Origin of the sequence: Halopseudomonas xiamenensis (assembly GCF_014219065.1) — a bacterium.
In the GTDB taxonomy this organism is placed as follows: Bacteria; Pseudomonadota; Gammaproteobacteria; order Pseudomonadales; family Pseudomonadaceae; genus Halopseudomonas; species Halopseudomonas xiamenensis.
The window spans coordinates 1-54940 of the sequence record NZ_JACLGO010000003.1 but is presented as its reverse complement, the minus strand read 5'-3'; the positions used below and the strand labels follow the sequence as shown (position 1 = coordinate 54940).

Sequence of the window (54940 nt, the reverse complement as noted above, 5' to 3'; positions counted from 1 at the left end):
CCTGTTCACCTATACCATTCGCGAGTCTGATGAAAAAGGCGCGCCTCCCAGTGAGATTCTGGCCAGCGTGAAGTCTGTGGCCGAAAGAGCTTTGCGTTGACGCTTGGAGTCTGGGCGCGTTGGCCGTGAGGCTTTTGCTTATGGAAACTGTGGAGCGGCACTGATTGAGGAGCTTATGAAAAAGTCACCTATAGGCCGTGAGCGAGTTGGGATCACTGATGCAGCACGAATGCTGCGGGTGTCGGTGACTGAACTGAAAGATGCCATTCGCCATGGCAAACCGGTGCATGGTGTCCAGTTGCCCAAGGCGATCCTGATTGGAGCACATTATCAGTTCTGGTTGGACGAGTTGATGGCGATGGAGCTGCACCAGAGATGAGGGTTGTATGACTACGCTGGTTATTGTTGAGTCCCCAGGCAAGATCAAGAAAATCAGTTCGATCCTGGGCAGTGGGTACAAGGTGGTGGCCAGCGTCGGGCATGTGCGGGATCTGCCTGGCCGTGAACTGGGCGTTGATCCAACCAGCTTCACGCCCAGCTATGTGCCAACCGAACGTGGCAAGGGCGTCCTGGCGAAGTTGCGCAAGGAAGTGGCAGCTGCCGACCAGGTCATCCTGGCCACTGACCCGGACCGGGAAGGTGAGGCTATCGCCTGGCATCTGGCCGATGCGTTGCGACTGAAACAGCCGAAGCGGATTACCTTCACCGCCATCACCAAAGACAAGATCCGCGAAGCGATGGCTCAGATGAGGGGCATCGACTATGACAGGGTGCGAGCCCAAGAAGCACGGCGGGTGCTGGACCGGCTGGTCGGTTACAAGGTCAGTCCGGCATTGTCCGATCGCGCCGGTCACGCGCTATCCGCTGGTCGTGTTCAATCTCCCGCTGTGCGGCTGGTTGTGGATCGGGAGCGGGAGATAGCCAACTTCAAGCCGGTGAAGCACTTCGGTGTTGAGCTGCTGCTGCCGATTGCCGGTCACTGGCCGGAGAATCCCAAGGCCGTCTGGCGTGCACAGTGGGACACTCGGCCGCACCTGGCCAAGGGCGAAGAGTACCTGGTGGATAGAGCTTTGGCCGAACGGGTTGCCCTGGTGCGGGACGTGCAAGTAGCACGGTTCGAGAACTCCTTTTCCAATCGGGCGCCGGCGGCGCCGTTCACTACTTCGACGCTGCAACAGGAAGCCGGCAAGCGTTTGAAGATGAAGCCCAAGCGGGTCATGGATCTGGCTCAGAAGCTCTATGAGCAGGGGGCAATCACCTATCACCGTACCGATAATCCCAACCTCGATCCTGCCGGTGTCGAGGCGATTCGCAGCTATGCGCAGTCGGCAGGCTTGGAGCTGGCAGACAAGCTGCGTAGCTGGAAGGCCAAGGACGGTGCCCAGGAAGGCCATGAGGCGATTCGTCCGGCTGATGTGACGGCTCTGCGGGCAGGTGAGGATACTGAACAACAGGCACTGTATGAATTGATCTGGCGGCGGGCCGTGGCCTCGCAGTTAGCTGATGCCCGCTACGCTGTGCGCAAGGTGCTGCTGAATGGTGATGCCCAAGGAACACCGGTGCGCTTTATCGGTCAGGGCCGCAAGCTGATCGACCCCGGCTGGCTGCGGGTCTATGGCCAGGATGAACCAGAGGAGGGTGAACAGGCCGAGCCGGTCAACCCCATTCCCAAGTTGGAGGTGGGGCAACCCTTGCGGGCCGTGGATGCCAGGGTTCTGGACAAGGTCACAAAGCCACCGACACGTTTCAAGCAGCCAACACTGGTTGCCGAGCTGGAGCGTCAGGGTATCGGTCGACCGAGTACCTACGCAGCGATCCTGGAAAACATCACCAGCCGCGGTTATCTGATCGAGGACAAGAAAGGCTTCCTTTCCCCCTCGCCGACCGGGGAGGTGATTCGCGATGCCTTGGTGGGCACCTTTGCCTTCGCCAATCTGGACTTCACGCGGGAGCTGGAGGATGAGCTGGACCAGATTGCTGAACGGCGTGTGTCATACGAACAGGTTATCGGTAAGACCTGGGCGTTGCTGGACAAGGAGCTGGGTGGCTTGAGGCAGACTCAGGTCAATTTGCCGAAAAGCGCGGAGCATGCCTGTCCGGCTTGTGGCGCTGCGTTGCGCCGGCGCAAGGGCGCCAAGGGTTTCTTCTGGGGTTGTTCGGCTTATCCAGGCTGCAAGACTGCATTGCCGGATGAGAGAGGCAAGCCGGGTAAAGCCCGGGAGCGTAAACCGCAGCCGGAGCCGAGTGAACATGCATGTCCAAAGTGCTCCAAGCCACTGCTGCACCGTGTTGGCACTGGCAAAAAAGGGGCTTATGACTTTTGGGCTTGTAGCGGTTTTCCGAAGTGCAAGGCGTCGTTTGAGAACAGAAATGGAACGCCTGTGCTCGATGGGGCCAAGACGGGATGAAATGGGAGGAGTCATGGACAAATTGGGGCTGTTGATTTTTGCTTTGGCCATCTGGGGAGGAGTGTCGGGCCTCTTGCTGAGAAGTTACATTGGGGGATGAGCCAGTGTTTGAGGTAGATTCGATGAACACCGGCCAGTTGTAGGAATTCCTGTTATGTCCATTTACCAGCGGTTTTACGTCCAGACGAAATATCCGCGGCAGGTAGAGCAACTGATCATTGATACTCTCGGCGGCAGTGCTTGGCTTGAAGCAAATGAGAGGGGCGAGTATCTCTGGCCTGTCGTAGTTACTATCCAGGACAGCCGGTCGATACTCCCGGAGCGGTCCTATCATGGATCTCCGATGAGCCCGGTAGACGGACAGAGTGCGAGTAAAGCAAAACGGCAGTTTTGGGCTGCGGCTTCTCGCTGGCGGCGGTGTGAAACAGGTAATGCCCAAACCACTGAGAGGGTTGATTCAGTGCCCGGTTGGTATTGGCTACCGTCAATTATCGACTACGGCAGTGTTGAGGCTGCCTGCGTGGCCAAGGCCCTTTACACATCGCCTTTTGTAGAGCTAGTAGCAGAAGACAACGAAATCAGCGCAGACGCGACTGACTCGGTTGCCTGGATGATCGATTCAGAGCACTATTTTGATAAGGTCTGAGGATGAAGGCATTAAGGGGAGCTATGCAACGACCAGAGGGGCTTTGGCCGTTTACCGAGATGGTTCTTGATCAGATTGAGCTGATCGGCAGTCGAGTCCTCAAGATTGAAGCACGCGATGCCTTAGAACCGGAGGAGCCTGATTTTCTGTGGGGCTTGCTTACACCGCGCCTTGAGTTGTCCGAAGGGGAGTATATGACGATCGATCACGAGGCTGGCGAGTTCTCTGCTGCGATTGGCATGAGGGGGTGCAGTGGCGGTGATCCAACCTTCGCTGATCAGAATTTCCTACAGCCAACCATCGAGAATGCAGCTCTGGTCGCGCAGTTGTATTGCAATTATTTCACGCACCGTACCCAGTCATAGGTAAACGTCCAGAGCGTCAAGACGCTGCACCAAAAACGCCAGGTCCTGGGAAGGAGCTGGCGTTATTGTTTGAGGTAAAGGGTGGGAGCTGGATGGTGATGCTACAGGCCATGTAGCTGGATGATGAAGGCTGCTGTACGTATTGCATGTCCGGCAAGCCATGCGTCGGTCCGTACCCGAATCTGATGTGCAGCCGCGACTCGGTGATCTGTATGCGCGATTCCCGCACAAAGGGAGCCCAGGGTTCAAGCAGCGGGCACTGCCGGTGTGAAGCAATTGGAACATTGGCCAGCCATGGTGCCTCAGTGAAGCGTCATGGCTGGCCAATGTTGCCGGGTAAAGGGTGCCCTCGACCAAGAGGGCGAAGTACAAGGAGACTGGGTTCCGGGTAGCAACACCGTGGACGTTTGGACGTTGGAACCGTGCCTTTTCACCAGTCGCAGGCACTTATAGGGCAATGAGCCACAGGGACTCAAAGGGCGCTACTGAAACCGTCAGTAGCCAACGGGGTGAGCTTTCATTATCGGGTAGGAGGCCCTGTCGGTCAATGCTGGCCCGATCGGGTTAACATTTCCCATCGTTCGTATCCTAGCTGTGATCCATTGTCGCCTCATGTCCACTTGAGGAGCAGAATATGAGACATGATGACATTCTGAATAATCGCGCCAACCTGGTTGGCAATGGGTCTGACGCTGGTGGGGAATGCTGTGATGATGAGTTGGTGTTTGCCTTGCGTGACAAGCACCACGACTTCAGTCTTGCGCTTCAAACTGTTCTCCAGTGCTTGAGATGGGCCGAGGTTGAAGGTGGCGTGCCACCGTTGCCAAGCGATTGGTGGATTCAAGTTAAGGGGCGCTATAAGATCCAGGATTGAGAAATGGTTGGAGCCGTCGACGGCATGGATATTTATAAACTGACCCCGAATGACAGCGGCTTTCGGCTCATCGAGCGAGCAGATTTCGAGAGCCGTACCGCGAAACGGGAGCGTTGGTACCGGACTAACAGTAGCGGTGAAGGAGTCCAATACGCTGTATGTCCGGTATGTGACAATCCTATCCAGATTATTGGGTTATACCGGCTTCCAAAGCATGTCCGAGCACCGTTCGGAAAACATGCCTGTAAGACCATTCCTGACTTGGCTTCTGATGACGAGGCGGCGAGAGAGCGTTGTCCGTACTTCAAGCCTCGCCAGCATGACCAGCATGCTCGGAAAACAACTGAAGATACTCAATCACAAAAGATACTGGAAATTCTGATTACCCAGTTTGACCGGGTCGAATACATATTGCGTAAACAGACGGGCATCCGTTTTTCACGGGCCAAGCTGAAGTCAATGTTGGAGACCTACCGGGAAACACGAGGGCACTTATACACTGGCGCGACAGTGATTAATGTACCGTGGATATTTGCCTATATGTCGAATGCGACAGCGCTCTTCAAGCAGCATGTGAGCAACAATGAGGCGCTGACTGAGGCGGTGGTCCAGAAGGTGGAGGGAGCGCAGGTTGGAGTTGATGGCCGGGTAGCCAACGAGCCGGGTTGTTGGTTTGACCTATCCGTCTCTTTCATTCATCACCGATACAAAAAGGACAAGGAGGAGGGTGGCCTTCAAGAAAGTATGGCGATGCTGGTCACGTCGGAAAGAAAAGGAGTTCTTGTTGATGTGTACAAACAAGTTATCGAATTCGACCATCAGTACTTCCAGAACCTGATCGATCAGCCGGACGGACAAGGTTACCGTAATATGGAGCTGGTCGCTCTTGCTCATGAGGTGCTCGGTGATTTGATTCGTAGGGGAAATGCATAAAACCCTGGAAGCGAATTAACACCCTCCGTTCGAGGTGGCGCTTACTAGGCTGATTGCTGTTGTAACACCGCAGATTGATGAGTGACTAATTCGTCTGCTCTACGTCAGCAGCCCTCATGTTCTCCGTCAGATGTAAGACGTTTGATGTACCTGGTATGGGGAACATCGACGGTGAGTAATCAAGCAGCCAGCGAAGGGCGCTTCGCGGTGTCGCCGGGTCATCTGTATTACTATGAGTGGCTCCAGCAAGACATCGTCCAGCTCCTAGGGGAGCATAGGGCACGAAGGCAATGTGGTTGGTCGCGCACCATCGCACAACGTCCTCTGACTCGGTATTGATCAAACTAAAAGAGTTCTGGATGGCTGCTATTGGAGCAATCTTTGCAGCCTCGATAGCTTGGGCAATGTTCACCTTGGACAGTCCCAGCGCTTTGATCTTTCCCTCCGCGCGCAGCTTTTCCAGCTCTCCAACCTGGTCGGCGAGCGGTACGTTTGGGTCAATTCTATGCAGGTAGTAAAGGTCGATGGCTTCGACGCCAAGCCGGCGCAAGCTAAGCTCCACGCACTGGCGTAGATAGGCTGGCACACCGCACGGCGTCCATTGGCCCGGGCCCTGACGGGTAAATCCGCCTTTCGTTGCAATGATCAAATCGTCCGCATAGGGATAAAGTGCTTTGTGGATCAATGCCTCCACATCATGCGGGCCGTATGCGTCAGCAGTGTCGATATGCTGGACGCCTGCTGCAATTGCTGAACGTAAGACCCGGATCGCGTTCTGCTCGTCCCTAGGAGGCCCCCAAATCCCAGGCCCTGTCAGCCGCATGGTTCCAAACCCCAGGCGTCGAACCTTCTTCCCGGCCAGCATGCCATGCGATGAATACGTCATGCTAACCCCAAGCGTTGAAATACGTCGGCAGTGACATGCGCGAGAATCCGATTGCGCGCCGGGGGAGAGAGCACCCTGTGGGCGATAGCGTGTCGGTCAAGAAGGTCATGAAGATGAGTGTCAACCGCTGTCCTGAACCAGGAGTCAGTATCTCGACCAGGGCCCAGCGCAATCGAGTGATCCAGCTTCGTGGCAAGAACAGTCGTGTAGTTTGGGCCATGGTTGATCATCAGGCTTCCTATCGTTTCCAGCTCATGCGTAGCGATATTTATGCCTCGATACTCGACTGCTGCGCACCAATAGGCCACTGCATCAATGACTGGCCTATCTACCAGAACGACGTCGGCCTTAGCGCGCGCAGCATGCTCTGCCTCAAGCGTCCGTTCGATGAACCACATCGTGGAATCGTAAGTGTGCTGGGTCAGCAGAGGGATGCCTTGTTGCACCGCCAATGCCCCAAAAGAAGGAACGGTTTCGACGCGAATGTCCTTTAACTCAAGACCTGCTTTCAACTCTTTGCAGAAGGTAGATTTGCCGGTCGAATGGGTGCCAGCAACCCCGATGACGATTGAACTCACCACAAGTTTCCTTGTTCTGGTGCTGGCTCTTCTTTGTCGATCTGAATCTTGAGCTGCGCGATTTTGCACACCTCTATCCAGGTCTTGATGAGTGAGTCTTTGATCAAGCGGCTCAGGAGTAGGGCGGTAACACGAGCATCCTCTCCGGCACGATGTAGCTCACCGGAGACTTCACTGTCCAGGCCGGTCATAGCCAGCAGCGCAGAGAGGCTATGGCTTTCAGCATCCGGATACACATGGCGTGCGAGCTTCAGGGTATCTATCACACCTACTGGAGCCCAGTCGGGCAAGTGGCGCTTCATCACGCCATAGTCGATGGAGGCGTTATGCGCTACGAACCACTTGCCCTGAAGCTGCTGTTCGACATCGTCCTGCAGCTCCTTCCAAACGGGTGAGCTCTTCACGTTGGAATTGCCGATGCCATGCACACGTTTGGCTTGCCAAGTGATAGGATTCGGCGGCTTGATGAGCCAGCTCGAAGGTTCTTCACCTTCAACGACTGGGAACGATGCGATAGCTAGCTCCACGAGGTCAGGCGGCGTGTGGCCATTTCCTTCAACGTCGACAATTACGATGGGCTCGGAGGGCCACTGGAACTCAGTGTCTGTCATGAGATTTTCCTCTGCGCTTCTGCGCGTCCATGGCGATCGTAGTGGTGCGGTTTGTCGGCGTCGTGTACCTGATATCTAAGGGTGTGCTGCATGAAATACCGCCGTTGTTCATCGAGGCCGCGAACAATGATGGAGCGATCTGTTATCACCGGCTCACCTTCGGCACCTAGGCGCTTGCATAGGCTGTTTAGCAGCTCCTCATCTGGCTTCTTCCAGGCGCTCTTACACGTTGAGTATTGAGCGGTTGGGCAAGTATCACAGAGCTCAGTTATGCCGAAGTGACCGTTGTAGTCCGGCTGCTGGTGAGCATAGGCCACACCGCAGGAGGTCTTGCGGAAAATCGGGGTGCCTGTAGCGTGCGCTTGATACAACCCTAGCAACCGTTGTTCTTCCTCCAGTGGCAAAAGCTTGCGCCTGGCGGTTGAAGTGTAGGGTTCGGGGATACCTTGGTTTTGGTAGTACTCTGCAATTTCTTGACGGTAAAACAAACCGCTAAATACGGTTGCGTGAGCGTGTTTGGCCAACTGAGCAGCACGAGCGATGTGTTCCTTGGAGTCGTTGAGTCCCGGGATTATGGGGCGCCAATAAAGCAAGGTTCGGTAGCGCTGCGCATGCTTGAAGAGGGTGTGCAGGCTATTAGCTGCGATTGAGGATTTGATCGGTTCAATCTTGGGGTCGTCGATTCCAGAATAGGTCACTAGCACTGTCAGTTTGATATTGGACAATGCATTGAAGTGCTCGCAGTCCTTCGGAGTCACTCGCCAGCGGGTGATTATCAGCACGTTGTTAGTAAGCCCCGCCTGATCCAACAACCGCAGGAGGTTATGAGTGTGGGTTTTGACGTCCGGTAGCATCGGGTCGGTGGCTCGATTGAACAGCTGAATTGGTGTGATATGGGGCTGGAAGAAGCGATGGGATACGAATTGTTCAAACGCTTCCGTATCGGACATCAATGCCTGAGGCTTGCGCTGATCGAAGTTTCCGAACAGGTGCCTCACGCAGTAGCTGCAATCCAGTGGGCATCCCACGATGTGGTTCAGGCTGAGGCCGCTTTTGCGGTACTCGACGGGATCTCTCAGGCTCGCGTTAACCAGTGATCGCTGTGAAACGTCGATGATGGCAACGCCATTATCCATTGATGTGCTCCTCGCGGCTCGACGAGCCGTGGATTTCTTATCCCATTCTGCTTTTAGCGCTCGGTCTCAGTCGCTACGAGAGTCATGAATCGCAAGGTTATCAATTTGCCATCAGCTCAGGCAAGGCTACCTAAGGATACTGCGAACAAGCCAGTGCCAACCTAGCTGTAGCCTGCTCAAAGCACTTTAGGTGCCGGACTCAACCGTCTGACTCATCCAGAGATCTGGGTTTCTGTTGCTAGGTATCGATTGATCCAGAACTGGCAGGCATAAATGGCGAGCAGGTTCTTGTGCAGTATCAACTTTATTCATGAGGTTGGTCAGATAGGAATAGTCGTTTGCTGTAAGCCTTCGAGCCTGATAACGACTATGCAGTTCAGCAAGCTTGGGCTGCGACATACCGTTCAAATGTGAGAGCTTTTCTATACGTAGCAGTAAGTAGCTGATAGCTTTGTTTCGTGCTTTATCCTCTGGTGTCTGTGTTGGGATGTGAGTGCCAGCTCTACCACCGCCTACACCAGACATCTCAGGTTCGTCGCCGTTCAGTGCGGTAAGGGTGAAGTCAGGAACTCGCTCACCCAGGTTCGATATGTTCTTCTTGGTACAAACCGGACCAGCGTGGGCTTCATGCTCGTTATCATCAACCAGTATGCGGACCTTGCCAGACGTGAGCGGGCGGGAGCAAAACGCGCATTTTCTATCATCTGAAAAGTCGATTCTGACCAATCTGTAAGGCATGAAATCTCCAGAATGTGATTTTCAATTGAGCATAGATGAGGTGCTCGCTACTCGTGAAACTGATGGTTCTGATCTCAGGAGACACGTTATGAGCATCCCACCGAAAATGAAAGAGCAGGTTCTGCATGAGTTGCAGATCCAGACCGAAGCATGGCTTGAAGTCGCGTCTCATCAGGATATTCAGGAACACCTGGCGGCGCTTCATGGTGTGCTGGCTGAGGATCTACCAGGAATCGAATGTGGGCGTTGGATGGATAGTCAACCGCCTGGCTGCATCTCTTGCCCTTGTTGCGAGGACTTTATCCTTGCGTTGATGTCGGTTGCTATCACGAGGCGGCCAGACCTGACCTCCATCAAAGCTTAAAAATCCTCAAAGCGAATTAACATTCTCCATCGCTGCCACAAACCCCTTCCCGCATTGTGCCCTCTGATCGACTCATCACGAGGGCACAAATCATGTCGTTTCGCTTACACCATTTCTCTTTGCTTGCCGCGGGCTGTGCGGTAGCCGCTTTGAGTGGCTGTGTACAGCAGCCGGTGGCACCCAGCTTGGCAGAGCAGTATCCAGACTCACAGCAGCTGGAGCTGCCCAGCTACCAGCCTATTGCCAATGATCTGTATGCCGAGCAGAAGCAGGATCAACGGGAGGTGCTGCGCACGGGTCGCTATACGCTGGTCTCAACAACTGCGCAGGCAGGGCAGAGCAACCTGCTGGAACAGACAGTTCAGGTCAGAATCCCGACCAGGCTCAAGGCTACTGTCGCAGATGGGGTAAAACACACGCTGGATCGGTCGGGTTACCAGCTCTGTTCTGCCAAAGGCAAACCTGCCCTGGAAACCTTGTTCAGCCGCCCATTGCCGGCTGCGCACTATGAGCTGGGGCCTATGCCATTACATGCAGCACTTCAGTTGCTTGGCGGACCGAGTTACCAGTTGCAGGTTGAGCCGGTAACGCGGGAAGTCTGTTATGGGTTGCGGGTAGCCAGGCTGACTCAGGCTACCGCGAGCGACGCTCCAGTTGCACCACCCACATCTTCCAACGTCCAGGTCTCACCGGTGCCTGATAGCCCTTCCCTGGGAGGAGGGCAGCCATGATGCGCCGAGGACTAATAACCGGTATGGCCATTCTCACGCTGGCAGGATGCTCAGGCTCGAATGATGAGGCGTTACTCGCTTGGCAAGCAGAGTACGAATCACGGTTGGAAACATTGGATATGCAACTGCTGGAAGCCACCGAGGCGTCTGAAAAGCGCTGGGAGCAGAGTGGTAACGGCATCCGCAAGATGTCAGTGGAGTACCGCGAGCATTATGACGAGTTTTTCAGTCAGCTTGCTGCCATGCGGGTGGTGGTAGATGAGTTCACTGAACAGCAAGGCAAGCAGGACCTGCTGATTGCCAGCTTGAAAGAAGAAGTCGATCGGCTTGAGGCGCAACTGACCAGGCTCCAGGCAGTGCGTACTACGCAGAGTAGCCCGGCTCCGCGTCGGCCTGCACCGACCAAGCCGGTTGCAACACCAAAGCCGGCAGCCCCTGCGTTTGATGTAACCGGTATTGAGGTGCGTGGTGGTCGGCCTTTTGTCGCGGTGGCCTCACATAGCGCGCAGTCGCTCAACGAAGTTCGGTTGTTGGAAGTTGGAGAGGCATTTTCAGGTTGGCGGGTTTCTCGCGTTGGGGAGCGTACTGCTGAATTCATTTCTGGTACCGGCTCTGTTGAGCTGACAGTGCAGTAGGAGATGAGCATGGCCAATCTGTTGAGTGCGCCGTTCAAGAGACTCGGATGGGGGTTGGTGTTGAGCTCACTGGCTTTCCAGCTGCAGGCCCACGAGAAACAGAGCCAACAGCAGGAGCTGCAGCTCGACCGGACGGAGAGTGCTGAAACCCAGCGTGTTGACAGTAGAGCAAAAGCAGCAGAGTGGGGCCTGACCGATACGGAGTGGGAGCGCTATGAGTCTCTGATGGCTGGGAGGCGTGGCATTCTGTCCCCTGGTCTTGATCCGCTGACAGCGCTGGGTGTCGAAGCTCGGACAGATCAGGAACGCCGTCGATATGCTGAGCTACAGGCACGTTTTGAGTATGAGCGTATTGAACGAGAGCTGGCCTACCAGCGTTCCTATGACGAAGCGATCCAGCGGATAGCAGGGGATCAGCCCCGCGTTTCAACATTCACAATGAAGCCAGAGTCACTTGCCTCGGCAGGCTTGGGCGCCTTGGGGCAGGCCGCTAGCCCGGTGCGCTATGACGTCATTGTGGCGATGGCAGACTGTTCAGGGTGTGACAGCGCGGTGCGGGATATGGTGTCTGACGGGCGAGCGGTCAATGTCTGGGTTGTCGATAGCGATAATGATGACGGCAAAATACGGCGTTGGGCGACCGGCCTTGGTATACCGGTGGAGCGAGTTACCAGTGGTTCTGTCACGCTGAACCATGGCACGGACCTGGATGTTTCAGGGCGATCGCTACCTATCGTCCGCCAGCGGTAGTGAGCGATGCGAAAGTGCTTCTTGGTAGTTCTGTCCTGTGTCATCTATTCCATGTTTGGGGTAATGCCGGCCAATGCCCTGGCTGCAGATCAACTCACTCCTGCTTTGTTTCAGAAAGTCGGTGACCAGCATGATGTGCCGGCGGACCTTCTGTATGCCGTGGCTCGCACCGAGTCTGGTCGAACGTTTGATGGTGAGCATACGCCCTGGCCCTGGACATTGAATGTCGCCGGGTTGGGCAGCTACTTCAATTCTCGCGCCGAGGCATGCAGGGCCTTGCGGGTTGCATTAGAGCAGACCAGCTTGGTGGACGTAGGGGTTGCCCAACTCAATGTCTATTGGAACCCTGGTCTATTCAGTGCGGGGAAGCGCTTCTCCGACCCCTGTGTGGCCCTTGATCCCCATGACAACCTTGATGCGGCTGCAGCAATCTTGCGTTCTCACTTCGATGCTACTGGTCACTGGCTGACTGCGACAGGGCGATACCACCGCCCAGCGGGAGGGGAGGCTGCCCGTCGCTATGCTGAGACGGTGGCATCCCACCTAAAGCCTCACCGCAACGCAGAAGCCCAGCGCTCTGCAAGGTCTTCCATCCTTTCAAATTCTGGGTCGGCCCAGGTACAAGCAGCCACAACTCGGTGGGTTGCGCCTGTGGCCATGGTCTGGATTTCCCCTGGAGGTTGAATATGTTTTTGATAAGCCGTGCCATACGATGCTTAACAACCGGGTGCATAGCGGCCATTGCCTGGTCCGGCGCTGCTCTGGCTCAGCCAGAGGGGCTACCCTCACTCATCATTGTTGCCGATGTCGGTGGCGAGCCGGCGCGCCCTTATTTCGTGGCGATCGGTGGTTCTGGAGTGCCCGAGCATGAGGGGATCCAGGCTGCGCGTACCGCGCCATATGCCATTGACGATATGTTGCCGGTAGAGACACCGACCCTTAGCCCTGGTCGCGTTGAGCGCCGTTCCTTGTCGATGCCGCCCGCTTTTTCACCTCTCTTTATTGTGGGAGATGATCCAGCAAGCCTGAGTTGGCTGGCTGCCAGGGGGCAGACACTGCTGCAGATTGGAGCCAGCGGCCTGGCCGTCAACGTGCAGTCGGCGGACTCGTTACAGGTGCTGCTGGATGTAGTCCCTGGCTTACGAATAGACCCTGTTCCGGGAGGTGAGCTGGCCACGCTGCTGGAGCTGACCCATTACCCCGTTCTCATTACCGCCGCGGGGTTGGAGCAATGATGGATTGCCTCGCCCTGGAACTACCAAGGGATGCGTTCGCCAGCCTGGAGCTACCCTTGATTAGCCAGCCTGTTGCGATTGGCGAGCAGGCCCATGTGCTGTGGTTGTGCCGCGCCATGTGGATAGCGTTACATGCCATGAGTCGTGATGTTACGCCCGCCGACCTGGTTGAACAGTTGCAGACTCAAGATCGGCTGGACCAGCTCTGCATTGATTATGCACATTCCTATCTGTCTGAGGAGGATGCCGAGGCCTGGCCTCAGATTGCAGCGTTAGTTGATAGCCTGTCAGAGCCTGCGTTACCTGTGAGATTCAAGCATAGGGATAAGCGTATTCCTGCGCTGAAACTGTATATCGCTGCTGCTCAACGGTCAGGGTTGAAGGCCAATGGTGTTTTTGCCGGGCTCACGGCTTTGAGTGACTATGACCCAGATCATTACCGCATGTTAGTGGCGGTTCTGGCACAGGATGGCTTGGCCATTGCCAAAGCTGCGATCGCAGCGTTGGAGACGTAGCCATGAGCCAACGGCACCCGATGGAGTCCTTGCTGCGCCCAGCGGTAGAGCTTCAAACCGTATGGGTATGTATAGGCTGCGCAGTGTTATGCGTATGGGCGCCCTGGTCGCTCGCTCTGACGCCCTCAATAGGACTGGGAATGGCAGCAGGGTTTCTGGCCTATGCTGCATACCGGGGCCGGCAAGCGTGGATCATTCTCAGATACCGCCGAAACATGCGTCGTCTACCGCGCTTTGCACTACGTAGTGAGCAGATTCCGGTGAGCGGCCGGTACCTTTGGCTGGGCAAAGGGTTTCGCTGGGAAGCTAAGCACACCCAGCGCCTGCACGAAGCGCAGCAGCCCAATACCCAGGTTTATGTCAGGCCGTCGAAGTGGTACCGACTCGCTCGACGTCTGGAGATCAAGCTCGATCGTCATACAGCTGCCAGGGTCGTGGTGAAAATGCTCAGTGCTGACGTACCACTCAACCCCGTAAGACCATTGCCTCCTGTCGGCGGTAACCCGGCTATTCATGCTGTGGAGTGGAAGGAGGAAGACGCATGGATGCCACTGGGTGAGCGTGTTGGCCACACTCTGGTAGAGGGCACGACGCGGGTAGGCAAGACCCGCATGGCAGAAGTGATGATTACCCAGGACATTCACCGGCCTACCAAGGATGTAGTGATCTGTTTTGACCCCAAGGGTGACCCGGACCTGCTGGTACGCATGTATATCGAAGCTGTACGTGCTGGTCGCCAGGATGAGTTTTACGTATTCCATTTGGGGTGGCCGGCACTGTCTGCACGTTATAACGCAGTAGGCCGGTTTGGCAGGCTATCTGAGGTCGCCACGAGGATTGCCAACGCGCTGCCCAATGAGGGGAATAGTGCCGCGTTCCGCGAGTTCGCGTGGCGCTTTGTCAATATCGTTAACCGGGCTCGACATGCCCTGGGACATCGGCCCAGTTATGAGCAGATCTTGACTGATGTGGTGAATATCGACGGTCTGCTCATCGAGTATGCCGAGCAGAAGCTGGAGGCTGCGCTACCTGGTGCATGGGGGCATGTTGCGGAGTTTGAAGGACGATTGAATGATCGGAACTGGCCCAGGAACCTCATGGGGCGCGACAAGCGCGTCGTAGCCTTGATTCAGTATCTGCAGTCACCTGATGTGTCGATAAAAGACTCGGTCCTGGAGGGACTGCTCAGTGCCGTGCGTTACGACAAAACCTACTTCGACAAAATTGTGGCGTCACTATTGCCGCTGCTGGAAAAGCTCACCAGTGGCCGCATCAATGAGCTGTTGTCACCAGACTACGATGACCTTGAGGACACGCGCCCAATCTTCGACTGGCTGCAAGTGATCCGCAAACGCGGCATTGTGTATGTCGGCCTCGATGCGCTGAGCGACTTCGAGGTTGCCCAGGCGATTGGCAACTCGATGTTTGCGGACCTGGTGTCTGTTGCCGGTCATATCTACAAGTTCGGTATTGATGACGGGCTGCCCAATGCTGTCAGTGGAAAGGTCGCCATCAACCTGCACTGCGATGAGTTCAACGAGCTGATGGGGCCAGAGTTCATCCCACTGATAAACAAAGGGGGTGGGGCGGGTATCCAGGTCACGGCCTACACCCAAACCGTTTCCGACATCGAGGCCAAGATCGGCAGTGCTGCCAAGGCGGGCCAGGTAGTGGGTAACTTCAACAACCTGATCATGCTACGGGTTCGGGAAGACAAGACGGCAGAGCTGCTAACCAACCAACTGCGACAGGTGAACGTGCAAACCCGCATGTTGGTATCCATGGCTTCGGACAACAGCAATCCTGACTCAGATGTGGATTTCACCAGTTCAGGGGGTGACCGTATCAGTACCGTGCAGGTACCCATGCTGGAGCCGGCCGACATCGTCAACCTGCCGAAAGGGCAGGCTTTCGCTCTGATGGAGGGCGGTCAGCTGTGGAAAATTCGCATGCCCTTGCCGTTACCGGACAAAGGCAAAGATGTTCCCGCAACGATCACGGATATCTCTGCCGGCATGCGTAAGCAGTACAGCACAGGGGACCGCTGGTGGGAGGCTGTCGCGCCGCCACCTGTGGAGATTGATCCTGAGTTGCGTAAAGCCTTCGATAGCTTCGCTATCGCAAATCCGGTAGTTGAAGCACAACCGGGCGCGTTCGATGATGCAACGGAGGGGCAGAGCTTTGGCTGAGGATACTCGCATAAAGACTGCTGAAAAGAAGCGTAGCGGCCTGGTATCAAATCTGTTGTCACTGCCGTTCAAGATCCTCACCGTGGTGCTGGTATCGATCCTGGTCTCGGTCTCGATTGAGTGGGCGGGGATCTATTTCGCCTGGTGGGGGTTGCCCGGCGCAGAACACGCAGAACTGGTGATGCGGCAGGAAATGCGCTGGCTGGATAGCAACTTTTCCCGTTCGTTGCTGGTGTCCGAGCCTGTGACGTTTGCCGGAGAGCTGTTGGCAACTGTTTATGACTGGTTATTCGTGCGTACCGGCATTGCCGGCTGGGCAGTAGAGACCTCCGGTTCAGGCTGGGTCGCTACGCTCAAGGACTACGTACTGGCGGCCATGTACGTCACCCTGATGACCCTGACCCGTTGTGTGATCCTGCTGCTGACCAGTCCGCTGTTTCTGCTGGCGGCGCTTGTCGGCTTCGTTGATGGCCTGGTGTTACGCGATCTACGCCGTTTCGGGGCGGGTCGAGAAAGTGCCTTCATCTACCATCATGCCAAAAGGTCGGTGGTCCCTGTGTTTATGGTGGGTTGGCTGATCTACTTGAGCCTGCCCTTTGCCATTCATCCGAACCTGTTTTTGCTGCCCTGTGCAGCACTGTTCGGGTTCTTGGTTGCTGTAGCGACCAGTACGTTTAAGAAGTATCTCTGAGCTGATAATCGGGGCCGAAACTACCGGCCCTGGTTGCCATATAAAACCCTCCGCATTGCACTTAATGTTCTCTATCGAATTGCCACCTTGGAACTTTGACACTGTAGCCAAAGCATCACACCGGGGACCGCTTGGCACATGTTGCACTTTAAATCGTTGATTCTTCCTCTAGCGCTGTCGGCATCCGTCGTATCTGCCATCCCGGCTTCTGCAGTGGAGCCCTATGACGAAATCCAGCGTCGTGATCTGGCATTGATCCAGGACCAGCTTAATCAGGTTGCAACTGTCCTGGATCGCCTCGAAGCGCGGCAGGCTGAGCAGGCCGGCCAGATCAACCTGTATCTGGACATTCCGCGCGTGCGCGCTGATGTCGAGGTCATTCAGCGCGGCCTGGATGAGTACCTATCCCCGTCACGTATGCCGCCAAGGCGCCTCGAGCCCATGGAAGACGATGTGGTCGGCCGCTATTTGAGGCAGGAGCCGTGACGCCAGAAGACGCCTTCAAATCCGGATCAGGGTTCGAGTCAGGCGATGTATGGGCGCTGATCGTTGGTGTTGGCTGTGTGGTGGTTTTGATCATCGCAGCCTGGGTTCTGACTTCTTGTTACCGGGGCTGGGCAAAAAACAATCTGGATGGGGATGAAGCCCTGCATACGGCAATCAAGGCGATTCTCATCATCGTAGTGATGTTCTGGATTCTGCTGTCTTGAGAGTCCGCTTTTTTGAAATGTACCCACTTACTAAGGAGCAGTTACATGAAGTTTAAACAGGTAATCAAGAGCGTTGGAGAAAGAACATCGCAGACCTTGGCTCTGGCTGGTCTCGGAATGAGCCAGGCTTTTGCACAAGGTTTGCCCACGATGGATGCGCCCTCTCAGGGTGGCGGTGGTGGGCTTATGAGCACGCTGCAGGGATACATCTATGACGGCGCAATTCTGATCGGTCTGGTTCTTTGCGTGGTTGCGTTCTTCGTGGTGGCATCAGCCTGTGTTGCATCATTCAAAGAAGCGCGTGAGCGGGAGACCTGGGGCAAGTTTGCGGTGACCGTTATGGTTGGGGTGCTGTTGATCGTCGCGATAATCTGGTTGGCCACTGAAGCTGCGCCGGTTCTCTCGCAGTAACGGGGGACGTATGGCCGAGACCATCAGTTGGGTACCCAAGCGGTTGAATGCTGCTCCGGTAGTGTTCAGGGGGATGACTGGGAAGGAAGTGGCCACGTTGACGCTGGCCGGCCTGGGCGTGTTCACACCGGTCGGCATTGTGGCGGCACTGATCATGGGCGTCATTGCTATGGCGCCTACAGTGGCCTTTCTTGGAGCAGGGCTGACGCTGTTCTTTGGCGGCACCATCATGCGCCGCCTCCGTAGAGGAAGGCCGACCTCTCTTATGTATCGTCAGCTCCAGTTCTACCTGGCGTGTAAGGGGTTTAGCTCAGCGGAGAAGCTGATTACCCAAACGGCCCGGTACAGCATTCGCCGAAACCCCATCCTCAAGCCCGATCTCAGGAGACAGTAATGTCCCAATACCGGAATGCCAATATCTCACGGGATTCGCATATCACTACGCTGCGCGCCATTTGTGGTGTTCTTGTGCTGGCCTGTGCTGCGATGTGGTGGGGATGGAACCAGGCCCCCAAGGATCTGACCATCAATATCCCGCCGGACCTGCGTAGCGGCTCAACCCAGAAGTGGTGGGAAGTACCACCCTCTACCGTCTATGCATTCAGCTTTTACATCTGGCAGCAGCTCAATCGTTGGCCAGTCAACGGTGAGGCTGACTATCAGCGCAACCTGCATGGGTTGCAAGCCTTCTTCACTCCCGCCTGCCGGGTAACGCTTAACGAGGAATATGAAATGCGTCGCAGCCGATCGGAGCTGCGGGGGCGGGTGCGGGGTGTTTTCGAGGTGCCTGGCAGGGGCTATCGGCCTGAGTCCATCAAGATCCTGGGACAGGACACCTGGATCGCAAACCTAGACCTGGTGATCAACGAGCAGTACGCGGGGGTGGATGTGCGTGATGTGTATGTACGTTACCCCTTGCGTGTCGTTCGAGCTGATGTGGATCGCGAGCGGAATCCGTTCGGCCTGCAGATTGACTGTTTTGACGGAGTCCCACAACGCCTGAACATGCCGGGGGGAGAACAATGAAAATGCATTTGTTGAAAGGATTGTTGTGTGGCGCTCTGCTGGCAGCGCCACTGGCCTATGCCGTCGAGTTGATGGAGTGGGACCGGACGCCGCTGGTGATCGACTTGCCGGTTGGTCAAGAACGACTGGTGGTACTGAACCGGAATGTGTCGGTCGGCCTGCCGGTGACAATCGCTAATGAGGACATCCTGCGAGTGCAGTCAACCGGCGGGGTTCTCTATTTCAAAGCCCATGAAGCGTTTGATACCCAGCGTGTTCAACTGAAGGACGAATCGACTGGTGAAATCATCCTGGTCGACCTTACCGCCAAGACAGGGGCGTCAGCAGAGCAGATCCAGGTGGTCAATGCCGAGAAAGTGGCTGAGGTCGACGCCGGCCAGCGCTCCGAACCAGCCGCTGAACGGCGCGCACCGTTGCCGGTGGTGTTAACCCGCTACGTTGCCCAGTCCCTGTATTCGCCTTTGCGAGTCATCGAGCCTGTGCCGGGTATCAACCGGGTAGCCATGCGGCTGCCGGAGTCGATGGCAACACTGATGCCAGCCTTGCCGGTGGAGGCCAGGCCAATAGCTGCATGGACCCTGGAGGGACTGCATGCGACGGCGATTGAGCTGCGCAATCAGGATCCAGACCGCAGCTTTGAACTGGATCCGCGTTATCTGCATGGGGCACTGATGGCGGCCACCTTCATGCACCCAACCATAGGTCCACGCGGGCATCTGGATGGCACCACGACCGTCATTATCGTGACGAAGGGGCCGCTGGCCGAGCACCTGCAGCTACCACGTATTCAGCCGGCGCCACAGGAGGGCTGAGTTATGTCGATGTCATTGAAGAGTAACGGCTTGCTGAAAATTCTGGTGCCAGCGGTTTTGGTCATTGTTGTGCTGATCGTCGTAATGTCCGGTGGTAAAGGCTCCGGGCGGCAGGCACAACAGCAGGTGGATGCTTCGCTCCAGCTCACATCAGAAGAACTGGAGCTGCTGGGAGTAGAGGCAGATACCCCCCAGGACACTGTGGCTACCCTGGTTGGTCGCGTCCGGCTGATGGAGCAGGATCTGCAAAATACCCGCAGCGAAAGTCGGCGCCTAGTGGAGCAGAACAGTAAGCTGGCAGAACAGAATGCCAACGTTGATCGCAGGCTGGAGGAAGTATTGCGCCAGGAGCGTCGGCGGATGCAGGAAGAGGAGCAGCGTAAGGAGCAGTCACTGTTGGCTCGCTTCGAGCGACAGTTCGAACAGCTGAAAAACAACTATACCTCGGATGCCGAGTCAGCCAGCGGTGGGGAGATGCCCATTGGGACGGGTAGGAATGACAGCCATCAGTACACTCCAGCCCCCTCTACAGTTTGGGTGACGCCGATGGACGGTGTGCAGGAGCAAAAAGGTCGGAACCAGGGGGAGTGGTCATTTCCTACCGCGTTTGCCGACGGCGTAGATGTGGTCGCGGATTCTGTGGTGCGAGGGGCCACCGCTGCTGAAGCCAAGGTGACTGGCAAGCCTGATGCGTCCTTGGTGCAACCGGTCTATACGGTCCCTGCCAATGCCACCCTGATGGGCTCACTGGGCATGACGGCATTGATTGGCCGGGTGCCGGTGAACGGTACCGTCAGCGACCCTTATCCCTTCAAGGTGGTGATTGGTAAAGACAACCTGACTGCCAATCACATCGAGATTCCAGAAGTGCATTCGGCGATCGTCAGCGGTACTGCCACCGGTGACTGGACCCTCTCCTGCGTGAGAGGAAGCATCACTTCGATGACCTTCGTCTTTGAGGACGGAACCATTCGCACCGTTCCTCAGCCCGAGACCGGTAACACCCGCCAGAGCCGCTCCAATGACGAAGTGCTTGGCTACATTTCCGATCCCTACGGGATTCCCTGTGTCAGCGGTATACGCCGTAGCAATGCCAAGGAATATCTGAGCAGCAGGGCATTGATCACTGCAGCTGGTGCCGCAGTGGCATCCAGCTTGGTCGACGATTCCGAAGGCGTGGCCACCATCAATACAGATGGCTCCGTGTCCAGTGCCATCACTGGAAATCAGGCGGTCACCTCGGTACTAACCAACGGCATTTCCGATATTTCCGACTGGGTAAACCGACTCTATGGCGAGGCTTTCGCTGCAGTGTACGTGCAGCCGGGTGTAGAGGTCGCGGTTCATATCGAGCGGCCCTTGGAAATTGACTATGAACAGGCGGGTCGCAAAGTTCGCCATGGCAGCACAGCGAGGGTGTCCTATGAACTTCCCTAAGATCATCACAGTGGCCCTGCTTGGGGCTGTTCTGGCCGGTTGTGCCACGTCCAAGGAAGAGCTGATGCCTCATGGCGATCAGACAATGCAGGACCTGTGGCGCCAGTCGGCCAGCGGCCGAAGCGGGGACAATCTGAGTCAGCAGGCTTTGCTTGATGCACGGTCGGATCTGCGCCGCCCCATTTCGGATGGAGCCCTGGTGGAGCAAAGAATTCAATATACCCGTACAGCTGCCAATGAAATCTACAGTCAGTTTGCCCGTCTGCCCAACCCAGACCTGGTCATGTACGTCTTTCCTCACTTGGCTGGAGCAGAGCCCGTACCTGTACCAGGATACTCGACCGTGTTTCCGCTCTACAGCATGCCGCAGTATGCAATGCCAGGCGATATGACCAGGCCGCAAGTCAACCAGCTTGACCGTACTGGAAGGACGCGCTGATGTCTGGATTCAATGTATTCATGTCGCGGCTTTTCCCCGCCAAGGGGACAGGTGTGTCATCACCAGATGCTTCTGACGCCGTTTCTGAGACGACAACTGCCAATCAGATGGCACCACATATGGAGGACCTGATCACCGATGAGTCAGGCCGTCAGTTGGTGTTGCCGCGGGGTAAGCCCATCACTATGTCGGCTCTGCGAAGCGCCTACGAACGTGCACCAAGTTTCGCCAGCCGGCTGCCTTGGGTGGAGTTTCTTGAAGAGTCCGGCTGCTTTCTCCTGGAAGATGGAAAGTCAGTGGGTGTGATAGCGGAAGTGACGCCGGTACCGACTGAAGGGCGATCGCCAGAGTCGTTGGAGCATATACGTGATCAGATAGAGGCAGCGCTGCAGGATAGCCTGCCGGAGGAAGATGACCATCCCTGGGTGGTTCAGTTGTATGTCAGTGACGATACCAATCCTCGATCCGACATCGAGCAGATCCACGACTATATAAAGCCGGATGTGTTGGAGACTCCCTACACCCAGGATTGGCTGAGCAACATGGAGCAGCATTTGAAGGCTATTTCCAAGCCTGGTGGTTTGTTCTTTGATGAAGTCATCACTCAGGCCGATTGGCGTGGCCATACCCGCAGAACGCGCCTGGTGCTGTATCGATGGCTGCCGGAACATGCGAAACAGGGGAAAAAGCGCATTGGCGACCGTAAGCGTGCCTTGAACCCCGAGGCGGCGGTGAACCATGTATATGACCGTCTGGTCGGCGGGTTGGGCGCTGCTGGGCTGCGCTTGAAACGATATGGTGCTGAGGATTTTCACAACTGGATGATGCCGTGGTTCAACCCCAAGCCACGCCTGTCGCCTGAAGATCCCAGGAAATTCTATGACCAATTCCGTTATCCCGAACTCCCATCCTGGTCTTACGACCTTTCAGAAGGCCTGTTGGCTTCCAGTCCTCGAGGCGATGTGGAGGCGGGGCTGTGGTACTTCGATGGCATGCCGCACTGCGTAGTGCCAGTTGAGGAGCTGAGGACTCCACCGAAAGTCGGACATCTGACAGGCGAGTTGCCGCGGGGCGACTCGGCTGCTCGCAATGCGCTGTTTGATCACCTTCCCGAAGGTACAGTTGCGTGCCTGACTATCGTTTCGACGCCGCAGGAGCCCTTGGAAAACCATATCAACACGCTGCGCCAGAAGGCTATCGGTGACAGCGTGCTGGCCGCCAGCGTGCGCAGCGACTGCGACAAAGCCCGGGATATGCTCAGCGAAAGTCACAAGCTGTACCAGGGAAGCCTGGTGTTTTTCGTCAAGGGGAACACCGAGGCTGAATTGGACACTCGGCTTTTACAGTTGGGTACCCAGTTGATCAATGCCAACCTCAAACCCACCGAGCTGGAAGATGAGGTGGCGGCGCTCAACAGCTATCTGCGCTGGCTGCCCATGAACTTTCAACCGGAGCTGGACCGGAAAAATCGCTGGTATACCCAGTATCAGTTTGTGCAGCACCTGGCCAACCTGGCCCCTTTCTTCGGACGATCGCGAGGCACCGGGAACCCTGGGCTGAGCTTTTTCAACCGGGGAGGGGAAACCCTGAGTTTCGATCCGTTGAATCTGGACGACCGTCAGGCCAACGCACACATGCTGCTTTTCGGCCCGACAGGTGCCGGTAAGTCAGCCACGCTGAACGGCATGCTTGCCCAGCTGATGGCCGTGCGCAGGCCCCGTTTGTTTGTCATTGAAAAGGGCAACAGTTTTGGTCTGCTGGGTCAGTATTTTCAGCGGCTGGGGCTGAGTGTAAATCAGGTACGGCTGTCACCTGGCAGCGGGGTACGGTTGCCACCATTTGCAGAGGCCCATCGGCTGCTGGAGCCGGAGGAGCTGCGTCGAAAGCAACTGAAAGACATCGAGGCTCGGATGGGGCAGGAAGATGCCCCGGCGGATCTGGAGATCGAGGAAGACACTACAGAGGATGAGCGCAACATCCTGGGTGAGATGGAGATCACTGCCAGGTTGATGATCACTGGCGGCGATCCAAAGGAAGAAGCCCTGTTTCGTCGAAGTGACCAGCGTACCGTTCGCGATGCTATTTTTCGTGCCGCCAGGAAGGCCGTGAGTGAAGGTCGTCAATGCTTGACGGAGGATGTTCGCGAAGCATTCCGTGATATCGCCAATGAGCCGGACACGCCGGAGCATGGTCGCCAGCGTGCCTACGAGATGGGCGAGGCCCTGGGGCTGTATGTCGATGGTTTCGATGGAGAAGTTTTCAACCGGCCAGGCGAGCCCTGGCCAGAATGTGATGTCACCATCATTGACCTCGCTCACTATGCCGATGGGGGTTACAGCGCCCAGCTGGCTCTGTCGATTATCTCCATCACCAACGTCATTACCGCCATGGCTGAGCGCGACCAGTATAGCGGTCGTCCCATCGTCCAGGTAATCGATGAATCCCACTTGCTGACTACCAACCCGTTGCTGGCACCGTTCCTGGTGTCGGTCGGCAAAATGGGGCGGAAGCTATCGCATTGGCTATGGATGGCTACTCAAAACTTAGAAGATTACCCCGACGTGGCAGCCAAGCTGCTGAACATGATCGAGTGGTGGGTGTTGCTGACCATGCCGCCTGACGAGGTATCCATGGTGATGCGCTTCAAGGAGCTTTCTGATGATCAGCGCAAGCTGGTGCAGTCGGCGACAAAGCTGACCCGCAAATACACCGAAGGGGTGGTATTGGGTGGACGGATCGAATCACTTTTCCGAATCGTACCACCCAGCTTGTATCTGGCTCTGGCCGGCACCGAGGGTGAGGAGAAGGCGGAGCGTCGACGAGTGATGCTCGAACTGGGTTGCTCCGAACTGGATGCGACTATCGAAATTGCCAGGCGCCTGGATGAGAAGCGGGGGATCACTGGATGAAAGTGAGAAATACAGATGAAGCCCGAGCTATCGCCTGGGTGGGAGCTGCAATGATCATAATTTCACTCATCGGTGGAACCGCTGTTGCAGTCGCTTTGCTCAAAGTGGGCAAAGACAATCGACAGCAAGTTGACTCGGTATTGCCAATTGTTGATTCCAGACCGTCCCCGGTATTAGGGCTGAACGAGGCTCGGTTGCAAACCGGTGAGCGGGTGTATGTCAGTCACAATGGCAATTTTTTCCTGGTTGGCAATCTGTTCCAGGTCACACCTCAAGGGGTGGTCAATAGGACGGAGATCGCACAGCGTGAGGATCGTCTGGTCGAGCTGGCCAAGCTGCCAGTGGACAGCTTTCTGAGCTTCGTTGCCGGCGACGAACACGCTGTTGTGACCGTGTTTACCGATACCAGCTGCCCATACTGCCAACTCTTGCACCAAGAGGTGCCCAGGCTCAACGAGCTGGGTATCACCGTACGTTACCTGGCGTTTCCCCGGGCCGGGTTGAACTCCACTGTGGCCTCGCAAATGCAATCTGTCTGGTGCAGCTCTCAACCAGAAAATGCACTGGAGCAGGCTTTTCAGGGCGGCTGGGTACAGGCGGATCAAAACACATGCACTGGTGCAGCTATTTCAACCGGTTTTGAACTGGGACAACACTTTGGGGTTAGAGGAACGCCTGCCGTAGTGTTGCCCAACGGTGAGCTGGGCGAAGGGTTTATGTCGGCTGGTCAACTTGCCGAGGCTATCAACGCATCCAGCGGTGAGGGAGAATTGCACTGAGGCGGTGGTGCCGCATCAACGGGCAAATATTGGTCGAACGTTGAAACACCAGCACATTGCCCTAGAATAGCGCGGGCTGTTCTAACGAGGCCGTGGGTGGCTTTGCCTGTACAGCGATTAACGCTGTGTTTTTCATCAAGGAATAAAAATGAATCAAATATTCTTCTTCAAGTCGATGCTCACTCCCAAAATCATTACGGTCGTGTACTGGCTTTTATTGGTGGGTGTTGTCTTTGCCGGTTTGGGTAGCATGTACACTGGGTTTGGTGGTTTTTCCTTCGGCAGCTTCATCAGGGGATTGTTCTATATCGTGATCGGGGCAGTGGGGGCTCGGATCTGGTGTGAGCTGATGATTGTGCTGTTCAAGATTCACGAAAACCTGCAAAAACTTGCCGACCGGGACTCCTGACCGGCGATCCAGGCCTGTCTGAGGAGGACCTCAGTTCAGGCTTGAGCGGGTGGCCGCGACTTGCTGCGGCTACTCCATTGTCCTCCTCTGATTATCTGACTCGCTGAACTATAAAGGTGGCTGAGCCAGAAAAACGCTGGACTGCATTTAACATTCCCCGATGCGCCGACTGGTGGTAGCCAGTCAATCTGTAGGTCTCACGCCTACGGAGCTGTTTCACCATGCGTTTCATCACTACCGGTCTCGCCTCGTTTGCCATGCTGGCCTGTTGGTCCAATTCGATATTGGCAGGTCCCGAGGTTTTTACCGCATCCCATATTGAACTTAGCAACTTGCCTGAGAATGCCACAGTGGTGGAGTTGGACGCTTTGGCAGGCCTAGATGAGCTGTTATCCCTTCAACTGCCAGGTGATCCAGACATGGCCAGCGCCATTGCCTTGGAGCGCATGCAGAGTGCCGAATGGCTGGAGATGAGTGAACGGTATGAGCGCGCTGCCATGGCGGTGGCCAGAGCCTGGATGCTCGGTGTCGAGAAGATCCCCGCGGTCGTGATTGACGGTCATGTTGTTTATGGCGAGACGGACGTGGCCACCGCTGTTGCGCTCATCGAGGAGGCTTTGCCACATGCTGAGTAAATCCACGCTGATCTGGTTTGCTGGACTGGCCATGGCCGTCTGGGGTGGCAGTCAAGCACACGCTGCCAGGCTCTCTACGGCTGAGATCATCACCTCTACAGCCTCGCCAGCCTGTGTCGATTATCAGGCAGTAGGAGTATGTGCCTGGTTGCACTGTTCGTTGGGCTGCCGGGTCAGGACCTCGGTAAAGGTCAAGCACTACATCCCGGAGTTGGTGGTCTCCAGTTACAACAGAACAGGAGCCAATCCCTGGTCGGATGTAGCCGCGCTGAGTCCGCCGGTGAGTGGTGCGGAAGGTGGCGGAACCATGACCACACGGCATAGCAATTCACGGAGCATCCTTCGATTCAAGAACGTTGATGCTATTGGCCATCCTGGTACCTCGATGTTCTCGGCGCTCACGGGCTTGCGGGGCATGGTGTGCGCATCCGGCACCGTATCTATGAAGCCGCACTTCTTCTCAACACTGGATATTGTGGGTTGGCGACAGGCCCTGGTTGAAATGCTGTATCCAGAAGCCTATGTACCCGGTATGCGCGAGCTGGGGCGGGCAGGGGATGTCTGGGGGAATATTTATCCGCGTAGCGGGTTTGTTTCGCAATCGGATGATTACCGTGGGGCAGCGTTGGCGGCCCAGCGTGTCGCAGACCTGGTTACCCGAAGTGGTTCCCCCCATGTCTACCAACCGCTGACACCCAGTTCCCGAGATGGGTGGTGGCCACCATCTCCAGTGCTTGAAGGCAGCGCAGCCACGCACAAGTGGCAGGCACTATCGCCCAGCCGCGAGAACAGTTGCGATGTGTGGCCCGATCGAGGGCAGCTGTCCTCATACGGTGATCGTACCGATGGATCAGGTGACTACGTGTGGGCTCTGTGGAGACCCTACAGCTGTTGCGAGCGGCGTGGCCAGCGATTGCTATGGCATACAGGAGGTTGAATATGAAACGCACTATGCTGTTTTCCCTGGCCCTGGCGAGTGCTGCAGCGAGCCATTCCACACACGCCGAGAACATCTATTACCGCATTGGCGGTGCCAGCCCGTTCTCGGTATCGGCAACATCCGGGATAAACCTCCCGCCTGCTCCTATCCATATGGGGGTGCGCTGGAACGTCAATGCCACCTGTGGAAATTTTGACTTGGGTTACTCGGTATCGAACTCCCTCAATGGCGTCACCAACACCTTCCAGAACCTGATGGGTAACGTGATTCAGAATGCCCAGGGAGCTGTGGCGTCGCTGCCGGCATTAATTATCCAGCGCTCTTATCCTCAGCTCTATGAGTTGCTCAGCAATGGTGTTCTGCAGGGGCGAATCGACTATGACCGGGGCAAGCTGTCGTGCCAGAACATGACCGCTCAGATGGGGGACTGGATGATGGGGGCCCGCCTGCAACAGGTGGCTACCGGCGAGGCTTGGTCTAGTGCCGCGGCAGCTACTCGTGACCCCGTCCAGGCACAGGCGCAGGTCGAGCAGGTTGGAGGAGATGACGGCGTAACCTGGGTGGGCGGCAGTAAGCGGGGTGGCCAGGGACAGCAGCCGATCAACGTGGTCACGGATGTGGCAGTAGCCGGTTACAACCTGTTGCATGCGCGTACTGACCCGGTCAGCACTCAGCCAGTAACCGGTGGAGGGGGTGGTTGGGGAGCAGTACCCACCAATAGCGGGACCTGGCCGGGCGGCGGCAACCAGGCTGGTAGCAGTGCTGCTCCTTCTGCAGGCGACTGTCGGGGCGGTATGTGTACGGTTTGGGGGGCTCCCGAAGATGCCGCTCGTTGGCTGAAGAAGGTGGTGGGCGAAACGACTCTGCAGACGTGTGATGGTTGTGAGCGCGGTGAAGGGCAAGCTGGTACCGGCCTGATGAAGGACCTGGAGGAGGAGCAAGAGACTATTCTCAACACCCTGATGCAGTTACTGGCTGGCACATTACCCATTACGCCGGAAAACCTGCGTCAGGTCTCTGGTGGTGAGGGGCTGGCAGTATCGCGCAGTGTGATCGAGGCGATCAGAACAGACCCTGATTCTGAGTTACTGGCCCACCGGCTTTCCAGCGAAATGGCGTTGTCCAGGACGCTGATCAAGGCTATGTGGGCAAGACGTATCTTGATGGCAGGTATGACCGAGCCGGGAATCGCCGAGATTACGGCTAGTGAGCAGTCCCCCGTTGCGCCGGCGCTTAATCAGAAGGTCGACTCACTGGATCGTGACATTGCAGCTTTGAAGACCGAGCTGGATATCCGCACGGCGATGGCCAGCAACACGGCGGTGGTCGCTCTGGAGCGTGCGGCTGGGCGGTCTCAGGGGGCCAGCGAAGTGGAGACCTTTGTGCCTGGTTCGACGCTCGACAGCCGTGGCCGTCCCAGAACTGGCGCGGGAGCACCCTGATGAGTACGAAACGTGGCTTCAGCAGGGTATTCATGCGGGTCGCCATGGTAGGCGTGACTTCATGGATTCTGGTCATCTTCTTGGGCTTGTTGATCGTGTATGTCGGTTCGCATCTGGCTGGTGGGCTGGATGAGTATGGGCAGATGATGTTGTCCGCCGCTCCGGCGTTATTGGTATGGCGCCTTCTGCTGTATGCAACGGCAGTAGCCTTGTGGCTTGGCCGATTCCGTATGCAGGCGGTGCAGTGGCTGATGCGGGATGAGAATGGTGGCCACGAAGGGCTTAGGCAGCTCAAGCGATTGGAATATGCGGCAGTGGCTTTCGTGCTGCTGATTGAACTCTACAACCTGGCTGCTGCTTGGGGGCAGGCATGAACGCGAACCTGATCGTGACCGACTACATGGAAGCCCCATTGTTGCTGCTGGGCTGGATTATCAATAACGCGCTCTGGAATACCCTGATGGCGACCGGCCTGGCAGCGGTGCCGTTTGTTGCAATGATGGTGTCGGAATGGTTCCGTGCGCGTAGAGAGGGGGACGACGAGGGCAATAAGGGCAAGCTGGCACTTAATCGGATTGAAACAAGCCTGTATGCCATGGTGCTGTGCTACGCCTTCACGTGCCTGCCCTTGTTGAGCGTATCCATTAACCCGGTCAACACCATCGTCCGCACGGATGGAAGCGGTGGGCATTGCTCAGTAGCGGTGATAGGGGACGGAGAGTGGAGCAGTGACACGCTGAACTCACTGTCTGGCCAGACTGCTAATATTCCACTCTGGTGGGCGTTCGTGCATGTGATGTCCAAGGGGATGACCAATAGCGCAGTGGCGGCTATTCCATGCACCCCTGACTGGCAGTCCATAGCGACAGAAATTGACCTGCAGGAGATCGAGGACCCTATTCTTCAAATAGAGGTCAGTGAATTCCAGCAGGCCTGTTATGGAGCTGCACGTAACAAGCTGTTCCGCGAAGGTTCAGGCAACATCGATCGAGGCCTGGCTAAGGACACTGCCTGGCTGGGAGCCAATCACTTTCTGACTACGCCTGGCTTCTATGATGCGTTCTATGCACCGCGTCCCATCCCGGGGTTTCCCTATGTGGAAGCACGCGACTCTGCCAGAAGCAATACCGGCCCAGGACAGCCAGGGTATCCAAGCTGCGCGGAATGGTGGTCTGACGGCACCCAGGGATTGCGCAAGCGCCTGTACGATGAAGTGAACCCCAGTATCTGGACTACGATCCAGGCTGCTGTGGGAGTGCATGCATCCGCCGAGGAGGCGGTGATCAGGCGGATGGTCAGTCCCCGCGAGGCCGCAGCCAATGGCCGACATGTGCGGCCGGTGTCGGGCTATCGGGATATCGGCGGCAGTTCGCTTATGAACCCTGTCGAGGTGACAAGCGGCTTGCTGGGCTCTGCCGGTGGGGCTTTCCAGGTGGCCAAAGGTAAGGTGGGCATGGATATGCTGAAGATGGGCTTGCCGATGGTCCAGGCGGTCCTGGTCATGGCAGTAATTATCTGTCTGCCCTTGGTACTGGTCATGTCGGGTTACAGCATGACTGTGGCTGGGACAGCGACTTTTGGATTGTTTGCCATCTGGTTTCTGACCTTCTGGTGGGAGCTGGCCAGGTGGTTGAGTAACAACCTGATTACCATGCTCTATGGCGGTGGTGGCTCCACTACAAGTGCGCTGGAAACAGCGTTTGGCCTCGCCAACCTCTATGACAAGTCTCTGCTGGTTATCATCGAGTGGGCGATGTTCCTGGTGCTACCAATGATCTGGATGGCGGTAATGGCTTGGGCTGGATTTCAGACCGGGAATCAGATAGGTCTACAGCTAGGAAAAGGCGCGCAAGGTACTCAGGCCGCTGGGGACAAAGCAGCAGATGCTACGGAAGGAGCAGTCAAGGGAAAACTAAGGTAGCCAACTACTCGTTATCAAAAAAACCGACAATGTTGAGATCGTCGTCTTCGTGCATATTTCCCAGGCCGAGGTAGGCCTCAATGTCTCGTGAGGCTTGGGAGGTTCCTTCGATGAACGCAGTCAACGCGATTTTTCCTACTACGGGAAGGGTCGCATCAACAGCCCCCTGCACAACTTGGACGTGCGTCGGAGTTGGAGGAAGCTGCTGGTTCTTGGCGGCTACGGTCTCAGCGTCCTCGATCGGCTCACCATAGATATTGCAGGCACGGCCATCAGCCCGCTGTGGCAGCTCCACGGCGGGCTTTTCTGTGACAATGTCAGGGATCGGTTCCCCGTACAGATTGAAGGCCATCAGCTCTCCTGCAGTAAAGTCGTGGCTTGATCAGAACATAGCGGCTGGGTTTGGGGTTGTCCAGCTTAGCCGAAAAATAGCCCAAATGCCCAGACGCCGATCAGGCCCAGTATGCCGAGGATGACCAGACAGACCAGGATAAAGACCAGGCGGACCCAAAGCGTTATCAGGAACATGCCGAGCCGACCAATAGCATGGGCGCAGGCGACGATCAGCCTGTCGATGAACTCCATCAGCGTGATACCTCCACTGATGTATCTGTCTTACAAATAGCTTTCACTTGGCAATCCCCAGGAACAATGCAAGGCAACGTTCAATCTCCACTAACGCATCTGCGTCAACGCGCCCGAAAGCTGGCCCAATTTTGTCCCGTTTGATGGTCATGGCCTTATCCACCATCACTTGTGAAGGTTTCTTCAGACCATTCTCTACGCTGGGCTGGACTGTGATGCGTAGCAGTGGAGCGCGGACCAGAGTGCCCGTCACTGGTAGAACAGTGATAGAGCTATGCTCGTTAAACAGGTCTGCCTGAATCACCAGTGCCGGCCTGGGCTTTCCAAAGTCACCAGACATGGCGACGGTCACGAAGTCACCTCTCATCAGTCTGTCCAGCCATCGATGTCCCCAAGAGCTTCATCCATAAAGTCCTGCATGTTATGGTCGGCTGAATCTGCTCTGGCAGCAAGGCGGCTCTGTCGACGGCATTCTTCAGCAAAGTCAGGGCGACGTGTATCAGGCACCCAGATCTGTACTGGCCGCAGTCCTGACATGCGCAGCGCGTCGCGGTGCTTCTGGACCCGTGAATTGACATCTGTGTTTGCCATCTGGCGAACCTCCCGTTTGTTACATGTAACCATGCTAAAGGTGTTTTGTGTTACATGCAACAGGACTGGGCGAAATAGCGATCAACGGCGGTAATGCTTTCCAGCTTCGATGAGTTCTATCAAATTGTGTCAGTGCAGCGATTTGGATCATTAGTAGGGTTTTCAATGGCAGTAACTTACTACGGGCCGGGCGAGCATCCGGCTGGATTTGTTGGGTTTCATGTGACAGCCGAGTTTAACGGTGATCTTCAGCGTTTATTCGGTACTTCATCAGCTGAAGTCCAGGAAGATGCCGACGTGCTTTTTCTCGCTCGCCGCTTGGAAGCGCAGCTACAGGACCTGAAATGGCAGCGCGACAGTTTGCAATATCGGTACGAGCGCTTTGTAACGGAAAGCTACCCGAATACACGTCCCGAACGAGGCGTCGGCGTGCATGGTATTACCGCGGCATTTCATCGGCAGGGCAGAGGCAGCTGGCGAGCCTGCTTCAAAGTGGCCAGATATCAGGATGCGGAAGCTCCTCGCCAGCCAGCGAAAGTATTCACTTTTTCCAAGCCGTACTCAGAGGTTTGGGAGGAGGTGGTCGGGTTCTGGGCAGAGGAGCATGGAGTGCGTTCTGCTGACAGGCAACGAGTGCTCGATAGCCCACCAGATCCAGAGCAGTTCAAACGGCTGCGCAGGCAGATGAATGAGCATGAGGGATATGACGTTCCAGTGGAAGCGCTATCACCGGTATTTGCGGAGCAGCGAAGCCTGCTTGCCAAGCAGCGGGCAGAATTGAAAGCAAAGGAGATGAAGCTGCATGTCGGGGTGCCTTCTCCGGTCAGTACGGATATCCAGGCGGAGATGGCGGCATGGTTTGAGAGTGTCACGCGCGCTGATCAGAGATAGCTGGGGCCCTCGGTTGCAAATGGCTGCACCAGCCAAAGGGGTAAATGGCCCTGGAAGGGAATGGTAGACCAAGGGCCAAGGGCCCTATCCGAAAGGAATTGAGATTGGTAAAACCAAAAGGGAAAGGGGTTTGATGTTGCATATGATATTCTTGTGTAAACTTCTTAATATGCTTAGAGTGATTTCAGGGGTTGCTGGGTATGCAATTGTACCCAATAGAGATGAAACGATCGCATAGGTGCAGAAATGGCTGAAACCGAAATCGAGTGGACGGACTCCACGTGGAACCCTGTAGCAGGCTGTTCGATAATTAGCGAAGGGTGTAAAAACTGCTATGCGATGGAGATGTCGAAGCGACTTGAATCCATGCGCGTTGAGAAATACATTGGTCTTACAAGGCAAACTGGTAAGCGAGTCGTTTGGAATGGAGTAGTGCGGGAGGATGAGAAATCGCTGACGACACCTTACTCTTGGAAAAAGCCTAGAAAAATATTTGTTAACTCCATGAGCGACCTGTTTCATGATGATGTGAGCGACGAATTTATATTGCGTGTATGGAACGTCATGAGGGAAACTCCACGTCACAGCTATCAAATTTTGACGAAGCGGCCTGGTCGGATGAGGGATATAATATCTACGAAAATCAATGATATTCTTCCAAATGTCTGGCTTGGTACGAGCGTTGAAAATGCAGACGTATTACATCGAATTGATAGTCTTCGCGAGGTTCCCGCGGCTATAAGGTTTATTTCTTTTGAACCATTGATTGGTTCAGTGGCAGGTGTTGACTTGGGGGGGATAGATTGGGCTATCGTTGGAGGTGAAAGTGGGCGAGCCGCACGACCTATAAAGGAATGCTGGATTGATGAGATTTACGAGCAGTGCTTGATAAGCGAAACGGCATTCTTTTTTAAGCAGTGGGGGGCTTGGGGAAAAGACAATAAAAAAAGATCAAAAAAAGATAACGGCAGAGAATACAGAGGGCGAACATGGGATGAAATGCCCATCACCATTGTAGATCCTTCGCAGCAGGCCTCGTTTCGATAGGGAATTTTGAAAGAATGGCAGAAAAAAGATACGAATGGCTGAATGGTGCGATTCTAGATGATCATTCCAAACGGAAACATAAGATATTAAGAGAGTATTTTTTTCAGTATCTTACTATACGATGCCAACTGCCTCAACAGTCAAAGTTTCGGCTGGCAGTAGTTGATGGGTTTTCGGGTGGAGGGCGTTATCAATGTGGGGCTGCAGGATCTCCGGTTATTTTTATCGAAGAGCTAAGAAATGCGTTAAAATTGATAAATATAAACCGCTCCATGCAGGGGTTGGGGTTGGTCGGAATAGAATGTTTGCTGGTGCTAAATGATGCAGATAAAGATGTAACCGAGTATCTAAAAGAAAATTTAACCCCCCTCATTGCTGAGGTGTTGGACGGTGACACCCACCTTAAAATACATGTCGAGTATTTTAGTGAGCCTTTTGAACAGGTTTACCCAAAAGTAAAGGGTCTTTTGGCGAAATTTAGGTATAGAAATGTCTTGTTTAATCTCGACCAGTGCGGACACAGCCACGTAGAGAGAAAAACTATACTTGATATCATTCGTTCGAACCCATCGGCGGAAATATTTTATACGTTTGCGATTGAGGCGCTGGTTTCCTTTCTAAGAAAGTCCGAGCCGGTGTTGATTTCAAATCAGCTGTCTGCAGTGGGACTGGGGCTGGGTGATTTAAATGTGCTCGATGGGAAAATGAATAACAATACTTGGCTTGGTACCGCTGAACGATTGGTTTTCCAAGCCTTCAAAGAGTGCGCTCCGTACGTAAGCCCCTTCTCTATAAATAATCCTCAGGGTTGGCGATACTGGCTGATTCATTTTGCAACATCCTACAAGGCACGTCAGGTTTATAATAATATCCTGCATGAAAATAGCAGTGCTCAGGCTCACTTCGGTCGATCAGGTTTAAATATGCTCTCTTACGACCCGGCCGAAGATGGGTCTCTCTATCTTTTCGGAGAGTCCGACCGAGAGAATGCTAGGAAAGAACTTTTAGAGGACATACCAAGGCTGATTTCAGAATCGGGCGACACCGTAGTAGTAGGTGATTTTTATGCAAGCATCTACAATGAAACGCCTGCTCATTCTGATGATGTCCACTCTGCGATTATAGAAAATCCAGAGATAGAGGTTCATACCTCAACTGGGGGCATGCGGAGAAAAGCAAACACTATCGTGGCAGGTGATACTCTTAAGTTTAAAAGCCAACGGAGTTTTTTTCCGCTTTTTTCAGGTTTTAACAAATAAGGGACGGGCTAGACTCCGAAAAGTTGGCGAGGGAAGCCGGACTCGGCTGGAAGCCCAAGAGAGGTGAACGTGCATCCAGGTAGCCCCGGCTTGCTGTCGATGAGGTCCGCCACATCGCAAATCCACGACGAGTTCGGCGCTACGCGTCTGAGCAGAAACCACATGATGGAGATAACACCGTAGATTCTGGTGAGCGCGTTGTGATCCAGGTTGAGCTTCTGGAAGTATGCCTCGTTCGGCAATGCAGAGAGGGCGTTCGGTGAAACCTGATTCCAGATACGGCTGTGGTGGGCGCAGCGGTTGCGCAGCAGGTTGATCTCTTGCAGCCAGCGAGCAAAAATCTTCGCATCGTTCAGTCCGAATCTACGCAGAATCCGGTTTTGATGACTGCCTTTTAGCATCTCAAAATACCTGGAAAGCGTACCGAAATCCCAAGCCTCTACAGCGACCCAGAACGGGATGGGCCGTCCCGTCAGGCGGTGCCACTCAATACAGTCTTCGGTGCTCCGGTTCAGTAGATCTTGCTGACGAGCCAACCACTCCGTCCATTTGTTGCGAAGCTTACCTTTCGCTGTGTGGAAATTCCGCGCTTGCTTTGGCCGGATGAAGTTTTGGTCGGTATAGGCCATCGGATTATGGTAACCGACTTCGTGAGCGATTACGGATCGGATATTCACTTCCAGGCGCTCTATTGCGTCGAGCATCAGCAGCCGCAGGCGCTTGTCAAACTGGTAGAGAATAACAGCGTCGCTGAAGACGGTGCCGGCCTGAAAATGCTCCAGACGAAGGGGTTTCCGAGTATGAGGACACAGAGTCTTCTGGCCTTGAGCGTCCTGAGCAAACTCTCTCGCTGGATACCAGTAGCCGCTGAGCCGGTAATATCCCAGCTGCGCGAGCTTTCGTTCCGCCCGGGCTGGATCTACGATCTGCATATTACGTTGGGTCAGTAGCTTAACGAGGTCAGAGTAAGTGCGAAAAGGCTTGGGAGCCAACAACTTCCATGTCTCCAGAAATGAGAAGGCCCGAACGTAATGCTGGACTAGCCAGCACCAGAGGATCGGGCGCGATTACAGACATACTCTCTAATTTAGAGGCGATCGTCAACCTAGCCAGTTGCTTTCCGACTGACTACCAGTGTGTGAGGACTGGTTCAGACTGGCAGCCCGCCACTTCGCCCATATTCGCTTCACTTGGCTTGTACTACAACCGGCCAGCCTGGCTGTCTCTGCAATGCTATGCCCGCTGCGGCGCAAGGTAATGATTCGTTCATGGGTAATGGCGTCTGCTTTGCGCCCGTTATATTTCCCGGCCTGCTTGGCCAGCTCTATGCCTTGGCTCTGACGCTCCCGCCGCTCCTCATAATCATCCCGGGCCATCTGCAGGGCCAACTTCAGAAGCATGTCCTGAACTGATTCCAATACGACCTTGGCCACGCCTTTCGATTCGCTCGCCAGTTCAGTCAAGTCGACCACACCGGGCACAGCCAATTTGGCGCCCTTGGATCGGATAGTGGCCACCAAGCGCTCGGCCTCGGGAAGAGGTAGTCGGGGAGCCCGCAGAATTCGGAAAAAATCGTACGCTAACAGTTCAAGCGTCCCGGCCACGCCTGACTGTAGCTTGTTGACTGGTCAATCTGTCTCGCGGGTAAAGCGATAGAACAAGTTCGGCTCGCTGACCACGTACAAATACCCTTCATCGTCGATGGTTACACCTTCGGCTTGAGGTATGCCCTTCAGCAAACCGGCAAAACCGCGCGCCAGGGAGCGGAAACTCACCACCTTGCCCTCGTCGGTCATTTCGATCAGCAGTTTCGACTCGTCGCTGAGCAGAATCAGATGGCCGCTCTGTTGATCGAAGACGACCGAAGATAAGTCAGTCGCAAACACCTTGTCTTTTACCAGGCTGGACAGGTCGCGGACGTGCAGGGAAAAGCCTCCTGCCAGGCTGGCACGAAGGCCGCTCACTTCCAGCAATTGGCGTGGGTCACGCTCCTTGGTCACAAACAAGCGATCACCTTTCAGGTCGTAGGCGAGCCCTTCAAGGCCTTTGTTGTCTTCCTTGCCAAGCGCCAGGGTCAGCGCTGGATACTGGTCTCGGCTCAATGGTCGATCAGGAGAAAGTTTACCGTCTTCGGCGATGGGGACATCCACGACAACCAGGCTCTGCCGGCGCTCTTCGGCGATTACCAGCTGGCCGTTGCCGGCATAGGACACAGCTTCCACATCGTGGAAGCCGTCCAGGTTGTAACGCCTTTCCACATCACCGTCACGACTAAGGGCCAATAGTTCGTTTGGGCCGTTGGTGACCGCCCACAGCAGGTTTAGGTCAGGGTCGAAGGTCAGGCCCGAAAGATTGTTGTCCACACCGGGAACCGCCTTAGCATCCAGCTCAACCCGGTAGTCAGGCAGCCACACAGAGCGCTCCTGCCAATCATCGGTGTGCCAGTGGGTCTTGATCCAGAAGTACAAACGATCATCAAGGTGATGGGTGCGGACTTGGAATACGGTGAGCAACGCAAGGCACAGCAGTGCCCACATCCAAGTGCTAGTTTTCCGTGTTCGGCCCAGCCAGTTTTTTGCCAACAAATACATAGAAGCCTCGTTAATTGGGACTGACGTCACGAGCTGTCATGGTTTCAATCCGACTCGGCGCGGCTCGCACAGGTGATGCACAACGGCGTGGCCGGATCGAATTCCAGGCGGCCCGAGGCGATCAACTCGCCGCATTGGTTACACCAGCCATACTCGCCCTCGTACCAACGCTTGAGGGCCAGCTGGAGGCGGACGCGTTCATGCTGCGCCCGACTGCGGATGGCATCGTTCATCGCTTGCTGCTGGAGTGCGTCCATCCTCGACAGACGCCCTACCTTGCTTTGATCCAACTTCACCGATTGCGAGCGAGACTCAGCGTCTTCCAGCAACCGATCCAGCTCGGCAGCCCGCTGTTCCAGTAGGGTCTTGAAATGGGCAAGATCGAGGGCGTCGTCCATGGCCGTTAGCGCAGCAGCAACAGTGGGCCAGTGGTGGTGCGCAGCATGCTGGTCGTGGTGCTGCCGACCAGAAACTGACGGATGCGCGAATGACCGTAGGCCCCCATCACCAGCAGGTCGATGCCGTGCTCTTTCTGATAGGCGTGCAAGGTAGGCTCTATCTCGCCGTTCAGGGTCTCGGCGCGAACAGTGAATCCGACGTTGAGCAGCACTTTCTGCGCCCAGTCCAGCTGCGCGGACGATTCGTCGTTCACTGGCCCAACCATCACCAGGTGGATCGGCAGCCCCTTCAGCAGGGGGCTGGCCGCCAGCATCTCCACACCCTTGCGGGTAGTAGCGCTGCCATCGAAGGCCAGCATTGCGCTCTCGGGCTTTTGGAAGTTGGCCGGGGTGACCAGGATTGGCCGGTGCATGATACGAATCACGCTCTCCAGCTGGCTTCCGACATGCTGACTCAGACCGCCGCTAGACTCGCCTTGGCGACCGATGACCAATAGGCGCGTTTCGCTTTCCAGCTCTTGCAGGTTTTCCAGCAGATCGCCATGACGTTGCTTGGACTCCGGCGCGGCCACACCATCCGTCATGGCCCGCTCTTTCGCGGCGGCAAGCATGATCCGCCCTTGTTCAAGGGCCAACTTGCCGCGCTGTTCATCCAGGGAAGCAAGCTCATCGAGTAGGTGCTCGCGGCTGCCAAGGCCGATATTGCCACTCAGATCCGTTGTAACCGGGTACTGTCGCTGATCCAGCACATGCAGAAAGGTCAGCGGGGCTTCCAGGCTCAGACTGGCCCAGGCTGCGTAGTCGCAAACGGCTGGGGCCGAGGCGGAACCGTCGATACAGGCAATTACGTGGGTCATTGTTTTTCTCCTTCTCAGTGGCCCATGAGTTGATCAATAGCGTCGGGTTTATCGTGAACACCGAAGCGATCCACGATAGTGGCGCTTGCTTCGTTGAGGCCCAGCACTTCAACTTCGGTGCCTTCGCGGCGGAATTTGATGACCACTTTGTCCAAAGCGGCAACGGCGGTGATATCCCAGAAGTGAGCACGGTTCAGGTCGATGGTTACCTTGTTCAGGGCTTCTTTGAAGTCAAAGGCCGCGACGAACTTGTCTGCCGAGCTGAAGAACACCTGGCCGGTGACGTTATAGCTACGGTGCTCGCCTGCTTCGTCCAGCGAAGAGCTGATCGCCATGTAATGGCCAACCTTGTTGGCGAAGAACATCGCGGCCAGCAGTACGCCGGCCAACACGCCGAAGGCAAGGTTGTGGGTGGCGACCACGACCACCACGGTGACGACCATGACAATGTTGGTCGACAACGGGTGCTTCTTCAGGTTGCGCAGCGAATCCCAACTGAAGGTGCCGATGGACACCATGATCATCACTGCCACCAGTGCAGCCATCGGGATCTGCTTCAGCCAGTCGCCGAGGAACACCACCATCAGCAGCAGGAATACGCCTGCGGCCAGGGACGACAGGCGAGAACGGCCGCCAGATTTCACGTTGATGATCGACTGACCAATCATCGCGCAGCCGGCCATACCGCCGATCAGACCCGAAGCAATGTTGGCCACGCCCTGGCCCTTGCACTCGCGGTTCTTGTCGCTGGGGGTGTCGGTCAGGTCGTCGACAATAGTCGCGGTCATCATCGACTCCAGCAGACCGACCACGGCCAGCGCTGCCGAGTAAGGGAAGATGATGGCCAACGTCTCGAACGTCAGCGGCACGTCAGGCCAGAGGAAAATCGGTAGCGTATCCGGCAGTTCACCCATATCACCGACCGTGCGGATATCCAGCCCAACCGACATGGCGACGGCGGTCAGCACGATGATGCACACCAGCGGCGATGGGATGAGCTTGCCGATCTTGGGGACATAGGGGAACAGATAGATGATGCCGAGGCCTGCGGCTGTCATGGCGTAGACGTGCCAGGTGACATTGGTCAGCTCAGGCAGCTGAGCCATGAAAATCAGGATCGCCAGTGCATTGACGAAACCGGTCACCACCGAGCGCGAGACGAAGCGCATCAGCGATCCGAGCTTCAGGTAGCCAGCAGCGATTTGTAGCACGCCACATAGCAGCGTGGCGGCCAGCAGATATTCAAGACCATGGTTCTTGACCAGGGTCACCATCAGCAGTGCCATTGCACCGGTTGCGGCCGAGATCATTCCCGGGCGACCACCGACAAAGGCGATGACCACGGCGATACAAAAAGAGGCGTACAGGCCGACTTTAGGGTCGACACCGGCAATGATCGAGAAGGCGATGGCTTCAGGGATGAGGGCCAGGGCGACCACAAGACCGGCGAGGATGTCGCCACGGATGTTGGATAACCAGGTTTGTTTTAACGAGTGGAGCATCAGAATTCCCAAGGCAATGGATCGCGCAGCACAGCATGGCGCAGGCCAAGTGCAGCTGGTCGATACGAGGTCAAATTGTCGGATGTAGGGGTGCTGTGGAGGGTGTTAAAACCGAAGGCACAGCAGAAAGCGACCGCTGGCAGAGCAAGCAGTCACAGATGATGCGGGGGGCGAAGCGCTATGGCGGCGTAGGCAGCCAGATCATGTTTTGCAGAGTAAGCATGAGGCCTTATCGGGTGTCTTTAGTAACTCAATGGCCGCAACAGTCTACAGGAAGAGGGCAATTTCTGCGAGTCCCCCCCGGACTAGGGCGTCCTGTTTGGATGTCAGCCTGAGCTATACCCTAACTGGATGTCAGGCAAGGCCGCACCGCGCCGTCAGAATAGAGTCCGCTTTCACATTCTTTGACACATGCTTGCCAAGGTCATAGATTTCAGCCTGACAAATTCAAGGCTTCGGGCGCAATGGAACCAAAAACCAACGTAAGCCCTACCGCCCATCCAGCCTATGGAGGCATCTTGCAGGGACAACGCATCGGTTACGTCCGAGTCAGCAGTTATGACCAGAACCCGGAACGCCAACTTGAGCAGGTCGAGATCGGCAAGCTGTTCACCGACAAGGCCTCAGGCAAGGACACCCAGCGCCCGCAACTGGAGGCTATGCTCGGATTCGTCCGCGAAGGCGATACCGTGGTGGTGCACAGCATGGATCGCCTGGCGCGCAACCTCGACGATCTGCGCCGTCTGGTGCAAAAGCTGACCAAGCGCGGTGTACGCATCGAGTTCTTGAAGGAGGGGTTGGTGTTCACCGGCGAGGACTCTCCCATGGCCAACCTCATGTTGTCGGTCATGGGTGCCTTTGCCGAGTTCGAGCGCGCCCTGATCCGCGAGCGGCAGCGCGAGGGCATCGCCCTGGCCAAGCAGCGCGGTGCCTACCGGGGCCGCAAGAAAGCCCTCTCCGACGAGCAAGCCATCACGTTGCGGCAGCGGGCCGCTGCGGGCGAGCCGAAGGCTCAGCTCGCCCGCGAGTTCGGCATCAGCCGTGAAACCCTCTACCAGTACCTTCGCACGGACGACTGAACCATGCCGCGTCGCTCGATTCTCTCGGCCACTGAGCGAGACACCTTGCTTGCGCTGCCAGAAAGCCAGGATGACCTGATCCGCTACTACACCTTCAACGACTCCGACCTGTCGCTGATCCGCCAGCGGCGCGGCGACGCCAACCGCCTGGGCTTTGCGGTGCAGCTCTGCCTGCTGCGCTACCCCGGCTACGCACTGGGTACTGACAGTGAGCTGCCCGAGCCGGTCATCCAGTGGGTGGCCAAGCAAGTTCAGGCCGACCCGGCGAGCTGGGCGAAGTACGGCGAACGCGACGTGACTCGCCGCGAGCACGCCCAGGAACTGCGCACCTACCTACAACTGGCCCCGTTCGGCCTGTCCGACTTCCGCGCCCTGGTGCGCGAGCTGACCGAGTTGGCCCAGCAGACCGATAAGGGTTTGCTGCTGGCCGGCCAGGCGCTGGAGAGTCTGCGGCAGAAGCGGCGCATCCTGCCGGCGCTGAGCGTGATTGACCGGGCCTGCTCGGAAGCCATTGCGCGGGCCAATCGCCGGGTCTACCGCGCCCTCGTCGAACCACTCACGGACTCGCATCGGGCCAAGCTGGACGAGCTGTTGAAGCTCAAGGCCGGCAGCAGCATCACCTGGTTGACCTGGTTGCGGCAGGCCCCACTAAAACCGAACTCCCGGCACATGCTCGAACACATCGAGCGGCTGAAGACATTTCAGCTGGTGGATTTGCCCGAAGCTCTGGGCCGGCACATCCACCAGAACCGCCTGCTCAAGCTGGCCCGCGAGGGTGGGCAGATGACGCCCAAAGACCTCGGTAAGTTCGAGCCGCAGCGGCGCTACGCGACCCTGGCCGCCGTGGTGCTGGAGAGTACGGCGACCGTGATTGATGAGCTGGTCGATCTGCACGACCGCATCCTGGTCAAGCTGTTTAGCAGCGCCAAGAACAAGCATCAGCAGCAGTTCCAGAAGCAAGGCAAGGCGATCAACGACAAGGTGCGCCTGTACTCCAAGATCGGCCAGGCCCTGCTGGAGGCCAAGGAAAGCGGCAGCGATCCCTACGCCGCCATCGAGGCGGTGATTCCCTGGGACGAGTTCACCGAGAGCGTCAGCGAGGCCGAGCTGCTGGCCCGGCCGGAGGGCTTCGACCATCTGCACCTGGTTGGCGAGAACTTCGCCACCCTGCGCCGCTATACGCCGGCCTTGTTGGAGGTGCTGGAACTGCGCGCCGCCCCGGCTGCGCAAGGCGTGCTGGCGGCCGTGCAGGCCCTGCGCGAGATGAACGCCGACAACCTGCGCAAGGTGCCGGCCGATGCGCCCACCGCCTTCATCAAGCCGCGCTGGAAGCCGCTAGTGATAACCCCGGAAGGCCTCGACCGGCGCTTTTACGAAATCTGCGCCCTGTCCGAGCTGAAGAACGCGCTGCGATCCGGCGACATCTGGGTCAAGGGCTCGCGGCAGTTCCGCGACTTTGACGACTACCTGCTGCCGGCAGAGAGGTTCGCCGCGCTCAAGCATGCGCAGGCTCTGCCCCTGGCGATCAACCCGAACAGCAACCAGTACCTGGAAGAGCGCTTGCAGCTGCTGGACGAGCAGCTGGCCACCGTCACCCGCCTGGCCAAGGACAACGAGCTGCCCGATGCCATCCTCACCGAGTCGGGGCTGAAGATCACCCCACTGGATTCCGCGGTGCCCAATACCGCGCAGGCGCTGTGTCATTTTCAGAAGACGACTGCACCAGTTGATTGGGCGTAATGGCTGTTGTGCAGCCAGCTCCTGACAGTTCAATATCAGAAGTGATCTGCACCAATCTCGACTATGCTCAATACTCGTGTGCACCAAAGCGAGGTGAGCATGGCGACGGACACCCCACGGATTCCAGAACAAGGCGTGGCCACTCTGCCTGATGAGGCTTGGGAGCGTGCGCGCCGTCGTGCGGAGATCATCAGTCCGTTGGCGCAGTCGGAGACGGTCGGGCACGAAGCGGCCGATATGGCGGCTCAGGCGCTGGGCTTGTCTCGGCGCCAGGTATACGTTCTGATCCGGCGTGCCCGGCAAGGCAGCGGCCTCGTGACGGATCTGGTGCCCGGCCAGTCCGGTGGAGGTAAAGGTAAGGGGCGCTTGCCGGAACCGGTCGAGCGCGTCATCCACGAGCTACTGCAAAAGCGGTTCCTGACCAAGCAGAAGCGCAGCCTAGCGGCCTTTCACCGCGAAGTCACTCAGGTGTGCAAGGCTCAAAAACTGCGAGTGCCGGCGCGCAATACCGTGGCCTTACGGATCGCTAGCCTTGACCCGCGCAAGGTCATCCGCCGGCGGGAAGGCCAGGATGCCGCTCGTGACCTACAAGGTGTGGGCGGCGAGCCTCCTGCCGTGACCGCGCCGCTGGAGCAGGTGCAGATAGACCATACGGTCATCGACCTGATCGTGGTCGATGACCGCGACCGGCAACCTATTGGCCGCCCGTACCTGACCCTCGCCATCGACGTGTTCACCCGCTGCGTGCTCGGCATGGTCGTCACGCTGGAAGCGCCGTCTGCCGTTTCGGTTGGCCTGTGCCTCGTGCATGTCGCCTGCGACAAGCGCCCTTGGCTGGAAGGACTGAACGTGGAAATGGATTGGCAGATGAGCGGCAAGCCCTTGCTGCTCTACCTAGACAACGCGGCCGAGTTCAAGAGCGAGGCCCTGCGCCGGGGTTGCGAGCAGCATGGCATCCGGCTGGACTATCGCCCGCTGGGACAGCCGCACTATGGCGGCATCGTGGAACGGATCATCGGCACGGCGATGCAGATGATTCACGACGAACTGCCGGGAACGACCTTCTCCAACCCTGACCAGCGCGGCGACTACGATTCCGAAAACAAGGCCGCCCTGACGCTGCGCGAGCTAGAGCGCTGGCTCACATTGGCGGTCGGCACCTACCACGGTTCGGTGCACAACGGCCTGCTCCAACCGCCGGCCGCGCGCTGGGCCGAGGCCGTGGCGCGTGTCGGCGTACCGGCCGTCGTCACACGCGCTACTTCGTTCCTGGTCGATTTTCTGCCGATCCTCCGGCGCACGCTGACCCGCACCGGCTTTGTCATCGACCACATCCACTACTACGCCGATGCGCTCAAGCCGTGGATTGCGCGGCGTGAACGCTGGCCGTCCTTTCTGATCCGGCGCGATCCGCGCGACATCAGCCGTATCTGGGTCCTGGAACCGGAGGGACAGCATTACCTGGAAATTCCCTACCGTACCTTGTCGCATCCGGCTGTCACCCTCTGGGAACAACGGCAGGCGCTGGCGAAACTGCGGCAGCAAGGGCGCGAACAGGTGGATGAGTCGGCGCTGTTCCGCATGATCGGCCAGATGCGTGAGATTGTGACCAGCGCGCAGAAGGCCACACGCAAGGCGCGGCGTGACGCGGATCGCCGCCAGCACCTCAAGACATCAGCTCGGCCGGACAAGCCCGTTCCGCCGGATACGGATATTGCCGACCCGCAGGCAGACAACTTGCCACCCGCCAAACCGTTCGACCAGATTGAGGAGTGGTAGCCGTGGACGAATATCCCATCATCGACCTGTCCCACCTGCTGCCGGCGGCCCAGGGCTTGGCCCGTCTTCCGGCGGACGAGCGCATCCAGCGCCTTCGCGCCGACCGCTGGATCGGCTATCCGCGCGCAGTCGAGGCGCTGAACCGGCTGGAAGCCCTTTATGCGTGGCCAAACAAGCAACGCATGCCCAACCTGCTGCTGGTTGGCCCGACCAACAATGGCAAGTCGATGATCGTCGAGAAGTTCCGCCGCACCCACCCGGCCAGCTCCGACGCCGACCAGGAGCACATCCCGGTGTTGGTCGTGCAGATGCCGTCCGAGCCGTCCGTGATCCGCTTCTACGTCGCGCTGCTCGCCGCGATGGGCGCGCCGCTGCGCCCACGCCCACGGTTGCCGGAAATGGAGCAACTGGCTCTGGCTGTTGAGTTGCATCTAAAATTGACCCACTTAGGGTAAAGATTTGCGTCGAAATTTGACCCACGTATGACACTGTTTCCCGTCTGGATATGGCGGGAGAAATCAAGGAGTGATAAACGTGGCGATATTGAGCGCAATTCGACGCTGGCATTTTCGCGATGGTGCGTCGATTCGGGAAATAGCCCGACGAAGCGGCCTGTCCAGGAACACCGTTCGCAAGTATTTGCAAAGCAAGGTGGTTGAACCGCAGTACCCAGCGCGAGACAGCGTTGGCAAGTTAAGTCCTTTTGAGCCCAAGTTAAGGCAGTGGCTCTCCACCGAGCACAAAAAGACAAAGAAGCTGCGCAGAAACCTGCGCAGCATGTACCGGGATTTGGTCGCTTTGGGCTTTACCGGGTCTTATGACCGAGTGTGTGCCTTTGCCCGACAGTGGAAAGATTCCGAACAGTTCAAGGCGCAAACCTCGGGCAAGGGTTGTTTCATCCCCTTGCGCTTTGCTTGTGGCGAAGCCTTCCAATTCGATTGGAGTGAGGACTTTGCCCGCATAGCGGGCAAACAGGTCAAACTTCAGATTGCCCAGTTTAAGTTGGCCCACAGCCGGGCCTTTGTGCTTCGGGCTTACTACCAGCAAAAACATGAAATGCTGTTTGATGCCCACTGGCATGCCTTTCAAATCTTCGGTGGCATTCCCAAGCGCGGCATCTACGACAACATGAAGACCGCTGTGGATTCGGTGGGGCGTGGCAAAGAGCGCAGGGTCAATCAGCGGTTCACTGCCATGGTCAGCCACTACCTGTTTGATGCGCAGTTCTGTAATCCAGCATCGGGTTGGGAGAAAGGCCAGATTGAGAAGAACGTGCAGGATTCCCGCCAACGCCTGTGGCAAGGGGCACCAGACTTTCAAAGCCTTGCTGATTTGAATGTGTGGCTTGAGCATCGCTGCAAAGCGCTGTGGTCTGAGCTGCGCCACCCCGAATTGGACCAAACCGTGCAAGAGGCCTTTGCCGATGAACAAGGCGAGTTGATGGCGCTACCCAATGCCTTTGATGCATTCGTGGAGCAAACCAAGCGAGTCACTTCAACCTGCCTTGTTCACCACGAGGGCAATCGCTACAGCGTTCCTGCCAGTTACGCCAACAGGGCCATCAGCCTTCGGATTTATGCAGACAAGCTGGTGATGGCTGCCGAAGGCCAACACATTGCCGAGCATCCAAGATTGTTTGGCAGTGGCCACGCTCGGCGTGGCCACACACAATACGACTGGCACCATTACTTGTCTGTGCTTCAGAAGAAACCTGGGGCGTTGCGCAATGGTGCGCCATTTGCTGAATTGCCACCCGCGTTCAAGAAGCTTCAATCCATCTTGCTGCAACGCCCCGGCGGTGACCGTGACATGGTGGAAATTCTGGCCCTTGTATTGCACCACGATGAAGGTGCGGTACTCAGTGCTGTGGAATTGGCATTGGAGTGTGGCAAGCCATCGAAGGAGCATGTGCTTAATCTGTTGGGACGTTTGACCGAAGAACCTCCACCCAAACCGATTCCAATTCCCAAGGGGTTAAGGCTGACATTGGAACCACAGGCCAACGTGAACCGCTATGACAGTTTAAGGAGAGCCCATGATGCAGCATGAAGGCCATGTGAGAATCCTCAAATCCTTGAAACTCTTTGGCATGGCACACGCCATTGAGGAGTTGGGCAATCAGAATTCACCAGCATTTAATCAAGCCTTGCCCATGCTGGACAGCTTGATTAAAGCTGAAGTGGCAGAGCGTGAAGTACGTTCGGTGAACTATCAATTGCGGGTGGCCAAGTTCCCCGTGTATCGGGACTTGGTGGGCTTTGACTTCAGTCAAAGCCTGGTTAATGAGGCCACGGTCAAACAATTGCACCGGTGCGACTTCATGGAACAAGCCCAGAACGTGGTGCTGATTGGTGGGCCAGGCACAGGCAAGACTCACCTGGCCACAGCCATTGGTACACAAGCAGTGATGCACTTGAACCGACGGGTGCGTTTCTTCTCCACCGTGGATTTGGTCAATGCACTGGAGCAAGAGAAATCATCTGGGCGTCAGGGACAAATCGCAAACCGTCTGTTGTATGCCGATTTGGTGATTCTGGATGAGCTGGGATATTTGCCTTTTAGCCAAACCGGTGGGGCACTGCTGTTTCACCTGCTCTCAAAGCTGTACGAAAAAACCAGCGTGATACTGACCACCAACTTGAGCTTCTCGGAATGGAGCCGAGTGTTTGGCGATGAAAAGATGACAACAGCGTTGTTGGACCGACTAACCCACCACTGCCACATCCTGGAAACCGGCAATGAAAGTTACCGCTTCAAACACAGTTCAACTCAGAATAAGCAGGAGGAAAAACAGACCCGCAAACTGAAAATCGAGACATAATTCTGACAACAAGGGGTGGGTCAAAATTCAATGCAAATCCCGGGTCAAATTTGGGTGCAAATCAACAGAAAGACCGCTGCGGCTTCCGAGTGGCGTCGAAGGAGCGGCTCACTCACCGCGATGGACCAGGCCCCCAGGCGCGTCAGAGGAAATCCGCGGTCAGCAAGGCCGATCGCGGGCGCCATGACCTGGTGCAGGGACAATCGTCCGAAGCGCTGATGCATCTCGACCAAGGCGTGGACCATGCCGGGCACGCCAATAGACAAGGCGCCTCGATAGGGCATTTTAACCTCGCCGGTGGATGTCGGGCGGCCGGCGGCGATCATCTGATCAAGCGTGCAGCCAAGCGGCGACGCCCCTGCTCCGAGCACTGCGAGAGGCGCCTGCGTCTGGCCTGGAAGGTGGAGGATCGCAAAGAGATCGCCACCCAGGCCGCACATCTCGGGCATCACGACGCTCGCGGCGAACCCAGCGGCGACCGCTGCGTCGATGGCGTTCCCGCCGTTGCGCAGCATGTCGACGCCGGCGCTGGCGGCGAGAGGATGAGCCGCAGCCACCATTCCGTCCCGACTGAACGTCGGGCTCTCGCGACGCCGCCCCAGTGCGGCGCCGGTCGGGATACAGGAAAGCCGATCAATGCAGGTTCCTCCCCCTATGGCTGTGCGGCAAAGCCTAGGATTGTCTTGCCGACGTTTACCCGTCCCCGCCGAAGAACGTTCGATACCAGTCGTTTTGGTGATGATCCCTCAGGTCCGGCCGGGGCGATCGGGCAGGATCCAGTTTGCGTAGGATGAGGTCGAAGCTCTTGAAGTCGCGCTGGCTGATAACAGCGATGCCGTTGCGGATGAGCAGCGCCGCGCACACGCCTGCGCCGACCTGGTGCGGAGCCCCTGCTTTCCGAGCACCCCGATAGATAACCTGCGATCCGCAGGCAGCGCTAATGTCCTGCAGCAGCGCAAGTCGAGCCTGGTGCGCCTGGGCGATGCGCAACATCTGACGGGCCGCTTCCACCATGGCGTCAGTCCAGTCTTGTCCGGCCTCTGAAAGAACCCGGGCGCGGCCGTCGAGCACGTCGTATCCATCACCGCCATGAATGTCCGGGCAGTCCCTCGGCGTTCCGAATGCGAAGTGCTCAGGACAGAATGTCACCGCATCGACCTCAGGCCTCGCTAAGAACCTGACGATGGGCGGATATTCACCATAGGGTTTACCTTCCACGCCCACAGGCAAGCCGGTGAGACAGCCGCTCACCAACACCTTCAACGGGCGTTCGGAGGTGAAGTCCGGCCACCCATTGATCACCGTTTCGTCTGGAAGATGGGCCGGACTACCGTCGGCGCGGAAGCGGCCTTCTCTGCGGACGCGGTCAATCTGCTCCTTCAAGGCGCGCCAACTTGAGAACCCATGCTCCCGAGCAAGCTGCAACTGCGCATCGAAGAGGCGTGCTTCCGGAGACGCCGCCCGCAGGTCGGTCAACCGGCGTTTAGCGCGCTTCCGCAGCAATTCGAGACTCGGACGTGGGGGAAGAGGGGTGTAGCTCACGATGCACCTTCTTTCTCTTAGCGCTCGGCGTCCGCGTTTCACGAGCAAGAAAGAAGATGGAGAATGTGTAGCAGACCGGGTTGAACCCTTCACGCGGACCGTGGGCCTCATCTGCTTGAGCCCCTGCAAATCTGATAGTTTGCGGTGGACCGGTCAAGGACAACTTAGCGATGATTGGGGCGTCAGCTTCGCAACCGGCGAAAAGCAGACCCCTGGATCGTCACAGGCGGGTGGCGAGCTGACGTTGACGTTTTTTCATTATCGCGCTCCAGTTCAGCATGGATGCAGCGACTGAATTCCAGGTTCGACCGGTTCAACCCGAGGACCTCGAAACCATCTGCCGTCACCGCCACGAGATGTTCAAAGTCTCTGGCCGCACCGACGAAGCGGTCACCCCGATGACTGATAATTTTAGACCGTGGTTAGAACCCCGTCTGGCCGATGGTCGGTACTTCGGCTGGCTGATCCTCGCGGACGCTGAAGTAATCGCCGGCGTGGGGATGATGGTGCTCGACTGGCCGCCCCACCCATCGCATCCGGACCAGGGCGCGCGCGGCTACGTCCTGAACATGTACGTCGAACCAACCTATCGGCGGCGCGGTTTGGGCAAGCGGTTGATGGACCTTTGCCGTCTGGAAGCAGAGCGCAGAGGTCTCACCTACACGGTCCTACATGCCACCCAACAGGGACGGGGGCTCTACGAACAACTCGGTTGGAGGCCGACAACCGAGATGTCGCTTACGCTTGATGCTCAGGATGGCGCCAACTGACTGGAGGGTTGAGCTTTCGCCGCAGAGCTGACCTTTCGACCGTCCGCCATGGGTCGCGAACGGTAACGAGGCCGACGCCCGGAAGCAGACATCGGCCAAGGGAGCCGCATCCGGGCGGGTTGCTCGGCGAGCTAGGTTGGATTGCGCAGAAAATTGCGATCAATCTCCTTGGCAATTGAGGCGACATCCAGCGGCCCAAGTGTCTCGACGACAACGACGCGCCCGATGCCAATCGGGCGCTCAAACTGCGCCACATAGTCCATTGTCAGTTCTGAGATCGTGTGGGCCCGATGCCGCTCTCCTGCCGCGGCGCGATCTCGGAAGCGCTGTGCAATCGTTTCTCGGTCGCATCGGCAATGCACCTCGATGACATTGGCGTCCATCGCGAGTATTCGCCCCCGTTCATAGGCGCTGTCGGGCCGGAAATTTGCTTCCAGCATCACATCTGGACATCGCCCAGCGAGCGTCCACATGACCTCCATCGCCGCGCCCCCGATCTGGCGTGAGAAGCCCTCGTCGCCGGGTGTTCCGTTCAATTTGTCGAACAGCGTCTCCTTGATGTCGTCTTTCGCAATCAACGGAACCGCGAGGGCCTTGGCGAGCGGGCGAGCCAGGGTCGTCTTTCCGACGCCAGGGCAGCCCGAAACTAGGATGAGGTTCCTTGGCAAAGATCACGCTCCCGACGGGCAGTCCGATAATGAAGCTTGAAAGTCGCCCGCACAGCACAATTCGAGGGCTAAGTTGCGATTTGATGGAGGACACGGTGGAGGTTCTAACACTTGCCCGGCCGTGGGCGACCGCCCATGCCGCGCGGGTCAGAGTTGTCACCCAACCGACACCCGAACGTCGGCGGCGTCCGCGTGGGGTGGTGAACGGTCGTTGGTCTGGGCACCTGAAGCAGACGTCAGCCACCTTTCCGGCGAGCAGACCTCGTCATTGTCTCAGAAGGGTGGCGAGCAGGCTATGTCGTGATTCCGCGGCATGTGGGCTAGTGCTACGCTGCTGGGATGGCTCAGCCACCGCCCGCTCCGGTCCTCGAGGCTTTCAGACTGAACGGACATGCTGAGGCCCTGTCCGGCGGTCAGGGCGCGGCGTTTCGCGTGGGCAATGTGGTTCTGAAACGAACGACGCTCCCGGAGGAAACCGAGTGGTCAGCCGGAGTGCTGGCCAAGATCGCCAGCGCCGCAGTTAGGGTCCCGCAGTACGTCGAGGCTCACACGGGCGGATGGTGCGTCGATGGGTGGTTCGCGCAGACGCTTCTCCCTGGCGCCCATGATTTTGACCGCTGGCCTGAGGTCCTCGATGTGGCGGATGCCTTCCACGTGGCTCTTCGTAACGTCGAGAGGCCCGCCTTCATGGCGCGACGCTCCGACCCTTGGGCTGTCGCCGATCGGATGGCCTGGGGGGAGGAGGAGGCCATTTACGCCGACGAGCTGGCTCCCCTAGTTGCGCCGCTCATCGAGCGTCTGATGCCCGTCGAAGCCGACGGCCAAGTTATCCACGGTGATTTCGGAGGCAATGTTCTCTTCGAAGACGGCTTGCCGCCGGCGGTGATCGACTTTTCACCGGATTGGCGGCCAGCAGCGTTTGCTAAAGCAGTGGTCGTCGTGGACGCGCTGGCGTGGCATGAGGCAGACGAGTCGCTCATTGACTACGTCGGCAGCGACGAGAACTCGGGGCAGTTACTCCTTCGCGCCGAACTTAGGCGACTGCTCGAACTCGACCAGCATCAACGTCAATCCGGACGCGGGTTCAGCGACCAGCTGAAGCCACACGAGCGGGTCGTTGCGCACTTGGTCTCGCGTTAGGCCGGTTCCATCGCGACGGTCAGTTATGGGTCCGTAGGCGGAAGCACCCCTTCTGCCGAAGAGTGGACTACGAGGCTCTTCGATCAGCGCCTGACCGTTCAATAGGGAACGCGTCATTCCAGTTCGGCCGCTGTACGACCCCCTGGCAGATGTCGATACAATGTGGCGGGAGACACACTCAGGCGCCGCGCGACTTCGACTACGGTGATGTCGCGGTTGGTCAGCATCGCCTTCGCGGCGATCAAGTCGGTCGGCGAGAGCGCCCTCGGCCGACCGCCGATCCGTCCGCGCGCCCTAGCTGTGATGTCCAGGGACGTTGTTCTGGCCCCCGCCCGTAATGACACCGTGCCGATTCAAGAAGTATCTGTCCAGACCGCTCGCCATTGCATTGAAGGCATGTTAGAGTTTGGGGCATGTCGAGTCCCGAATCAGACAGGTCAGGGGTTGTCGGTCACACCGCCAGCCCCTTGAACCACTAGTTACGACGCCCACGATCTGTGTGGGCGTATGTCTGGCGTACCCGGGGCGCTGGCCGTGGTGACAAGAAGAACCATTTCTTGATCTCACACCTCGGAGTACTCGATGCCTTTTGCCCTCTACATGCTTGCCCTGGCGGTCTTCGTCATGGGCACTTCAGAATTCATGCTCGCGGGATTGCTCCCCGCGATCGCGACCGAACTTGACGTCTCGGTCGGCACTGCGGGACTGCTGACCTCCGCATTCGCAGTCGGTATGGTCGTCGGCGCGCCAGTGATGGCGGCATTCGCTCGCCGTTGGCCACCGCGGCTCACATTGATCGTTTGCCTTCTCGTGTTCGCGGGAAGCCACGTCATCGGAGCGATGACACCAGTGTTCTCTCTCCTGCTCATCACCCGGGTGCTCAGCGCTCTCGCAAACGCAGGATTCCTCGCCGTAGCACTGAGCACGGCCACTACCCTCGTGCCAGCGAACCAGAAGGGGCGTGCACTGTCGATCCTGCTCTCCGGCACGACGATCGCAACCGTCGTGGGCGTCCCCGCCGGGGCACTGCTCGGCACAGCGCTGGGCTGGCGAACGACGTTCTGGGCGATCGCCATCCTCTGTATTCCCGCGGCCGTTGGAGTCATTCGTGGCGTCACGAACAATGTTGGTCGGAGCGAGACTAGCGCGACCTCACCAAGGCTCCGTGTCGAGCTCAGCCAGTTGGCGACGCCGCGGCTCATCCTGGCCATGGTACTCGGAGCGCTGATCAACGGAGGGACCTTTGCGGCATTCACCTTCCTGGCACCCATCGTGACCGAGACCGCGGGCTTGGCCGAAGCGTGGGTGTCCGTCGCGCTGGTGATGTTCGGCATCGGATCGTTCCTTGGCGTCACGATCGCAGGACGACTATCAGATCAACGACCTGGCCTCGTGCTCGCAGTCGGCGGACCGCTATTGCTGACAGGCTGGATCGTGTTGGCAGTGGTCGCATCTCATCCCGTCGCGCTTATCGTCCTCGTCCTCGTTCAGGGATTCCTGTCGTTCGGCGTCGGCAGTACTCTGATCACGCGTGTGCTGTATGCAGCATCGGGTGCGCCAACGATGGGCGGTTCGTACGCAACCGCAGCATTGAATATCGGAGCTGCAGCGGGGCCCGTGCTTGGTGCGCTCGGGCTCGCGACCGGGCTGGGGCTGCTCGCGCCGGTTTGGGTCGCTTCGGTGCTGACAGCGATCGCTCTCGTCATCATGCTTCTCACCAGACGCGCGCTTACGAAGACCGCGGCGGAGGCCAATTGATGACCCATCCGAACGCTCTTCTCACTCCTCGTGCCCGTCTCCGGTTAGCCCGGCTGATTGTCGAAGACGGCTATCCGGCCACGATCGCCGCAAAGATGTTCATGGTCTCCCCGATCACTGCCCGGAAATGGGCAGGCCGCTACCGGGAAGAGGGTGAGTTTGGGATGCAGGATCGCTCCAGCAAGCCGCACCGGATCCCAGGCAGGACGCCCGAGCATGTCAAGAAGAAGATCATCAACCTGCGCTGGCGGCTTCGACTGGGGCCAGCCCAGATCGCTGCGCGACTTGGTCTCTCGACGTCGACTGTTCACGCGGTCCTCGTCCGTTGCCGCGTGAACCGCCTCTCGCATATCGATCGTGTCACTGGCGAGCCATTGCGGCGATATGAGCATCCTCATCCGGGATCGTTGATTCATGTCGATGTCACGAAGTTCGGCAACATCCCCGACGGCGGTGGACATCGTTACGTAGGTCGGCAGCAAGGCGCACGGAACAAGCTCGCGACTCCGGGATTACCACGAGGAAAAGATCACAAGCCGCGCACCGGGACGGCGTTCGTTCACACAGTCATCGACGACCACTCCCGCGTCGCATACGCAGAAATCTGGTCGGATGAGCAGGCGAGCACAGCGGTGGGAGTTCTCGAACGCGCCGTGGCCTGGTTCGCCGAACGAGGCGTGACCGTCGAGCGAGTCCTATCCGACAACGGGTCGGCATACAGATCCCACGCATGGAGGGACTTCTGCGCTCGGCTCGGCATCCGACACAAGCGGACACGCCCCTACCGGCCGCAGACGAACGGGAAGATCGAGCGATTCCACCGCACGCTCGGGGACGGCTGGGCCTATGCCAGGTTTTACGGTTCAGAGGCCGAACGACGCCTGGCGCTGCCCGGCTGGCTCCACTTCTACAACCACCACCGACACCACTCTGCGATTGGCGGCGTACCCTTCGACCGACTCAACAACGTCCCTGGACATCACACCTAGCGGCCTCTAGGCCTGCCCTGGACCGTTCGCGGATTATCGAGCGCTCGAACTCGGCCAAAGCCCCGAAAATGTGGAAGATCAGCCGACCGCCAGCAGTCGTGGTGTCGATCTGCTCCGTCAGCGACCGAAAGCCGATTTCGCGTCGCTCCAGGTGCTCGACGGTCTCGATTAGCTGTTTGATCGAGCGGGCCAGCCGATCGAGCTTCCAGACCACGATGGTGTCGCCCTTGCGGACGTAGTCGAGTGCGGCGGCAAGCTGCGGTCGAGCGCGCTGAGCGCCAGACGCCGTCTCCTCGAAGATGCGCTCACATTCTGCTTTGCGGAGCGCATCGAGTTGCAGCGCGTGGGTTTGATCACGTGTCGAAACCCTGGCGTACCCCACCAACATGCTGTTCTCCTCTCAAAACACTTAGAAACGTAGATCGGTGAGAGATCGGAAGCGAGAGGCAGTTTTGAGAGACCTTCAACCTTCGGCAGACTGTCGGCTTTGGTATCTCTCATAAACGGATGTTTTTGAGAGAACTATCTTCGGCCTTCACACGCACGAAAGGCGGCGAAGCTCCGCCGTTAATCCGTCCGCCGGAGATCTCGCCCAGGCAGGCTGAAGGCCGAGCAAGCCTGACAGGCCCGAAAAGCCCGGCACGGGCGTCGGCGGCGATGACGGCGGCGGCATTATCCAGGGTTGATGATGGAAGTGGAGGATATCGACAACCTCTCGCGCAACCAAGACATCGCGGTCGGACTGCAAGTGATCTTGAAGCCACGGGCCCGTCCCACC

Annotated in this window: 64 protein-coding genes and 2 pseudogenes (1 of these 66 cut by a window edge); 46 read left to right on the top strand and 20 right to left on the bottom strand. The window is 57.2% G+C overall.

The genetic code is table 11. The features are described from left to right. The 7 genes from H6X51_RS02820 to H6X51_RS02790 form a co-directional block, all read left to right on the top strand. On the top strand, positions 1–100 hold the 3' portion of the coding sequence (locus H6X51_RS02820) for a hypothetical protein (protein WP_185265996.1). It extends 503 nt beyond the left edge of the window; only the last 100 of its 603 coding nucleotides appear in the window; its start codon lies beyond the left edge, outside the window; the stop codon is at positions 98–100. A 75-nt stretch (positions 101–175) separates the two neighbouring features. Then, complete coding sequence (locus tag H6X51_RS02815) at positions 176–379, top strand: hypothetical protein (RefSeq protein WP_185265995.1); 204 nt, start codon at positions 176–178, stop codon at positions 377–379. A gap of 7 nt (positions 380–386) precedes the next feature. Beyond that, positions 387–2408: a type I DNA topoisomerase gene (gene topA / locus H6X51_RS02810; protein ID WP_185265994.1), complete on the top strand. Its 2022-nt coding sequence runs from the start codon at positions 387–389 to the stop codon at positions 2406–2408. Positions 2409–2562: 154 nt separating this feature from the next. Beyond that, on the top strand, positions 2563–3054 hold the full coding sequence (locus tag H6X51_RS02805) for a hypothetical protein (RefSeq protein WP_185265993.1): 492 nt from the start codon (positions 2563–2565) through the stop codon (positions 3052–3054). A gap of 23 nt (positions 3055–3077) precedes the next feature. Beyond that, entirely contained in the window at positions 3078–3419 is a 342-nt protein-coding gene (locus H6X51_RS02800; protein ID WP_185265992.1) for a hypothetical protein, read from the top strand. Positions 3420–4053: 634 nt separating this feature from the next. Beyond that, positions 4054–4293 carry a hypothetical protein gene (locus tag H6X51_RS02795; protein WP_185265991.1) on the top strand — a complete coding sequence of 80 codons (240 nt, stop codon included), beginning with the start codon at positions 4054–4056 and terminating at the stop codon, positions 4291–4293. A gap of 3 nt (positions 4294–4296) precedes the next feature. Continuing rightward, positions 4297–5226 (top strand): hypothetical protein, encoded by a 930-nt coding sequence (locus H6X51_RS02790; protein ID WP_235991217.1) that lies wholly within the window; start codon positions 4297–4299, stop codon positions 5224–5226. Positions 5227–5311: 85 nt separating this feature from the next. On the opposite strand, the gene H6X51_RS02785 is transcribed toward H6X51_RS02790, so the two are convergent. From H6X51_RS02785 to H6X51_RS02765, 5 genes are all read right to left on the bottom strand, one after another. After that, positions 5312–6112, bottom strand: a complete 801-nt coding sequence (locus H6X51_RS02785; protein ID WP_185265990.1) for an aldo/keto reductase — start codon at positions 6110–6112, stop codon at positions 5312–5314. Continuing rightward, a complete protein-coding gene (locus tag H6X51_RS02780) occupies positions 6109–6690 on the bottom strand; it encodes an AAA family ATPase (protein ID WP_185265989.1) in 582 nt (193 codons plus the stop codon). The genes H6X51_RS02785 and H6X51_RS02780 overlap by 4 nt, the downstream gene beginning before the upstream one ends. Next, positions 6687–7301 carry a 3'-5' exonuclease gene (locus H6X51_RS02775; RefSeq protein WP_185265988.1) on the bottom strand — a complete coding sequence of 205 codons (615 nt, stop codon included), beginning with the start codon at positions 7299–7301 and terminating at the stop codon, positions 6687–6689. The genes H6X51_RS02780 and H6X51_RS02775 overlap by 4 nt, the downstream gene beginning before the upstream one ends. Then, positions 7298–8437 carry a radical SAM protein gene (locus H6X51_RS02770; RefSeq protein WP_185265987.1) on the bottom strand — a complete coding sequence of 380 codons (1140 nt, stop codon included), beginning with the start codon at positions 8435–8437 and terminating at the stop codon, positions 7298–7300. Before H6X51_RS02770 ends, H6X51_RS02775 begins: the two co-directional genes overlap by 4 nt. Before the next feature lie 186 nt (positions 8438–8623). Next, positions 8624–9175: a hypothetical protein gene (locus H6X51_RS02765; protein ID WP_185265986.1), complete on the bottom strand. Its 552-nt coding sequence runs from the start codon at positions 9173–9175 to the stop codon at positions 8624–8626. A gap of 88 nt (positions 9176–9263) precedes the next feature. Here H6X51_RS02765 and H6X51_RS02760 point away from each other — a divergent pair, with 88 nt between their 5' ends. The 25 genes from H6X51_RS02760 (at position 9264) to H6X51_RS02640 (ending at position 30155) form a co-directional block, all read left to right on the top strand. After that, on the top strand, positions 9264–9539 hold the full coding sequence (locus tag H6X51_RS02760) for a hypothetical protein (protein ID WP_185265985.1): 276 nt from the start codon (positions 9264–9266) through the stop codon (positions 9537–9539). Positions 9540–9631: 92 nt separating this feature from the next. Then, the gene (gene pilL2, locus H6X51_RS02755; protein ID WP_185265984.1) at positions 9632–10270 is read left to right on the top strand and encodes a PFGI-1 class ICE element type IV pilus protein PilL2; all 639 of its coding nucleotides are present in this window, start codon (positions 9632–9634) and stop codon (positions 10268–10270) included. Next, positions 10267–10905, top strand: a complete 639-nt coding sequence (locus tag H6X51_RS02750; RefSeq protein WP_185265983.1) for a hypothetical protein — start codon at positions 10267–10269, stop codon at positions 10903–10905. The genes pilL2 and H6X51_RS02750 overlap by 4 nt, the downstream gene beginning before the upstream one ends. 9 nt (positions 10906–10914) lie before the next feature. Further along, positions 10915–11655, top strand: coding sequence for a TIGR03759 family integrating conjugative element protein (locus H6X51_RS02745; RefSeq protein WP_185265982.1), 741 nt, complete (start codon positions 10915–10917; stop codon positions 11653–11655). A gap of 6 nt (positions 11656–11661) precedes the next feature. Continuing rightward, on the top strand, positions 11662–12339 hold the full coding sequence (locus H6X51_RS20405; protein ID WP_407925936.1) for a transglycosylase SLT domain-containing protein: 678 nt from the start codon (positions 11662–11664) through the stop codon (positions 12337–12339). 2 nt (positions 12340–12341) lie between these two features. Continuing rightward, positions 12342–12890 (top strand): integrating conjugative element protein, encoded by a 549-nt coding sequence (locus tag H6X51_RS02735; RefSeq protein WP_185265980.1) that lies wholly within the window; start codon positions 12342–12344, stop codon positions 12888–12890. Beyond that, the gene (locus H6X51_RS02730) at positions 12890–13405 is read left to right on the top strand and encodes a hypothetical protein (protein WP_185265979.1); all 516 of its coding nucleotides are present in this window, start codon (positions 12890–12892) and stop codon (positions 13403–13405) included. Before H6X51_RS02735 ends, H6X51_RS02730 begins: the two co-directional genes overlap by 1 nt. A gap of 2 nt (positions 13406–13407) precedes the next feature. Further along, the gene (gene traD, locus H6X51_RS02725) at positions 13408–15594 is read left to right on the top strand and encodes a type IV conjugative transfer system coupling protein TraD (protein WP_185265978.1); all 2187 of its coding nucleotides are present in this window, start codon (positions 13408–13410) and stop codon (positions 15592–15594) included. After that, positions 15587–16285: a TIGR03747 family integrating conjugative element membrane protein gene (locus tag H6X51_RS02720; protein WP_185265977.1), complete on the top strand. Its 699-nt coding sequence runs from the start codon at positions 15587–15589 to the stop codon at positions 16283–16285. The genes traD and H6X51_RS02720 overlap by 8 nt, the downstream gene beginning before the upstream one ends. Before the next feature lie 138 nt (positions 16286–16423). Then, the gene (locus H6X51_RS02715; RefSeq protein ID WP_185265976.1) at positions 16424–16771 is read left to right on the top strand and encodes an integrative conjugative element protein, RAQPRD family; all 348 of its coding nucleotides are present in this window, start codon (positions 16424–16426) and stop codon (positions 16769–16771) included. Further along, positions 16768–16995, top strand: a complete 228-nt coding sequence (locus tag H6X51_RS02710) for a TIGR03758 family integrating conjugative element protein (RefSeq protein ID WP_185265975.1) — start codon at positions 16768–16770, stop codon at positions 16993–16995. The genes H6X51_RS02715 and H6X51_RS02710 overlap by 4 nt, the downstream gene beginning before the upstream one ends. 45 nt (positions 16996–17040) lie before the next feature. Continuing rightward, positions 17041–17406, top strand: a complete 366-nt coding sequence (locus H6X51_RS02705; protein WP_185265974.1) for a TIGR03745 family integrating conjugative element membrane protein — start codon at positions 17041–17043, stop codon at positions 17404–17406. A gap of 10 nt (positions 17407–17416) precedes the next feature. After that, positions 17417–17800 carry a TIGR03750 family conjugal transfer protein gene (locus H6X51_RS02700; RefSeq protein WP_185265973.1) on the top strand — a complete coding sequence of 128 codons (384 nt, stop codon included), beginning with the start codon at positions 17417–17419 and terminating at the stop codon, positions 17798–17800. Continuing rightward, positions 17800–18432 carry a PFL_4703 family integrating conjugative element protein gene (locus H6X51_RS02695; RefSeq protein ID WP_185265972.1) on the top strand — a complete coding sequence of 211 codons (633 nt, stop codon included), beginning with the start codon at positions 17800–17802 and terminating at the stop codon, positions 18430–18432. The genes H6X51_RS02700 and H6X51_RS02695 overlap by 1 nt, the downstream gene beginning before the upstream one ends. Continuing rightward, positions 18429–19244, top strand: coding sequence for a TIGR03749 family integrating conjugative element protein (locus H6X51_RS02690; protein ID WP_185265971.1), 816 nt, complete (start codon positions 18429–18431; stop codon positions 19242–19244). Before H6X51_RS02695 ends, H6X51_RS02690 begins: the two co-directional genes overlap by 4 nt. 15 nt (positions 19245–19259) lie before the next feature. Next, positions 19260–20681 carry a TIGR03752 family integrating conjugative element protein gene (locus H6X51_RS02685; RefSeq protein ID WP_185266132.1) on the top strand — a complete coding sequence of 474 codons (1422 nt, stop codon included), beginning with the start codon at positions 19260–19262 and terminating at the stop codon, positions 20679–20681. Next, positions 20668–21120: a TIGR03751 family conjugal transfer lipoprotein gene (locus H6X51_RS02680; protein ID WP_185265970.1), complete on the top strand. Its 453-nt coding sequence runs from the start codon at positions 20668–20670 to the stop codon at positions 21118–21120. The genes H6X51_RS02685 and H6X51_RS02680 overlap by 14 nt, the downstream gene beginning before the upstream one ends. Beyond that, positions 21120–24029: a conjugative transfer ATPase gene (locus H6X51_RS02675; RefSeq protein ID WP_185265969.1), complete on the top strand. Its 2910-nt coding sequence runs from the start codon at positions 21120–21122 to the stop codon at positions 24027–24029. Before H6X51_RS02680 ends, H6X51_RS02675 begins: the two co-directional genes overlap by 1 nt. Beyond that, positions 24026–24808 carry a DsbC family protein gene (locus H6X51_RS02670; RefSeq protein WP_185265968.1) on the top strand — a complete coding sequence of 261 codons (783 nt, stop codon included), beginning with the start codon at positions 24026–24028 and terminating at the stop codon, positions 24806–24808. The genes H6X51_RS02675 and H6X51_RS02670 overlap by 4 nt, the downstream gene beginning before the upstream one ends. Positions 24809–24956: 148 nt before the next feature. Next, a complete protein-coding gene (locus H6X51_RS02665; protein WP_185265967.1) occupies positions 24957–25217 on the top strand; it encodes a DUF4282 domain-containing protein in 261 nt (86 codons plus the stop codon). Between the two features lie 221 nt (positions 25218–25438). Then, positions 25439–25852, top strand: coding sequence for a TIGR03757 family integrating conjugative element protein (locus H6X51_RS02660; RefSeq protein ID WP_185265966.1), 414 nt, complete (start codon positions 25439–25441; stop codon positions 25850–25852). After that, entirely contained in the window at positions 25779–26789 is a 1011-nt protein-coding gene (locus tag H6X51_RS02655) for a TIGR03756 family integrating conjugative element protein (RefSeq protein ID WP_328795610.1), read from the top strand. The genes H6X51_RS02660 and H6X51_RS02655 overlap by 74 nt, the downstream gene beginning before the upstream one ends. Positions 26790–26791: 2 nt before the next feature. Further along, a complete protein-coding gene (locus H6X51_RS02650) occupies positions 26792–28234 on the top strand; it encodes a hypothetical protein (protein WP_185265964.1) in 1443 nt (480 codons plus the stop codon). Continuing rightward, positions 28234–28608 (top strand): hypothetical protein, encoded by a 375-nt coding sequence (locus tag H6X51_RS02645; RefSeq protein ID WP_185265963.1) that lies wholly within the window; start codon positions 28234–28236, stop codon positions 28606–28608. Before H6X51_RS02650 ends, H6X51_RS02645 begins: the two co-directional genes overlap by 1 nt. Then, on the top strand, positions 28605–30155 hold the full coding sequence (locus H6X51_RS02640; protein ID WP_185265962.1) for a conjugal transfer protein TraG N-terminal domain-containing protein: 1551 nt from the start codon (positions 28605–28607) through the stop codon (positions 30153–30155). Before H6X51_RS02645 ends, H6X51_RS02640 begins: the two co-directional genes overlap by 4 nt. Positions 30156–30159: 4 nt before the next feature. Here the strand turns inward: H6X51_RS02640 and H6X51_RS02635 are convergent, their stop codons facing one another. The 4 genes from H6X51_RS02635 to H6X51_RS02620 all read right to left on the bottom strand — a co-directional run bounded on the left by H6X51_RS02635 (position 30160) and on the right by H6X51_RS02620 (position 31331). Continuing rightward, positions 30160–30507, bottom strand: coding sequence for a hypothetical protein (locus tag H6X51_RS02635; protein ID WP_185265961.1), 348 nt, complete (start codon positions 30505–30507; stop codon positions 30160–30162). A gap of 65 nt (positions 30508–30572) precedes the next feature. Beyond that, positions 30573–30740, bottom strand: a complete 168-nt coding sequence (locus tag H6X51_RS02630; protein ID WP_185265960.1) for a hypothetical protein — start codon at positions 30738–30740, stop codon at positions 30573–30575. 43 nt (positions 30741–30783) lie between these two features. Continuing rightward, the gene (locus H6X51_RS02625) at positions 30784–31092 is read right to left on the bottom strand and encodes a type II toxin-antitoxin system PemK/MazF family toxin (RefSeq protein WP_328795609.1); all 309 of its coding nucleotides are present in this window, start codon (positions 31090–31092) and stop codon (positions 30784–30786) included. Positions 31093–31106: 14 nt separating this feature from the next. Beyond that, positions 31107–31331: an antitoxin MazE family protein gene (locus H6X51_RS02620; protein ID WP_185265959.1), complete on the bottom strand. Its 225-nt coding sequence runs from the start codon at positions 31329–31331 to the stop codon at positions 31107–31109. 93 nt (positions 31332–31424) lie between these two features. On the opposite strand from H6X51_RS02620, the gene H6X51_RS02615 reads away from it, so the two are divergent. The 3 genes from H6X51_RS02615 (at position 31425) to H6X51_RS02605 (ending at position 34528) form a co-directional block, all read left to right on the top strand. After that, a complete protein-coding gene (locus tag H6X51_RS02615; protein WP_185265958.1) occupies positions 31425–32222 on the top strand; it encodes a hypothetical protein in 798 nt (265 codons plus the stop codon). A 246-nt stretch (positions 32223–32468) separates the two neighbouring features. Then, positions 32469–33269 (top strand): DUF5131 family protein, encoded by an 801-nt coding sequence (locus H6X51_RS02610; protein WP_185265957.1) that lies wholly within the window; start codon positions 32469–32471, stop codon positions 33267–33269. A 14-nt stretch (positions 33270–33283) separates the two neighbouring features. Further along, the gene (locus H6X51_RS02605) at positions 33284–34528 is read left to right on the top strand and encodes a three-Cys-motif partner protein TcmP (RefSeq protein ID WP_185265956.1); all 1245 of its coding nucleotides are present in this window, start codon (positions 33284–33286) and stop codon (positions 34526–34528) included. 8 nt (positions 34529–34536) lie between these two features. Here H6X51_RS02605 and H6X51_RS02600 read toward each other — a convergent pair whose 3' ends face one another. From H6X51_RS02600 to H6X51_RS02575, 6 genes and pseudogenes are all read right to left on the bottom strand, one after another. After that, positions 34537–35460: an Abi family protein gene (locus tag H6X51_RS02600; protein WP_185265955.1), complete on the bottom strand. Its 924-nt coding sequence runs from the start codon at positions 35458–35460 to the stop codon at positions 34537–34539. Positions 35461–35628: 168 nt separating this feature from the next. Then, positions 35629–36093 (bottom strand): annotated as a pseudogene (locus tag H6X51_RS02595) (helix-turn-helix domain-containing protein); the annotation flags it as partial. 63 nt (positions 36094–36156) lie between these two features. Continuing rightward, the gene (locus tag H6X51_RS02590; protein ID WP_121380372.1) at positions 36157–37119 is read right to left on the bottom strand and encodes an SdiA-regulated domain-containing protein; all 963 of its coding nucleotides are present in this window, start codon (positions 37117–37119) and stop codon (positions 36157–36159) included. Between the two features lie 44 nt (positions 37120–37163). Then, positions 37164–37517, bottom strand: a complete 354-nt coding sequence (locus tag H6X51_RS02585) for a TraR/DksA family transcriptional regulator (protein WP_034064688.1) — start codon at positions 37515–37517, stop codon at positions 37164–37166. Positions 37518–37522: 5 nt separating this feature from the next. After that, positions 37523–38374 carry a universal stress protein gene (locus H6X51_RS02580; RefSeq protein WP_054897304.1) on the bottom strand — a complete coding sequence of 284 codons (852 nt, stop codon included), beginning with the start codon at positions 38372–38374 and terminating at the stop codon, positions 37523–37525. A gap of 14 nt (positions 38375–38388) precedes the next feature. After that, the gene (locus tag H6X51_RS02575) at positions 38389–39876 is read right to left on the bottom strand and encodes a SulP family inorganic anion transporter (RefSeq protein ID WP_003090759.1); all 1488 of its coding nucleotides are present in this window, start codon (positions 39874–39876) and stop codon (positions 38389–38391) included. Positions 39877–40394: 518 nt separating this feature from the next. On the opposite strand from H6X51_RS02575, the gene H6X51_RS02570 reads away from it, so the two are divergent. The 6 genes and pseudogenes from H6X51_RS02570 to istB all read left to right on the top strand — a co-directional run bounded on the left by H6X51_RS02570 (position 40395) and on the right by istB (position 47295). Continuing rightward, the gene (locus tag H6X51_RS02570) at positions 40395–40955 is read left to right on the top strand and encodes a recombinase family protein (protein WP_034064682.1); all 561 of its coding nucleotides are present in this window, start codon (positions 40395–40397) and stop codon (positions 40953–40955) included. A 3-nt stretch (positions 40956–40958) separates the two neighbouring features. Beyond that, positions 40959–42653 (top strand): annotated as a pseudogene (locus H6X51_RS02565) (Tn3 family transposase); the annotation flags it as partial. 141 nt (positions 42654–42794) lie between these two features. Then, complete coding sequence (locus H6X51_RS02555; protein WP_000179844.1) at positions 42795–44474, top strand: Mu transposase C-terminal domain-containing protein; 1680 nt, start codon at positions 42795–42797, stop codon at positions 44472–44474. Between the two features lie 2 nt (positions 44475–44476). Further along, positions 44477–44929: a TniB family NTP-binding protein gene (locus tag H6X51_RS02550; protein WP_032488973.1), complete on the top strand. Its 453-nt coding sequence runs from the start codon at positions 44477–44479 to the stop codon at positions 44927–44929. A 70-nt stretch (positions 44930–44999) separates the two neighbouring features. After that, on the top strand, positions 45000–46523 hold the full coding sequence (istA, locus tag H6X51_RS02545; RefSeq protein ID WP_001324342.1) for an IS21-like element IS1326 family transposase: 1524 nt from the start codon (positions 45000–45002) through the stop codon (positions 46521–46523). Beyond that, positions 46510–47295: an IS21-like element IS1326 family helper ATPase IstB gene (gene istB, locus H6X51_RS02540; protein ID WP_000983249.1), complete on the top strand. Its 786-nt coding sequence runs from the start codon at positions 46510–46512 to the stop codon at positions 47293–47295. The genes istA and istB overlap by 14 nt, the downstream gene beginning before the upstream one ends. Positions 47296–47339: 44 nt before the next feature. Here istB and H6X51_RS02535 read toward each other — a convergent pair whose 3' ends face one another. Beyond that, entirely contained in the window at positions 47340–47810 is a 471-nt protein-coding gene (locus H6X51_RS02535; RefSeq protein ID WP_157737746.1) for a gamma-glutamyltransferase, read from the bottom strand. Positions 47811–47988: 178 nt separating this feature from the next. After that, complete coding sequence (locus H6X51_RS02530; RefSeq protein WP_198345407.1) at positions 47989–48837, bottom strand: DUF523 domain-containing protein; 849 nt, start codon at positions 48835–48837, stop codon at positions 47989–47991. Between the two features lie 278 nt (positions 48838–49115). Between H6X51_RS02530 and H6X51_RS02525 the strand changes: the two genes are divergently transcribed. After that, on the top strand, positions 49116–49607 hold the full coding sequence (locus tag H6X51_RS02525; RefSeq protein ID WP_034002759.1) for a GNAT family N-acetyltransferase: 492 nt from the start codon (positions 49116–49118) through the stop codon (positions 49605–49607). Between the two features lie 131 nt (positions 49608–49738). On the opposite strand, the gene H6X51_RS02520 is transcribed toward H6X51_RS02525, so the two are convergent. Then, entirely contained in the window at positions 49739–50275 is a 537-nt protein-coding gene (locus H6X51_RS02520; protein ID WP_034002762.1) for an AAA family ATPase, read from the bottom strand. Positions 50276–50707: 432 nt separating this feature from the next. Here H6X51_RS02520 and H6X51_RS02515 point away from each other — a divergent pair, with 432 nt between their 5' ends. After that, the gene (locus H6X51_RS02515; protein WP_221627195.1) at positions 50708–51415 is read left to right on the top strand and encodes a hypothetical protein; all 708 of its coding nucleotides are present in this window, start codon (positions 50708–50710) and stop codon (positions 51413–51415) included. A gap of 113 nt (positions 51416–51528) precedes the next feature. Here H6X51_RS02515 and H6X51_RS20220 read toward each other — a convergent pair whose 3' ends face one another. Then, the gene (locus H6X51_RS20220) at positions 51529–51759 is read right to left on the bottom strand and encodes a helix-turn-helix domain-containing protein (RefSeq protein ID WP_328795608.1); all 231 of its coding nucleotides are present in this window, start codon (positions 51757–51759) and stop codon (positions 51529–51531) included. A gap of 163 nt (positions 51760–51922) precedes the next feature. Here H6X51_RS20220 and H6X51_RS20400 point away from each other — a divergent pair, with 163 nt between their 5' ends. From H6X51_RS20400 to H6X51_RS02495, 3 genes are read left to right on the top strand one after another with little or no spacing between them, the layout of a single operon-like run. Further along, entirely contained in the window at positions 51923–51976 is a 54-nt protein-coding gene (locus tag H6X51_RS20400; protein ID WP_011113070.1) for a chloramphenicol resistance leader peptide, read from the top strand. Between the two features lie 21 nt (positions 51977–51997). Continuing rightward, entirely contained in the window at positions 51998–53173 is a 1176-nt protein-coding gene (cmx, locus tag H6X51_RS02500; protein WP_047217927.1) for a chloramphenicol efflux MFS transporter Cmx, read from the top strand. Continuing rightward, positions 53173–54162, top strand: coding sequence for an IS481-like element IS5564 family transposase (locus H6X51_RS02495; RefSeq protein ID WP_011113072.1), 990 nt, complete (start codon positions 53173–53175; stop codon positions 54160–54162). The genes cmx and H6X51_RS02495 overlap by 1 nt, the downstream gene beginning before the upstream one ends. On the opposite strand, the gene H6X51_RS02490 is transcribed toward H6X51_RS02495, so the two are convergent. Further along, on the bottom strand, positions 54134–54550 hold the full coding sequence (locus H6X51_RS02490) for a recombinase family protein (protein WP_185265953.1): 417 nt from the start codon (positions 54548–54550) through the stop codon (positions 54134–54136). The two genes, H6X51_RS02495 and H6X51_RS02490, sit on opposite strands and share 29 nt — an antisense overlap. Positions 54551–54940 lie beyond the last annotated feature (390 nt).

Coding starts and splice junctions, on each gene's coding strand:
- H6X51_RS02815 (WP_185265995.1), top strand. CDS start 176: ATGAAAAAGTCACCTATAGGCCGTGAGCGAGTTGGGATCACTGATGCA.
- topA (WP_185265994.1), top strand. CDS start 387: ATGACTACGCTGGTTATTGTTGAGTCCCCAGGCAAGATCAAGAAAATC.
- H6X51_RS02805 (WP_185265993.1), top strand. CDS start 2,563: ATGTCCATTTACCAGCGGTTTTACGTCCAGACGAAATATCCGCGGCAG.
- H6X51_RS02800 (WP_185265992.1), top strand. CDS start 3,078: ATGCAACGACCAGAGGGGCTTTGGCCGTTTACCGAGATGGTTCTTGAT.
- H6X51_RS02795 (WP_185265991.1), top strand. CDS start 4,054: ATGAGACATGATGACATTCTGAATAATCGCGCCAACCTGGTTGGCAAT.
- H6X51_RS02790 (WP_235991217.1), top strand. CDS start 4,297: ATGGTTGGAGCCGTCGACGGCATGGATATTTATAAACTGACCCCGAAT.
- H6X51_RS02785 (WP_185265990.1), bottom strand. CDS start 6,112: ATGACGTATTCATCGCATGGCATGCTGGCCGGGAAGAAGGTTCGACGC.
- H6X51_RS02775 (WP_185265988.1), bottom strand. CDS start 7,301: ATGACAGACACTGAGTTCCAGTGGCCCTCCGAGCCCATCGTAATTGTC.
- H6X51_RS02770 (WP_185265987.1), bottom strand. CDS start 8,437: ATGGATAATGGCGTTGCCATCATCGACGTTTCACAGCGATCACTGGTT.
- H6X51_RS02765 (WP_185265986.1), bottom strand. CDS start 9,175: ATGCCTTACAGATTGGTCAGAATCGACTTTTCAGATGATAGAAAATGC.
- H6X51_RS02760 (WP_185265985.1), top strand. CDS start 9,264: ATGAGCATCCCACCGAAAATGAAAGAGCAGGTTCTGCATGAGTTGCAG.
- pilL2 (WP_185265984.1), top strand. CDS start 9,632: ATGTCGTTTCGCTTACACCATTTCTCTTTGCTTGCCGCGGGCTGTGCG.
- H6X51_RS02750 (WP_185265983.1), top strand. CDS start 10,267: ATGATGCGCCGAGGACTAATAACCGGTATGGCCATTCTCACGCTGGCA.
- H6X51_RS02745 (WP_185265982.1), top strand. CDS start 10,915: ATGGCCAATCTGTTGAGTGCGCCGTTCAAGAGACTCGGATGGGGGTTG.
- H6X51_RS20405 (WP_407925936.1), top strand. CDS start 11,662: ATGCGAAAGTGCTTCTTGGTAGTTCTGTCCTGTGTCATCTATTCCATG.
- H6X51_RS02735 (WP_185265980.1), top strand. CDS start 12,342: ATGTTTTTGATAAGCCGTGCCATACGATGCTTAACAACCGGGTGCATA.
- H6X51_RS02730 (WP_185265979.1), top strand. CDS start 12,890: ATGGATTGCCTCGCCCTGGAACTACCAAGGGATGCGTTCGCCAGCCTG.
- traD (WP_185265978.1), top strand. CDS start 13,408: ATGAGCCAACGGCACCCGATGGAGTCCTTGCTGCGCCCAGCGGTAGAG.
- H6X51_RS02715 (WP_185265976.1), top strand. CDS start 16,424: ATGTTGCACTTTAAATCGTTGATTCTTCCTCTAGCGCTGTCGGCATCC.
- H6X51_RS02705 (WP_185265974.1), top strand. CDS start 17,041: ATGAAGTTTAAACAGGTAATCAAGAGCGTTGGAGAAAGAACATCGCAG.
- H6X51_RS02700 (WP_185265973.1), top strand. CDS start 17,417: ATGGCCGAGACCATCAGTTGGGTACCCAAGCGGTTGAATGCTGCTCCG.
- H6X51_RS02695 (WP_185265972.1), top strand. CDS start 17,800: ATGTCCCAATACCGGAATGCCAATATCTCACGGGATTCGCATATCACT.
- H6X51_RS02690 (WP_185265971.1), top strand. CDS start 18,429: ATGAAAATGCATTTGTTGAAAGGATTGTTGTGTGGCGCTCTGCTGGCA.
- H6X51_RS02680 (WP_185265970.1), top strand. CDS start 20,668: ATGAACTTCCCTAAGATCATCACAGTGGCCCTGCTTGGGGCTGTTCTG.
- H6X51_RS02675 (WP_185265969.1), top strand. CDS start 21,120: ATGTCTGGATTCAATGTATTCATGTCGCGGCTTTTCCCCGCCAAGGGG.
- H6X51_RS02670 (WP_185265968.1), top strand. CDS start 24,026: ATGAAAGTGAGAAATACAGATGAAGCCCGAGCTATCGCCTGGGTGGGA.
- H6X51_RS02665 (WP_185265967.1), top strand. CDS start 24,957: ATGAATCAAATATTCTTCTTCAAGTCGATGCTCACTCCCAAAATCATT.
- H6X51_RS02660 (WP_185265966.1), top strand. CDS start 25,439: ATGCGTTTCATCACTACCGGTCTCGCCTCGTTTGCCATGCTGGCCTGT.
- H6X51_RS02655 (WP_328795610.1), top strand. CDS start 25,779: ATGTTGTTTATGGCGAGACGGACGTGGCCACCGCTGTTGCGCTCATCG.
- H6X51_RS02650 (WP_185265964.1), top strand. CDS start 26,792: ATGAAACGCACTATGCTGTTTTCCCTGGCCCTGGCGAGTGCTGCAGCG.
- H6X51_RS02645 (WP_185265963.1), top strand. CDS start 28,234: ATGAGTACGAAACGTGGCTTCAGCAGGGTATTCATGCGGGTCGCCATG.
- H6X51_RS02640 (WP_185265962.1), top strand. CDS start 28,605: ATGAACGCGAACCTGATCGTGACCGACTACATGGAAGCCCCATTGTTG.
- H6X51_RS02635 (WP_185265961.1), bottom strand. CDS start 30,507: ATGGCCTTCAATCTGTACGGGGAACCGATCCCTGACATTGTCACAGAA.
- H6X51_RS02630 (WP_185265960.1), bottom strand. CDS start 30,740: ATGGAGTTCATCGACAGGCTGATCGTCGCCTGCGCCCATGCTATTGGT.
- H6X51_RS02620 (WP_185265959.1), bottom strand. CDS start 31,331: ATGGCAAACACAGATGTCAATTCACGGGTCCAGAAGCACCGCGACGCG.
- H6X51_RS02615 (WP_185265958.1), top strand. CDS start 31,425: ATGCTTTCCAGCTTCGATGAGTTCTATCAAATTGTGTCAGTGCAGCGA.
- H6X51_RS02610 (WP_185265957.1), top strand. CDS start 32,469: ATGGCTGAAACCGAAATCGAGTGGACGGACTCCACGTGGAACCCTGTA.
- H6X51_RS02605 (WP_185265956.1), top strand. CDS start 33,284: ATGGCAGAAAAAAGATACGAATGGCTGAATGGTGCGATTCTAGATGAT.
- H6X51_RS02600 (WP_185265955.1), bottom strand. CDS start 35,460: ATGCAGATCGTAGATCCAGCCCGGGCGGAACGAAAGCTCGCGCAGCTG.
- H6X51_RS02590 (WP_121380372.1), bottom strand. CDS start 37,119: ATGTATTTGTTGGCAAAAAACTGGCTGGGCCGAACACGGAAAACTAGC.
- H6X51_RS02585 (WP_034064688.1), bottom strand. CDS start 37,517: ATGGACGACGCCCTCGATCTTGCCCATTTCAAGACCCTACTGGAACAG.
- H6X51_RS02580 (WP_054897304.1), bottom strand. CDS start 38,374: ATGACCCACGTAATTGCCTGTATCGACGGTTCCGCCTCGGCCCCAGCC.
- H6X51_RS02575 (WP_003090759.1), bottom strand. CDS start 39,876: ATGCTCCACTCGTTAAAACAAACCTGGTTATCCAACATCCGTGGCGAC.
- H6X51_RS02555 (WP_000179844.1), top strand. CDS start 42,795: ATGGCGACGGACACCCCACGGATTCCAGAACAAGGCGTGGCCACTCTG.
- istB (WP_000983249.1), top strand. CDS start 46,510: ATGATGCAGCATGAAGGCCATGTGAGAATCCTCAAATCCTTGAAACTC.
- H6X51_RS02535 (WP_157737746.1), bottom strand. CDS start 47,810: ATGCTGCGCAACGGCGGGAACGCCATCGACGCAGCGGTCGCCGCTGGG.
- H6X51_RS02525 (WP_034002759.1), top strand. CDS start 49,116: ATGGATGCAGCGACTGAATTCCAGGTTCGACCGGTTCAACCCGAGGAC.
- cmx (WP_047217927.1), top strand. CDS start 51,998: ATGCCTTTTGCCCTCTACATGCTTGCCCTGGCGGTCTTCGTCATGGGC.
- H6X51_RS02495 (WP_011113072.1), top strand. CDS start 53,173: ATGACCCATCCGAACGCTCTTCTCACTCCTCGTGCCCGTCTCCGGTTA.
- H6X51_RS02490 (WP_185265953.1), bottom strand. CDS start 54,550: ATGTTGGTGGGGTACGCCAGGGTTTCGACACGTGATCAAACCCACGCG.